Here is a 57671-nt window from a genome sequence, read left to right on the forward strand (position 1 = left end):
TCGACGCGCTCGTCGTCCGGACCGCCGTGCCCGCGACCCTGCACCTGGTGAACGTGGCCGCCGGCCGGATCGACGCCTTCTGGCAGTTCGCCGGGGCCCGCGCGGATCTGCTGCCCGGGGCGCTGCTCGTCACCGAGGCGGGTGGCCGCGTCTCCGATGCCGAAGGCCGCCCCTGGACCCCGGCGAGCGAGAGCTTCCTGGCCACCGCGCCCACCATCCACGCCGAAGCCGTCGCCACACTGTCGCGCTGATCGCACGGATCTCGCTGATCGCACGGGTCGCACTGACCTCGCTGACCTCGCTGACCTCGCTGACCTCGCTGACCTCGCTGACCTCGCTGACCGCACCGATCCCACTGATCGCGCAGATCTCACACCACGACCCGCAAACCCAGGAAGGACCACAGCATCATGACCACGATCGCAGTTCTCGGAAACGGCCGCGTCGGCGGCAATCTGGCCGACGCCCTCACCCGGGCGGGACACCAGGTGACGGTGGCGGGCCGCGCGCCGGGCACCGCGGCCGCCGCCGCCAGGACCGCGCGGATCGTCATCAACGCCACCCCGGGCGACAGTTCGCTGGAACGGCTCGCCGCCCTGCGCGACGAACTGCGGGGCAAGATCCTCGTCGACGTCTCCAACGCCACCGTCGACGGGCCGGACGGCCTCCCCGCCGACCTGCTCTACCCCGGTTCCAGTCTCGCCGAGCAGCTCCAGGAGGCGCTGCCCGAGACACCTGTCGTCAAGACCCTCAACACCATGCTGTTCCCGGTGATGACCGCGCCCGCCATGCTCACCCAGACGCCCAGCGTCTTTCTCTCCGGTGAGGATCCGCAGGCCAAGCAGGCCGTCCGCGAACTGCTCGTGGACCTCGGCTGGCGCGAGGGGTGGATCACCGACCTCGGCGGGATCAGGACCGCGCGCGCCACGGAGGCGGCGATCCTGTTCGTCCCGCACGTGATCAGGTCCAGGGGCTTCGCACCCTTCGCGATCTCGGTCGCCGTCTGACGGGACATCGCGCGTCATGACGGGCCGCGGCACGCATGGGGTGGGTGAGGGCGGGAGCGGTCGGCGTTCGCGGGGCGCCCGTTGACGGTCGAGTAGACCGGTCGTATAGTTCTGAACGTCGGAACGCGGCGCTCGCCGCTTCCGCCCACCACTCCCCGGAAGGGACAACCGTCATGGGACGCGTCAAGGTCGGCACGGAGAACAGCACCGATGTCGAACTGCACTACGAGGACCGGGGGACGGGCCGGCCGGTCGTGCTGATCCACGGCTACCCGCTGGACGGCAACTCCTGGGAGGGACAGGTCCCGGCGCTGCTGGCGGCCGGCAACCGGGTGGTCACCTACGACCGGCGCGGCTTCGGCAGGTCCAGCCAGCCGTCGACCGGTTACGACTACGACACCTTCGCCTCCGACCTGAACACCCTCATGGAGGCCCTGGACCTGCGCGACGCGGTCCTGGTCGGCTTCTCAATGGGCACCGGTGAGGTCGCCCGCTACCTGTCCACCTACGGTTCGGGCCGCGTCGCCAAGGCCGTCTTCCTGGCCTCGCTCGAACCGTTCCTGGCCATCACCGAGGACAACCCCGACGGCGCCGCCCCGCTCTCCTTCTTCCAGGAGGTCTCCGAGGCGGCGAGCAAGGACCGCTACGCCTTCTTCACCGGCTTCTACCGCGACTTCTTCAACCTCGACGACAACCTCGGCACCCGGGTGAGCGAGGAAGCGGTCCGCAACGCCTGGAACGTGGCGGCGGGCGCCGGCGCGATCGCCTCGGCCGCCGCTCCCCTGACCTGGCCCACCGACTTCCGCGCGGACATCCCCCGCATCGACGTCCCGACGCTGATCGTGCACGGGACCGCCGACCGCACCCTGCCCATCGACGCCACCGGGCGCCGCTTCGCCAAGGCCCTGCCCGCCGCCCGGTACGTCGAGATCGACGGCGCCCCGCACGGGCTCCTCACCACCCACACCGCCGAGGTCAACGAGATCCTGCTGGACTTCCTCGACCACTGACCGCGAATAGACGACCGGTCTATTTAAGGATAGGGTGACACTCATGCCAGTCACTCAGGGCGACACCCGCCGCAGCATCCTCGACACGGCTCAGCGGATCATGTCCCACAAGGGATTCGCCGCGGTGGGCATCAACGAGGTGCTCTCCGAGGCCGGAGTGCCCAAAGGGTCGTTCTACCACTACTTCAGCTCCAAGGACGCCTTCGGCGAGGCGATGATGCGGTCCTACTTCGCGGACTACCTCGCCGACATGGACAGCGTCCTCGGTGAGCCGGGCGCGACCTCGGCGGAGCGGCTGCAGAAGTACTGGGACGGCTGGCGCGAGACGCAGTCCCTGGACGACTGCCAGGGCAAGTGCCTGGCCGTGAAGCTCGGCGCGGAGGTCTCCGACCTGTCGGAGTCGATGCGGCTCGCGCTCAAGGAGGGCACCACCGCCATCGTCGACCGCCTGGAGCGGACGATCGAGGCCGGCCTGGCGGACGGCTCGCTCTCGATCGACGGCGACGCCCGCACCACCGCGCAGGTGCTGTACGAGATGTGGCTCGGCGCGAGCGTCATGGCGAAGATCCACCGGGACATCGGCGCCCTGGACACCGCGACGAAGGTCACGCGCCAACTCCTGCACGTGTAGGGCGCCCCGGCCGGAAGCCGCCCACCAGCCACCAGCCATTTCCCGCATCCCCTGTCCCCCATCCCCACGAGGCCGCGCTCGCCCGCGTGGCGTGATCGACAGCCGAAGACGACCGGTCTATTCTGTCGGAGACGACCGGTCTACTCATCGAAGGAGCAGCAACCATGAAGGTTCTCACCGTCCTGACCTCGCACGACGAACTCGGTGACACCGGCAGGAAGACCGGCTTCTGGCTGGAGGAACTGGCCGCCCCCTACTACCGGTTCAAGGACGCCGGCATCGATCTCGTACTCGCCTCCCCCAAGGGCGGCCGTCCGCCGCTCGACCCCAAGAGCAACGAACCGGCCAGCCAGACCGACGACACCCGGCGCTTCGAGGCCGACCCCGAGGCCATGGCCGCTCTCGCGAGCACCGTCCGCCTCGACTCCGTCTCCGCCGACGACTTCGACGCCGTCTTCTACCCCGGCGGCCACGGCCCCCTGTGGGACCTGGCCGAGGACGCCACCTCCGTCCGCCTGATCGAGAGCACCCTGCGCGCCGGAAAGCCCCTCGCCCTGGTCTGCCACGCCCCCGGCGTCCTTCGGCACGCCGTGAACGAGGACGGCACGCCACTGGTGCGGGGCAAGAAGGTCACCGGGTTCACCAACAGCGAGGAAGACGGGGTCCAGCTCACCGAGGTGGTGCCCTTCCTGGTCGAGGACGAACTCACCCGGCTCGGCGGCGACTACTCCAAGGGCGACGACTGGGCGCCGTACGTCCTGCGGGACGGCCTGCTGATCACGGGACAGAACCCCGCCTCCTCCGGTCCGGCCGCCGACGTACTCATCGCATCGGTCACCGGGGCCGACGAGTCCGACGCGGCCGGTGCGTGAGCGCTGCTGCCGTGACGCCGCGTGAGCGGCACCACTCCCCCGCCGGGCCAGGGCCGTGTCGGCCTCTGGCCCGGCGGGCCCGCCATGAAGGCTCTCATCGCGGGGACAGCCGACGGCGCGGCATTCCGCCGCACGCGGCTGCTGACCATCGACGGTGACCAACAGCGGACCAGGACTTGAGAACTGATGCCCATTCACCTCGGCGCCCCCACCCCCACCCGCTCTCGCCCCCGCACCACGCCGTCACCCCCGTCCACGGGCCCGATGGCGGCTGCTTCGCCGACCCGGCCGACCTCGCCGACCCCGCCGACCGGGACGGAGGACCCGTCCCTCCTCCCGCCGGTGGTGGGGCGTTCCGCGTGGGCCCGGCCCGCCGCCGCGGTGTTCGTCGTGGGATGGGGAGCCAACATGTTCGCCTCACTGCTGCACGCCTACGGTGACCCGGGCGGGCTCCGGGCCGACGGACTGTTCGGAGCGTACGCACTGGGGCTCATACCAGCGCTGCTGGTCGTGGCGCGGGTCTCGGACCGGGTCGGCAGGCGCCGGGCGCTCCTCGCCGCGCTGCTGCTCTCCGCGCTCGGCTCGGCGGTGATGTCGCTCTCGGACGGCGCGTTCGGGGCGATCCTGACCGGGCGGATACTCATCGGGATCAGCGCCGGCGCGGCGTTCGGGCCGGGAACGGCTTGGATCAGGGAACTGTCCGACACCGCGCGGACCCGAGGCGGGGGTGCGCGACGCGCGGCCGTCGCGCTGACCGCCGGTTTCGCGGCCGGTCCGCTCCTGTCCGGGGCGATCGTCCAGTGGCTCCCCGCACCACGGCTCACGTCCTACCTCGTACACATCGCGCTCGTGGCGCTGGCGCTGCCCCTCGTGTTCCGAGCCCCTGAGACGGCCCGGCGACACGTCGGACCGGACGAGCGCCGCAGCACAGCCGACCGCCGACCGGGGTCCTATCTGACCAGCTGGACGTTCCTGGCCGCCGTACTCCCCACGGCACCCTGGATCTTCGGGGCCGCCACGGTGTCCTTCACGGTGCTGCCCGCGCTGGTGTCCCTCGGCGACTTCGGTTCCGTCGGGAGCGGTGTCGTCGCCGCGACCACGTTGGGCACCGGCATCGCGGTGCAGCCCTGGGCGGGCCGACTCGCGCGACGCTCACCGGCCGCCCCGTTCCGGACGGGCATGACGGCCGCGGTGGCCGGCATGCTCCTCGCGGCGCTCACCGCGGGCACCGGCTCCCTGGCCCTGCTGCTGGCCACCGCCGTCGTCCTGGGCTCGGCGTACGGCATCCTGCTGGTGAGCGGATTGCGGCTGGTGGAAACGCTGGCCCCGCCGCGGCACGGCGCCACCGCGATCGCCGTCTTCTACAGTCTGGCGTACACCGGGTTCGCCTTCCCCGTGCTCGTGCAGGCACTGAGCGGCCGGTGGAATCCGGCAGCTGTTCTGGTCGCCGGGGCCGGACTCGCGACGGCCGCGCTGGCGGCGACGTTCATCGCCTGGCCGCGAAGGGCCCGTTCACCGCACGGCACACCGCCGGACCTGACCGGACCGATACCGCCGATCGCCGACCTCCGAGTACAAACACTGGAACCCGCTACGAAGAGTCAGGAAGCACGATGAGCAGTGCGAGCAGTTCGAGGAATCTCCAGATCGTGGAGAGCCTCTACCACGCCTACGCGGAAGCCGACTTGGACTCCTTCTACAAGGATCTGTCCCCTGATCTGACATGGATCGAATGCGACGGATTTCCCACGCCGGGGGTGTTCAGGAACAAGGAGGAGGTGACCGACAACGTCTTCGCCGTCCTCCAACGCGACTGGAGCCACTGGCAGTACGAATTGGACCACCTCATCGACGCCGGCGATTCCGTCGTCGCGATCGGAAGCTACCGAGGGACCCACGGCAGAACAGCAAAGTCCTTCAGCGCCCGAGCCGCACACGTCTGGCACCTCGCTGACGGCAAGATCATCCGCTTCGAACAGTTCGCCGACACGCATCCGATACAGAGCGCGACGGTTGCGTGAGGCGACAACCGGCCCGCCGTATCCAGGGAGCGGCCTGCCGGACGCGACGGGCACCGTGCCCTGGCCCCCGGAACACACACCTTGCCCCGTAAAGCCGCCTCGACGATCGGGCGTGAGGCTAGACGTCTGTGGCCGTGACCGGCCACGCCCCGCGCCCCACCAGGTCGAGGACGAGTGCGGCGATGTTCCACGCGTCGTCCTCTCCACGGTGGTGGCGGCCCTCGAGCGGCAGTCCGGCTATCTGCAGAGCGTGACCCATGCCGGGTTTCTTGCGCAGCCCGTAGGCCGCGGTGAATACCGCCTTGGCGTTGGTGTGCGTGCGCTCAGTCGGATAGCCGAACGGGTAGGCCACCCTGTCGGCCTGACTCTGGCGAGCGAATTGCCGACGGTCGTACTCGCCCCAGCTCGCCCAAGGGCGCTCCCCGGCCTCGTACTCCTCGACAAGGATCCGACAGGCCTCGCCGAAGGAGACGCCACATTCCGCCTCGGCTTGCGTCAGCCCGGTCAGTTGAGTGCAGAAGTCGCTCACCCTGGACCGGGCAGGTCGGACCACGACACGATGCCGGGACACGCGGCGCCCTGCCGGCACATCCACGACGGTGAGACCGATCTCGATGATCTCGTTCACGGAGCCGGGCGGCGGCTGCCCGTCCCAGCAAGTGGCTTCCACATCAATGACGTTCAGCAGAGTGGATTCGTGGCGCATGGGGCCGAGGGTAGGGATGCCCGCCCGGTTCCGGCACCTCGATTTCCGTACGTCCACACCGTCATTGCCGACACTGACTTCTTCGACGCGAACCTCACGCTCTGACCCGGTGGTTCGAAGCCGAGCGCACGATTGTCAGCCCGACAGGTCTCGCCCTGTCTACAACGAGACCTTGCGTTCTTCGGAATTGAGGACACGGAGCGTTCGCAGTCCGTACAGAGCCAGCAGCGGTTTGGCGAGCAGCCACTCGCCGGGGCGGTAGTCGTCCGCTCGTACGAGTCTCTCGGCGAGGTCAGGGCGCTGGCGCCGCAGGTACGCGCGGGCCTTCAGCGCGTGGGCCGGCTGGGACGCGATCTTGATGCGGTCGACGTCCTCGAGGAGCGGGATCACATTGGTCACGTTCTCCCATGTCGTCGTGCTCTGGTCTTCGAGGACCACCGTGCCGTCGAACGCGAGCACCGATTTCGCGTAGTCGGCCATCAACTGCGCCTCCGTGGCAGCGTTGCCGGTGACACCACCGCTGAAGATCACGCGAGTGTCCCGCGCACCGGCGGTCGAGCGGATCCCCGCCCGGACTCGCCAGCGGTTGACGACGTTCGCCGTGGGTTGCGGGTTCCGGTAGCCCAGCACGACCACGGCCTCGGATGCGCCCGGCCTGTTTCCGACGAGGGCGCGCGACCAGCGCCAGTTCAGCCACTCGCCCCAGGCCAGAATCGCAGCCCCGGCCAACGCCAGTCCTGTCCTTCGTCGCATGCGGCGACTGTAGGGCACGGCAACCTCGGGCAGCGAAGAATCCAGCCGCCCCACCCCGCACCCTCACCTCGTCGACTGGTCACTCAAGGGCTCGGTAGTCGGCTGAAGGATCGGCCAGCTCAGGGTGTTCCGCTCCGTAGCGAAAGCCGTGGATGGCCACCATCGCCCAGTGCCATGCCAGGTCGTGGAAGACCAGCCCGCGGAAGGGCGTCTCAGCCGGTTCGTACGGGTAGCACTCCAGCGCGGCCTTCCTGGCCTCCTCCGGCGTCAGCCCGCCGTGGTGCCGCATCACCCAGGCATAGCAACGCCGTTCGGAGACAAGGCAGTCGAGATAGTCGGCTTCGTTCCATGTCACAGCCCAACGGTAGGCGGGAACGGGAGACCGGCGCCCTCGCGGATGCCGGGAGCGGCGCCGGGCCGGCGGATCAACGGCCGCCTCCCTCGCGAGGTGGCTCGGCGGTGCCGGACGCCCGATCCGTGTCGCGCCGGCACGTTGCGCGGGGCATCGTGTGGAATTCGAGGGCCGACGAGGACGCACTTCATGGCGGCCGCGCCAGGATGGCGCGGTGCCGGATGCCGGGTTTTGCGCGGGGCCATCAGCCGTGCTTGGCTCGCCCGATGAACTTCCTTCTCACGGCGAGTGGCCTGCGCAACGAGACACTGCGGGATGCCCTGCGGGACATGCTGGGCAAGCCGTTCGGATCGGCCAACGTCGTGTTCGTTCCCACCGCGTCGCTCGCCGAGCCCGGCGACCACGGGTGGTTCGTGGAGGACATGAACCGGCTGCACGGCCTCGGCTGGCGGGAGTTCGACGTTCTTGAGCTGAACGGCCTGCCCCGGCAGCTGGTGCTCGACCGGCTCCTCCACGCCGATGTCATCTACGTCGAGGGCGGCAGCCACTACCACCTCGCCCGCAGCATCACCGGCAACGGCCTGGCCGACGGCTTCCTGGAGGCGTTGGAGAGCCGGGTCTACGTCGGGGTCAGCGCCGGATCGATGATCTTCAGTCGCCATCTCACCGAGCACTCCGCCGACGTCATCGGGGACACCGCGGACCTCCACGTTCTCGGCGCGACGAGCGTGGAGCCGCCGTTCGGCCTCTTCGACTGGTATCTGAAGCCCCACCTGTACTCTCCGGATTTCCCCGAGCGGGACAACGCCTGGGCCGACCGCATCGCCGAGCGGGCGGACTTCCCGATCTACTTCATCGACGACGAGACGGCCGTCCGCGTCAGGGACGGCGAGGTGGACGTCGTTTCGGAAGGGCGGTGGCGGTTCCATCCGTGACGCGACTCGCGGTGGGAGGCGCGGGCGGGGCGGTTCGGGCGTCGAGGGACGTGTCCGACGTCGTCAAGTCGTCCTTCTTCTGCGGCGGTTCGGCGGTCGCCACGTTGTCGCCGTGGGGCGCTACACGGTCGAGCACTCCAGGATGCGGCCGTCGTCGGTGCCGATGAGGAACCGGCCGGTGGCCGTGACGGTGAGGGCGGTCGGCACGACGAATACCCCGCCGACGGTGAGGTATTGCCGCCAGCGCACGCTGCCGTCACTCAGGTCGAGTGCGACCACCTCGCCGTCGTCGTATCCGACGTAGACGGTTGTCGGGTCGGCGTCCAGGGCGGTGGCTCCCCGGTCGGTACGGAACACCCACAGCGGGCGCCCGTCCGTCGTCCCGCGCCGGACGACGAACGACCCGCCGGGTTGGAGCCCTTGGCCGTGGTACACGGTTCCGGTATGGACCAGGGTGCCCTCCGCGGTCTCGATGCCCGGACCGGCGATGTGCGTCTCACCGGGCTCCCAGGAAAAAGGGAACATCCGCTGGACGGCGGCATAGTGAGGTTCGTCCGGTCGTGCGGTCGGGGGCCCCTGCAACTCCAGGGCCATGACCCACGGTTCGCGCCGGCGGGGGTTCCGTCTGCTGCCCGGTTGCCGCTCGGTGCGCTGGAAGTAGACGCGGCTTCCGCGCCGGACGTGAAACCGGCTGCGGACACCATCGCGCCCGGCCGGCGCCAAGGCAGGACGACCATCCGCACAGCGCACCAGCGAGACGAACGACGGCGGGACAGCGTCGAGTTGGCTGCCGTCGGCTAGGGAGAGCTGGACGACCGGCCACGGAACGGCGACGCGCATGCCGGGGCGGCGCCGGAGTTCGACCCACGCGGATCCTTCGTCCCTGGCGACGACGATCTCGCGCCCGCCCTCCTCGTCCGGAACTCCCCAGGCCCGCTCTCCCGAGGGGAGCCTGCACTCCAGCCGCACTCCGTCGAGCGTGGCCAGGATCCGGCCGTCCGCAAGCGCCTCGACCGCGCGGACGTTGCGGCGCGGTTCCCAGTCCGCGCCCAGCTCGGTGACCGTCCGGCGGGCGACCGCGCTGCCGTCAGGACGCGGCGCCGGCACCCGCGGGCCGATCAAGTCATTGCCGGTGAGGGACCTTTCGGTGACGGTGGTCCAATCCGGCCTGCGCACCACGGCGACATGGCCTTCGAGGTGCGCGGACTTGTCCTTCCAGTCGTCAGGCGGCGCCACCACCAACCGCAACGTCTGCTCGTCGAGCCAGGCCAACTCCAGCACCTGGCGGCCCAGTTCGTTCTCGATGAGCGGTACGGCCCTGCTCGTCCTCAGGTGCAGCAGGAGCAGTTGGCCCTCGAAGAAGTAGCCGCCGTCGTAGCGGCCGGTGCCGATCACGAGCAGCGGAAGCGTGGGATGGAAGGCCATCGCGTGCACCGGGTAGGGCGAGCGGACGAGAGCGTGGCAGGCCAGGTCGCCCGTGCCGTACACACCGACGGGTGTGGTGCCGCCCGGCTCGTGCCTGCCCGCCACGGCCAGCAGGTCACGTCGCTCGTCGGGTACGGCCAGTACGGGGTCGCCGATCTCGGCGAAAGCTCGGTCGCCGAAGATCCGGTCGACGGAGAACGAGGTGGTCATGGTCTCGATCTTCGCAATACCCGTCGCCTCGTCGGGAATTGGGACCACCGCTCCCGTGCCCCCCCACTCCCATGCCCTCCCGTGCCGCCAGCCCCGGACCCCCGCTCTCATGCTCACTCCCACGCACCCGGTCGCGAACCCCGCCCGCGAAGAGGTCCACCGCGACCAGTCCCCGTAAAACCCGTTGCACCGTGCCCCAACGACCTCTCCCCCAGAGCCCCGCACCCAAATACTTGGCTAGCCACCTAATCGGTGCTACCTTTTATGTGGCTGGCCACGCAAATGTGGTCGCCGGCCGGATCGGTCCACTCCGATCCGCTCCCCGCGGTCCGCTCACCCAAGGAGACACCTGTCATGAAGGCCATCGTTTTCGACGCGTTCGGCGGCACCGAAGTTCTGCACGAGGCGGAGATCGACGTGCCCGAGCCCGGTCCCGGTCAGGTCCGCGTCCAGGTCAGGGCCGTGGGCGTCAACCCGGTCGACGGGAAGATCCGCTCCGGGATCATGGAGGCCATCTTCCCGACCACCCTGCCCGCCGTCCCGGGCGGCGAGATCGCCGGGATCGTGAACGCCGTCGGGCAGGGCGTCGACCAGTTGAAGGTGGGCGACGAGGTGCTCGGCTGGTCCGACACCGGCTCGTACGCCCAGTACGCGCTGGCCGACCCCGCCGTCCTCGCCCCCAAGCCCGCCGGTCTCGACTGGACCCGCGCCGCCGCCCTGCCCGTGGCGAGCGACGGCGCCGACCGGGTCCTCGACCTGCTCGACGTCACGGCGGGCGAGACGCTGCTGATCCACGGCGCGTCCGGTGCCCTCGGCACCGTCGCCGTCCAGCTCGCCGTCGCCCGCGGTGCCCGGGTGATCGGCACCGCCGGTCCGGCCAACCAGGAGTACGTCACCTCGCTCGGCGCCACCGCCCTCGTCTACGGGGACGGCCTCGTCGAGAGGGTCCGCGCGCTCGCCCCGCAGGGCGTGGACGCGGTGCTCGACGCCGCGGGCAAGGGCGCGTTGGAGGACTCCATCACCCTGCGCGGCGGCACCGACCGGATCGTCACCACCGCCGACTTCCGGGCCCGCGAACTCGGCGTCGTCTTCGCCGAGGGCCCGCAGCGGCGCTCCGCCACCCGGCTCGCCGAACTCGCCCGGCAGGCCGCCGACGGCGGGCTGGTGATCACGGTCGGCGCGACCTACCCGCTCGCCGACGCGGCCGAGGCGCAGCAGGTCAGCGACGGCGGCCACGGCCGCGGCAAGCTCGTCCTCACCGTCGGCTGAACCTCGTCGACCGACCCTCGCGGGAGGCAAGCCGATGCCCCCTGTCCCGCGTCCCCCGCACCACCCGGCCCGGAACCCCGCGGCCCCTCGCGCCACCGTCGACGGGGCCGCGCCCCCGGCTCGCGCTGTTCCCCGTCCGGTGCGCGCCCCCCCTCACCCACCGCTCCGCTCACACCCGTCCCGTCCCGATCCGAGGAAGAACCCATGTCCGACCTGAACTCCCTCTGGCAGCCCGCCCGCGCCGGTGACCTGCGGCTGCCGCACCGGCTCGCCATGGCCCCGATGACACGCGGTCGCAGCACCGCTGACGGCGTGCCGACGGCGTTGAACGCCGAGTACTACGCCCAGCGGGCCTCGAACGCGATCGTCATCACCGAGGGCACCCAGCCCTCCGCCGACGGGCAGGGCTATCTCCTGACCCCCGGGATCCACTCCGCGGAGCAGGTGGCCGGGTGGCGCGAGGTCACCGATGCCGTGCACGCCGCCGACGGGCGCGTCGTCGTCCAGTTGATGCATGTCGGGCGTATCGCGCACCCCGACAACACCCCGCACGGGCGGCAGCCGGTGGCGCCCTCCGCGGTACGTCCCGCGGGCACGATGTTCACCGCGTCCGGGCCCACCGGGATGCCGGCCCCCCGGGCCCTGTCGACCGAGGAGGTCGCCGCGACGGTCGACGACCACCGTCGCGCGGCCGCCAACGCCGTCGCGGCGGGCGCGGACGGCGTGGAGATCCACGGCGCCAACGGCTACCTCATCCACCAGTTCCTCTCCGACAACGCCAACGAACGCACCGACCGCTACGGCGGATCGGTCGAGAACCGCATCCGCTTCGCCGTCGAGGTCGCCACGGCGGTCGCCGACGAGATCGGCGCCGGGCGCACCGGGGTCCGGCTGTCCCCGGGCAACCCGTACAACGACGTCCGCGAGGACGACCCGCACACGCTGTACCCGACGCTCGTGCGGGCCCTCGCGCCGCTGGACCTCGCCTATCTGCACCTGGTCCACGCCGGTGACGAACCGCTGCTCGACACCCTGCGGTCGCTGTGGCCCGGAGCGCTCGTGCTCAACCGCGCGGGCGCCGACCTCGCCACCCGCGCCCAGGACATCACCGACGGCCGGGCCGACATCGTCAGCGTCGGCGCGATGGCCCTGGCCAACCCGGATCTGGTCGACCGGATACGCTCCGGATCGCCGCTGAACAGCGCGGACCCCACCACTTTCTACAGCGGCGGCGCCACCGGATACACCGACTACCCGACCCGGACCGTCTGAGGAGCAGCGATGACCGAACCCGCCCCCACGCCCCCGACCACGGCGCGCGAGGGACGACTCAGCTTCGCCATCTTCCAACTCGCCCGCGCGCACCGCGGCCACGCCGCCGCCATGCTCCGCTCCATGAATCTGCATCCGGGACAGGAACTGCTGCTCATGCAGCTTTTCGACCGGGACGGGCAGACGCAGTCCGAACTCCTGGAGGGCGTCGGCCTCGACCACTCCACGGTCTCCAAGTCGCTGCGCCGCATGCAGGACGCCGGGCTCCTCACCCGGGAGCCCGCCGCCCACGACCGGCGGGTCATGGTGGTCAGGCTGACCGACGCGGGCCGCGCCCTGCGCGCGCCCATCGCCGACATGTGGCGGACGCTGGAGGAGATCTCCGTCCGCGAGTTGACGGCGGAGCAGATCGACGCGTTCACCGTGTCGGCGTACGCGATCGAGAGGTCGATCAAGGATCACGGTTCTCCGTGACCGGACGGCACGGCGGACGGCCCTCGGGTTCTCCGCGAGTGGCCGGCCGTACGCGTCCGCGCGCCGAGCCGCCCGGAGCCACGTCGGCCCCGGCCCGTCCGGTGCGGTGAACACCGTTCGGACCGGGGCCGGTTGGGCCGGGCCGGTAGCCCGAGGGGCCTCGGTTACGAGGACGGCGGCATCAGGATGCCGTCGACGAGGTAGACCTTGGCGTTGGCCGTGCTGATGTTGCCGCAGGTGATCGGCGCGGTGCCGTTGACCTTGTACGAGTCGCCCGAGCCCGAGGTGGTGAGCTTGCTGCCCTCCAGGGTGGTGAAGCTGCCGTTCGCCAGCTCGCTCGGCTTGATCTCCTTCTTCTCGACGACGTGGTAGCTCAGGACCTTCTTCAGTTCGACCTTGTCCTTGAGCAGTGCGGCGACCTTCGCCTTGCCCAGCTTGTGGAAGGCCGCGTTGGTCGGCGCGAACACCGTGCTGTCCTTGGCGTTGTTGAGCGAGTCGGTGAGTCCGGCCTGCTTGATCGCGCTCACCAGCATCGACAGATCCGGGTTCTGCTCGGCCGCGGTCACCACGCGCGCCTTGACCATCTCGGCGGTGCTGCCGTTGCCGCTGCTGGGCAGGGACGAACAGCCGGGCCCGAAGGGCTTGTTGTCGGAAGGCGACGCCGAAGAGGACGACGACATCGAGGAGCTGGGCGAGGGGGTGTCCGCGGACGCCTGCGGCGCCAGCACACCGAGGGTCATGGGCAGGGCGAGCGCGGCGACGGCGGTCACGCCGGCTGTACGGATGCGAGTGGGTTTCATGGCTCTTTCCGCTCTCTTCCTGAGACTGGGGCCACGGTTTCGGCTGTCGGAACGCCGCTGCGACGCTCCAGGACCGGCCCCCCGAGGGGGCTCATCACACTGGCCCGTGCACAGCGGCCCGGCCGTTCACGCGGGCTTGAGCCGCGCGAAATCACCACTCCAGTGAATCGGCAGATCCGTCGGAGTGCATCTTGAGAGCGCTGTGCCCAGTCCCCGCCTGGCCTCCACGCCCCGCAGCCCCCCTCCATCCCGAGGCTTCCGGAGGCGTCCTGGGAGCTTCCGGACGCCGCCCACCCGTCCGGAGACTCCACCCCCTCCCCCTCTCTACATCGGATGTATCCCCCTGGACGGCATTGGCTTCAGGTTCGCCAGGCGTGAGCTTCGCAGGGAAAATGGCGAGAATCGCCCTCCAGTACCCCTCTACCGCCCCTCCATCACCCCCTCCCCATCCCTGCACCCTCGCCGTAACATCCGATGTTTAGTAGGATGCGTTCGTGGCGCGACCGCGCCTTCCGCCCGCCCCTCCGCCGGTTTCCCGCCCGCCCCTCCGCCCGCTTCCCGCCCGCCCTTCCGGGGCAGCCGCCCCGGCTGCCGTCGCAGATTCGAACGGTGACCGCCTTGGTACAGCGTCAGATGCCCAGACCCGCCGAGCTGCTTGAGCTGGTCAAGTTCAGGAAGCCCCGACTGGACGGCCGCGCACGCCGGTTGGACGAGGCTCTGACCATCCACGACCTGCGGGCCATCGCCAAGCGGCGCACCCCGCGCGCCGTCTTCGACTACACCGACGGCGCCGCCGAGGGCGAACTGTCGCTGGCGCGGGCCCGCCAGGCGTTCGAGGACGTGGAGTTCCACCCGTCCGTGCTGCGCAGCGTGCCCGAGGTGGACACCGGCACCACCGTCTTCGGCGGGCCCTCCGCCCTGCCGTTCGGTATCGCGCCGACCGGCTTCACCCGGCTCATGCACACCGAGGGCGAGACCGCGGGAGCGGGCGCGGCGGGCGCCGCCGGCATCCCCTTCACGCTCTCCACGCTCGGCACCACCTCGATCGAAGCGGTGCGCGCCGCGAACCCCGAGGGGCGCAACTGGTTCCAGCTGTACGTCATGCGCGACCGGGAGATCTCCTACGACCTCACCCGCAGGGCCGCCGCGGCCGGCTTCGACACCCTCTTCTTCACGGTCGACACACCGGTGGCGGGCGCACGGCTGCGCGACACGCGCAACGGCTTCTCGATCCCGCCCCGGCTGACCCCGTCGACCGTGCTGAACGCGCTGCCGAGGCCCTGGTGGTGGTGGGACTTCCTCACCACGCCCACGCTGGAGTTCGCCTCCCTGACCTCGACGGGCGGGACGGTGGGCGAGCTGCTCGACTCCGCGATGGACCCGTCGATCAGCTACGAGGACCTGGAGGTCATCCGAGGTCTGTGGCCCGGCCGGCTCGTCGTCAAGGGCGTCCAGACCGTCGAGGACGCCAAGAACCTCGCCGACCTGGGCGTGGACGGCATCGTGCTCTCCAACCACGGCGGCCGGCAGCTCGACCGCGCGCCGGTCCCCTTCCACCTGCTGCCCAAGGTCGTCAAGGAGGTCGGCGGGGATCTGGAGGTCGCGATCGACACCGGCATCATGCACGGGGCGGACATCGTCGCCGCCGTCGCCCTGGGGGCGCGCTTCACGCTCGTCGGGCGGGCGTACCTCTACGGTCTGATGGCCGGCGGGCGGGAGGGCGTCGACCGGGCCGTGCGGCTGCTCTCCACGCAGATCGTCCGTACCATGAAGCTGCTCCAGGTCTCCTGCCTCGACGAACTCACCCCACGCCACGTGACCCAGCTGGCCAGACTGGCGCCCATGCCCCGGTAGGGACCACCCCCCCGACCGGCCCCGACCGCTTCCGATCAGCCCTGCCCGCCCCCGTCCAAACATCCGATCATTTGGTCTAGAGTGGTCGGCATGGCGGTCACCGATCAGGCAATTCTCAAGATCAAAGAAATGATCGTTTCGGGTGAGCTCTCCCCCGGAACGCGGCTCCCTCCCGAGAAGGAGCTGAGCGAGTCGCTCGGCCTCTCGCGCAACTCCCTGCGCGAGGCCGTGAAGGCGCTGGAGGTGATCCGCGTCCTGGACGTACGGCGCGGCGACGGCACCTACGTCACCAGTCTCGAACCGAGGCTGCTCCTTGAGGCCCTGTCGTTCGTCGTCGACCTGCACCAGGACGACTCGGTCCTCGAGGTCTTCGCCGTCCGCCGGATGCTCGAACCGCAGGCGGCGGCACTGGCGTGCCGTTCCATCACGGAAGCCCAGCTGGCCGAGATCGAGAAGCAGGTGGCGGACGTCGGCGAGGACGCGGACGTCGAGACGCTCGTGGCGCACGACCTCGCGTTCCACCACCTCATCGCCGAGGCGACCGGCAACGCCTACCTCACCAGCCTGCTCGACTCCCTGTCGAGCCACACCGTGCGCGCCCGGGTCTGGCGCGGCATCACCGAGGGCGGTTCGGTCGCCCGCACGATCGACGAGCACAGCGCCATCCTGGACGCGCTGCGCGGGCGCAACGCGGAACTCGCGCAGGCCCTGATGATCGCCCATGTCTCCGGGGTGGAGCACTGGCTCAGGAAGGCCCGCTGATGCGCGTCGCACTGCACTCCGAGATCCGCGAGAGCGCCGTCGACGACTACCGGGACCACCACGCCAGGATCCCCGACGACCTGGTCGCCGCGTTCGGCAGGCTGGGCATCCACGAGTGGACCATCTGGCGTTCGGGGCGGCGGCTCTTCCACCTCGTCGACTGCGACGACTGGGACGCCGCCGTCGCCGCCCTGCCGCACGAGCCCGCCGACCAGGCCTGGCAGCGTGACATCGGACGATTCGTGGAACTGTTCCGTGACGCCGACGGCGATGAGGGCACCGCGCCGCTCGAACTGATCTGGGACCTCACCGCGCAGCGGGACGGTGCCGGATGACGCCGTCGTCGCCCCTCGGCGGGCCGGGCGGGCACGGCGGCGCGGAGCTGATCGACGCCCATGTACATGTCTGGGACCCGCGCCGGGTGCGCTACGACTGGCTCGCGGGAACACCACTGGACCGGCCCCGGCTGCCGGGCGACATCGACGACGCCGACGGCGCGGTCTCCGGCTGGGTGTTCGTGGAGGCCGACGCCGCTCCCGAGGCCGCGCTCGACGAGGCGCGGTGGGTCGCGGGTCTCGAGTGGCCGGGGTTGGCGGCGATGGTCGTCGCGGCCGATCTGGAGGCGCCCGACGCGGGTGAGCGGATCGGCCGGGCGGCCGGGCTGCCGTTGGTGCGGGGCGTCCGTCACCTGCTCCAGGGGCTGCCCGGGGAACGGCTGGCGGCGCCCGCGCTGGCCAGGGGGCTGGCCGAGGTCGCGCGCGCCGGTCTCGTCTTCGACGCCTGTGTGCGCTGGACGCAGCTCGACGCGCTCGACCGTCTCCTCGGCGACTCCTTCGACGGCACCGTCGTCCTCGACCATCTGGGCAAGCCGCCGGTGGACGAGGGGGTGCGGTCCGACGCCGGGCGGTCCTGGCTCGCGTCGCTGCGGCGCCTCGCCCGGCACGAACGGCTGGTGGTGAAGGTCTCGGGGCTCCCCGCTGAGGCGTCCGACCGGGGCACCCTGCGCCGGCACGGCCCTGACCTGGTCCGGGCGGCCGTCGACGTGTTCGGCGCGGAGCGGTGCATGGTCGCGGGCGACTGGCCGGTGAGCGTCGGCGCGGACGCCGGGACGACCGCGGGCGAGTGGTTCGGTCTGGTGCGCGAGGTCGTCGGCGCGGACGACTGGCCGCGGGTCGCGGCGGGCACCGCGCGCGCGGTCTACGGAATCCGCGGCCGGGACGGCGAACCGGTCCGGGACTGAACGCACGGCCGAACGCACGGCTGAACTCGCGGCCGAACGCACGGCCGAGAGGTCCGGCGGGGTGTCATGCGGCGTGCGGACACGTCCCGTCGGACCGTCCGACCGTCCCGTCGGACCGTCCAGGCGGACGTCGGACCGTCCGGGCGGACCGTCGGACAGGCCCGGACCTCGCGTGGTGACGCGGTGTCCGGGCCTGCCTCGCGCATGTGCCGGGGCGCACCTCGGCTCAGCTCATCAGCTCAACTCGGTTCAGCTCAGTTCCGTTTAGTTCCGTTCAGCTCAGCTCAGCTCACTTCAGCTCGGTTCAGGGATCAGTCGCTCCTCGCGCAGCGCGGTCCACAGTTCGCCGGGGATCGTGGTCGCCAGATGGGCCGCGTTGGCGCGCATCTCGTCGGCGCGTGCCGTGCCGACGAAGACCTGGTCGACGGCGGGATGCAGCAGCGGGTACTGGAGGGCGGCGGCGGGCAGCGCGACGCCGAAGCGGGTACAGACCTCCCTCAACCGCTCGGTGCGCGCGGCCAGTTCGGGCGGTACGGCACCGTAGTCGTAGTGCGCCGTCGTGGGGTTGTCGGAGGCGAGCAGTCCCGAGTTGAACACCGCGACGGCGAGCACCCGCACCCCTCGTCGCGCGCAGAGGGGCAGGAGTTCCTCGGCGGCGGGCTGTTCGAGCAGGGTGTAGCGGCCCGCGATCATGACGACGTCGAGGTCGCCGGCGCGGACCGCCCGCACCGCCGCCGCCACGCTGTTGACGCCGATGCCGATCTCGTCGACCAGTCCCGCTTCCCGCAGCCGCGCGAGCGCGGGCAGCCCGAGGCGCAGCCCCTCGTCGAGGCCGTGGACGTCGGGGTCGTGGAGGAAGAGGGTGTCGACGCGGTCGACGCCGAGGCGTTCGAGCGAGTCGTCCAGGCTGCGCCTGATCCCGGCGAGGCTGGGGTCCCAGAGCCTGACGTGGTCGTCGGGGACGGCGAATCCGTTCGCCTCGTCGGTGCCGGCCCGCCGGCCGGTGTGGGGCACGATCAGCCGGCCGGCCTTGGTCGACAGGCGGTACGCGTCGCGCGGCCGCTCCCTGAGGAACGCGCCGAGTCGGCGCTCGCTGAGCCCCAGTCCGTAATGGGGCGCGGTGTCGAAGCTGCGGACTCCGGCGGCCCAGGCTTCCGCCAGGACGGCGCGGGCGTCGTCGTCGGACACCTCGCGGTACAGGTTGCCGATGGGGGCGGCTCCGAATCCCAGGCGCTCGATCACGCGGTGACCTCCGTGGGCGCGGTCCAGCGGTACGCCTCGATGGAGGCGGGGTGCATCTCGGTGCCGGCGCCCGGTGCGGTCGGGGCGTGGTACCGGCCGCCGCTGACCACGGTAGGGGTCACGAAGTGCTCGTGCAGGTGGTCGACGAACTCGATCATGCGGCCCTCGGCGGTGCCGGAGACCGCGACGAAGTCGAACATCGACAGGTGCTGGACGGCCTCGCACAGGCCCACGCCGCCCGCGTGCGGGCAGACGCGGGTGCCGAACTTCGCGGCGAGCAGCAGATGGGCGATGTTCTCGTTGACGCCGCCGACCCGGGCCGCGTCGATCTGGAGCACCTCGATCGCGCCCGCCTGGAGGAACTGCTTCACCATGATGCGGTTGTGGGCGTGTTCACCGGTGGCCACGGGTACGGGTGCGACCCCGCGGGCGATGGCGGCGTGTCCCAGGATGTCGTCGGGGCTGGTGGGTTCCTCCACCCAGGCCACGTCGAAGGGTGCGAGCGCGCGGACCCAGCGGATCGCGTCGGAGACGTCCCAGCGCTGGTTGGCGTCGATCGCGATGGGGAATCCGGGGCCGCAGATCTCCCGGGCGATGCGCATGCGTCGGATGTCGTCGTCGAGGTCGGCGCCGACCTTCAGCTTGATCTGCGGGAAACCGGCGTCGACGGCCTCGCGGCACAGCCGGGCGAGTTTCTCGTCGGAGTAGCCGAGCCAGCCTGGGCTTGTCGTGTACGCGGGGTATCCGTCGGCCAGCAGGAGCCGCTCGCGCTCGGCGCGGCCGGGCTCGGCGGCGCGCAGGATGGCGATGGCCTCGTCGCGGGTCAGGGCGTCGGTGAGATAGCGGAAGTCGACGAGGTCGGCTATCCGCTCCGGCGTCATCCGGGACAGGAGCTGCCAGAGCGGCAGTCCTGCCCGCTTGGACTTCAGGTCCCAGAGCGCGTTGAGGACCGCTCCGATGGCCATGTGCATGATGCCCTTCTCGGGCCCGAGCCAGCGCAGTTGGGAGTCGTGCGCGAGGAGCCGCCACGCCTCTCCCATGTCGTCGAGCAGCGGCTCCACCTCGCGTCCGAGCAGATGGCCCTCCAGCATCTGGATGGCGGCCACCTGCACGTCGTTGCCGCGGCCGATGGTGAAGGCGAACGCGTGCCCCTCGTGGCCGTCGGGCGCGTCGGTGCGGATGACGACATAGGCCGCCGAGTAGTCGGGGTCCGCGTTCATGGCGTCCGAGCCGTCGAGCGACGCGGAGGTCGGGAAGCGGACGTCCGCCGTGGAGACGGATGTGATCGTGGTCATGGGTCCTCCCGGGAGCATCTAAACATCGGATCAATCGAAGGGTCAAATGGTATGGTGCCGTCGACCCGGCCCACTTGTGGGCTCAGAGTTCCGATGTTCCGGAGGCGTTCCCATGAAACTCGCACGGATCGGAGAGGCAGGCCGGGAGATACCGGTCGTCGTCGCCGAGGACCACTACCTCGACCTGTCGCCCCTCACGCACGACATCGACGGGGCCTTCCTCGCGGGCGGCCTCGACCGGGTCGCCGACGCGGTGGCCGCGGGCTCACTCGCGCGGGTCGAGGCCGCCGGGCAGCGGCTCGGCGCGCCGATCGCCCGGCCGTCCGCGGTGATCTGCGTGGGGATGAACTACGCCGCGCACGCCGCCGAGTCGGGGGCGGCGCCGCCCGAGGACCTCGTGGTGTTCCTCAAGACGCCCAACACCGTGACGGGACCGGACGACGACGTCACGATCCCGCCGGGCAGCACGAAGACCGACTGGGAGGTGGAGCTCGGCGTGGTGATCGGGCGCCGGGCGAGCTACCTCGGCTCGCCGGCCGACGCCCTCGCCCACATCGCCGGGTACACGCTGGTCAACGACCTGTCCGAACGCGAGTGGCAGATCGAGCGGTCGGGCGGCCAGTGGAGCAAGGGCAAGTCGTTCCCCGGCTTCTCGCCCGTCGGCCCCTGGCTGGTCACCGCGGACGAGGTCGACCCGCGCGCGCTGCGCCTGCGCAGCTGGGTGAACGGCTCGCCCCGCCAGGACTCCAGCACCGCCGACATGATCTTCGACGTCGCCCAGATCGTCCGGCGGCTCAGCCAGTTCCTGGTCCTCGAACCCGGCGACCTGGTCATGACGGGCACCCCCGAGGGCGTCGCGCTGTCGGGCCGCTTCCCCTACCTGAGCCCCGGAGACGTCGTCGAGGTCGAGATCGACGGGCTCGGACGGCAGCGGCAGGTGACCCGATGACCGGCTTCGAGAACGTCAGGGCCCTGGTCACCGGAGGCGCCTCGGGCATCGGAGCGGCGATCGTCGCCCGGCTGCGCGCGGAGGGGGCGCGGGTGGCCGTGCTCGATCTGAACCCGCCGGAGGGCGACCCCGACGCGCACCGGGTGGACGTCGGGCGCGACGACGACGTGCGGGCCGCGGTGGAGCGGGTCGCCGAGGCGTTCGGCGGGATCGACGTCGTCGTCAACAACGCCGGGATCGGCGCCCAGGGCACCGTGGCCGACAACTCCGACGAGGAGTGGCACCGCGTCCTGGACGTCAACGTGCTCGGCGCCGTGCGGATCAGCCGCGCCGCGCTGCCGTGGCTGCGGCTCTCGCCCTGCGCCGCGATCGTGAACATGTGCTCCATCGCGGCGAGCGCGGGGCTCCCGCAGCGCGCCCTGTACGGGGCGAGCAAGGGGGCGTTGTACTCGCTGACGCTTCAGATGGCCGCGGACCATGTGCGCGAGGGGATCCGGGTGAACGCGGTCAGTCCCGGCACCGCGGCGACGCCGTGGGTGACCCGGCTCCTCGATTCCGCGCCCGACCCCGTCGCCGAGCGCGCCGCGCTTGACGCCAGGCAGCCGCACGGGCGGCTGGTGGAGGCGGCGGAGGTCGCCGACGCGGTGGCCTATCTGGCCAGCCCCCGCGCGGGTTCGACGACCGGGACCGTCGTCGAGGTCGACGGCGGCATGTCGGGGCTCAGGCTGCGCACCTGAGCGGAGTTGTCCGATGTCTGCGCGGGTTACGGGGAGATATCAAAGGATTGCGCTGCCGTTGACACGATAAACATCGGATGATTACATCGCAGATGCCTGGGACCGGAGTATCCAAGCCACCAGGCCGAATGAAATCAAAGGTGATGACATGAGAGTACGGACTGCGGCCGTCGCCGCCGCGGCTGTGGGGGCCCTGCTCCTCACGGGCTGTTCCGGCGGCCAGGGCTCGGTCGGCGGCGACACCCTCACCTGGTCGATGTGGATCGGCTCGTCGGACGACCAGAAGGTCTGGGACGGCGTCGGGGACACCGGCGCGCAGGCGTCGGGCAAGAAGGTGTCCCTCCAGGGCTCGCCGTTCGCCGACTACTGGACCAAGATCTCGACGCAGCTCGGCACGTCCGCAGCGCCCTGCATCGTCACGATGCAGAGCCTGCGGGTGAACCAGTTCGCCGACGGGCTGCTGCCGCTTGACGACCTCATCAAGTCGACCGGTTTCGACACCGGAGCCTTCGACGAGGGCGCGGTGAAGGCCCTGGCCGTGGACGGCAAGCAGTACGCCATCCCCTACGACACCGGCCCCATGCTCCTCTTCTACAACAAGGACGCCTTCGCCGAGGCCGGTGTCGGCGCTCCCGAGCCGGGCTGGACCGTCGACGACTTCCAGGCCGCGGCCACCGCCCTGAAGAAGAAGGGGCAGGTCGCCCTCGCGACCACGGTCGAGGACATCTTCCTTGAAGGAACGATTCTCTCCGTCACCGGCGGCACGATGATCGACGACTCGGGCAAGGTCGCCCTCGACGACCCCAAGACGGCCGAGGCCGTCGACTGGCTCGCGGGCCTCGTCAAGGACTCCACCGCGACCAGGGCCGACGGCGCCGACGCGAGCGCCGACGACAACGCCTTCATCAACGGCACCGCCGCCGCGGTCGTGGGCGGCCCGTGGAACTCCCTCGACTTCAAGGCGAAGGCGAAGTTCGACGTCGGCGTCACGACCATCCCCTCCCCCGAGGGCGCCCAGAAGACCTACTCGGCGGGCAGCGGGTTCGGCATCTCCAAGACCTGCTCGGACCCCGCCGCCGCCTTCACCGCCATCACCGCGATGACGTCGGAGAAGACCCTCGCCACGCTCGCGAAGGACGGCCGGGCCTTCCCCGCCCGCACCGCGGCGCAGTCGGCCTGGTACCAGAACGCCGGTATCGACGGCGCGAAGGCGGCCCTGGACAGCGCGCTCGCGAGCGCCGTCCCGCTGCCGGGCAGCGCCGACGGCGACAAGCTCAACCAACTGCTCAGCCAGTACGGCCCGCAGATGGTGGACGGGCAGAAGCCGGCCGCGGACGTGCTGGCGGAGATCTCCCGCCACCTCGGAAAGTAGCCGGATCACCCCATGGCACCCCTCCCCGCACGCGAGGTGACCGCCGAGGCGGCGCCGAAGGACCACCGCCGCGGCGCCCGCGGGCCCGGCCGGTCCGAGATGGCCGGCATCGGATTCGCCGCGCCGCACGCCCTCGGGCTGGCGCTGTTCACCCTCCTGCCCATCGGCATCGCCCTGTTCATGAGCCTGCACGACTGGCCCATGATCGGCAGCCCGTCCTGGACCGGCTTCGCCAACTACAGCTCGCTGCTGAACGATCCGACGTTCCGCACGGCGCTGGTCAACACGTTCCTGTTCGTCGTCCTGTACGTGCCCCTCAACCTGGTCGTGTCCCTCGGGATGGCGGCCTGGCTCTCCCCGAAGATCAGACACCGGCAGATCTTCCGGGTCATCTTCTTCCTGCCCACCGTCACCCCGATCGTCGCCAACGCGGTGGTGTGGCGGATGCTCTACCAGCCGGGCGGCGCCATCGACGCGACGGCGCGGTCGTTCTTCGGCATCACCATGCCGGACTTCCTCGCCGACCCGCACTGGGCGATGATCGCGATCGTCGTGATGAGCGTCTGGCAGGGCTTCGGCTACAACATGATCGTCTTCTCGTCCGCGCTCGACTCCGTGCCCGAGAGTCAGCTGGAGGCCGCCTCGCTGGACGGCGCGAACGCCTGGACGGTGTTCTGGCGCATCAAACTCCCGCTGATATCACCGTCGTTGTTCTTCGCGACCACGATGACGCTCATCACCTCCTTCCAGGTGTTCATCCAGCCGTACATCATGACGCGCGGCGGTCCGGGCGACTCCACGGTCACGCTGGTGCAGTTCATCTACAACCAGGGCTTCACGTTCCAGAAGCTCGGACTGGCCTCCGCCGCGGCCTGGGTGCTGTTCGTCATCATCCTCGGCGTCACCGCCGTGCAGTTCCTCGGGCAGAAGAAGTGGGTGCACTATGAGTGACGTCCTCCCCCGCGGACGGGGCGTCAGGAAGCTTCGCCCCGCGGTCGGTTACACGCTGCTCGTCCTGGTCGCGCTGCTGTTCATGTCGCCGCTGATCTTCATGGTCGGGACCTCGCTGAAGGCGCCGTCGGAGATCTTCTCCACCCCGCCGTCCCTGTTCGGCTCGACGCTCGAATGGGGCAACTACTCCGAGGTCTTCTCCTACGCGCCGTTCACCCGCTACCTCGTCAACGGCGTCGTCGTCGCGACCAGCGGCACCCTCGTCACCCTCGCGGTGTCGGCGCTCTCCGGGTACGCCTTCTCCCGGCTGCGCTGGCGCGGCAGGACCGCCACCTTCACGGTCTTCCTCGCGACGATGATGCTGCCCCAGGAAGTCATCATCGTGCCGGCGTTCGTGCTGATGCGGGAGTTGGGGTGGGTCAACACCTACCAGGCGCTCATCGTGCCCTGGGCGTTCACCGCGCTCGGCGCGTTCCTGCTGCGCCAGTTCTTCCTGACCGTCCCGCAGGAGCTTGAGGACGCCGCCCGCATCGACGGGCTCGGCCGGCTCGGCACGTTCTTCCGCATCATGCTCCCGCTGGCCAGGCCCACCCTGGCGGTGCTCGCCGTCTTCACCTTCATCACCTACTGGAACTCGTTCCTGTGGCCGCTGGTGATCGTCAACGACGTCTCCACCCTCGGCACCATCCCGCTCGGCCTCCAGCAGTTCTTCGGCCAGCAGGGCACCCAGTGGCACCTCATCATGGCCGCCTCGGTGATCTCCATGCTGCCGTCCACCGTCCTGCTCATCGCCCTCCAGCGCTACCTCGTACGCGGCATCGTCACCTCGGGCCTCGGCGGCCGCTGACCCCGCGGAACGCCCCACCAGGAAAGGACCATCCGGCATGGCCATGTTCAAGGACGCCCCCGAGCGCCCGCAGCAGTACCGGCAGTTCGAGCGCGAGACGCCGGCCTGGTTCAAGGACGCCAAGCTCGGCATCTTCGTCCACTGGGGCCCGTACTCGGTACCGGCCTGGGGCGAGCCCATCGGGGCGCTCGGCACCATCGACGAGGAGGAGTGGTTCAGGCACAACCCGTACGCCGAGTGGTACTACAACACCATCCGCATCGACGGCAGTCCGGCCGGGCGACACCACGAGGAGACCTACGGCGGGGCCGACTACGACACGTTCCTCGACCTGTGGAAGGCCGAGGCGTTCGACGCCGACGCCGTCATGGACCTCGTCGCCGCCACCGGCGCCCGCTACTTCGTGCCCACCTCCAAGCACCACGACGGCGTCGCCCTCTGGGAGGCGCCGGGCACCGGCGACCGCAACACCGTGCGCCGCGGCCCCGAGCGCGACCTGATCGGCGAGTTCCGCGACGCCGCCGAACGCCGGGGCATCCGCTTCGGCGTGTACTACTCCGGCGGCCTCGACTGGCACTTCAGCCAGAGCCCGCCCATCGTGCGCCACATCGACGACACCCTGCGCCCCCGCGACAAGGCGTACGCCGACTACGCGTTCGACCATGTCGCCGACCTCATCGAGAAGTACCGGCCCGAACTCCTGTGGGGCGACATCGAGTACCCGGACGCGGGCAAGCCCGAGGGCGACAAGAGCCTCGTCGAACTCTTCCGCCGCTTCTACGCGGCCCGCCCCGAGGGCGTCGCCAACGACCGCTGGGGCGAGACCCATTGGGACTTCCGCACCAGCGAGTACGAGCAGGGCCGCGACAGCGAGGGCGACGGCGCCTGGGAGAACTGCCGAGGCGTCGGCTTCTCCTTCGGCCACAACCGGCTGGAGGACGAGTCCCACTCGCTGAGCGGGCAGGGCGCGGTCCGGCACTTCCTCGACGTCGTCTCGCGCGGCGGCAACCTGCTGCTGAACATCGGCCTCACCGCCTCGGGCGAGGTCACCGCCCTGCAGCGGCGCACCCTCGAAGCGCTCGGCGCGTGGAACGCGGCGCACGGCGACGCCGTCTTCGGCTCCCGCCCGCTCGCCGCCGGCCTCGCCAGGCCCGCCGACGAGCCCTGGGTCCGCTGGACCCGTACCGGGCAGACCGCGCACGCCTTCGTGGACGCCCCCGCGGGCACCCGGGTGGCCCTCGACGCCGACGCCGCCGCGCTCGACCTCGCGTCGGCCACCGCGACCGAGGCCACCACGGAGACCGCCGGCGGCGTGCTCACCGTGACGGTCGGGAACCACGCCCTGGCGGGACCGGTCCGGGTGGACATCCCGCTGCGCTGACTCCCGGGCCCGCACGACGGGCGTGGCGAGGCCCCCGGTGGCGGGCGGTTCCCCGGTGCGGGAACCCGTCCACCGGGGGCCGCGCCACGCCGTCAGGGGGTCCGTGCTCCCGCGGCCCGCTCCCGGCCCCCGACCGCCCCGCCCGACCCCCTTGGCTCAGCACCGCTCGCGCCCCCGCCTCCCGGGCCGTAGCACGGTGAGTGCGGGCTCGGCGCGAAGAGGTGGACCTGATGCGGATCGTCGTCGATCTCAACCGGTGCCAGGGGTACGCGCAGTGCGTGTTCCTCGCTCCCGAGACGTTCGCGCCGCACGGTGAGGAGTCGCTGATGTACACGCCCGCTGTCCCGGAGGGCGGCCTCGCGCGGGTGCGGGCGGCCGCGGCGGCGTGTCCGGTGCGGGCCATCCTGGTCGGGGAGCGGGCGGGTCCCGGTGCGGGGTGAGCCGCGGGAGGGCCGGATCGTCGTCGGGGCGTCGCTCGCCGGGCTCAGGGCCGCCGAGACGCTGCGCGACAAGGGGTTCACCGGATCGCTGACGCTCCTCGGCGACGAGGAGCAACCTCCGTACGACAGAACGCCGTTGTCGAAGCAGGTGCTGCTCGGCAGGACACCGGCGCGGGACGTCGGACTGCCACGCCCGCGCGCGGTGGACGCGACGTGGCGGCTCGGGGTACGGGCCGAGGGGATCGGCCCGGTCGAGAAGCGGGTGCTCCTCGCGGACGGCGAGCGGCTGCCCTACGACCGGCTGCTGATCTCCACCGGGACCCGCGCCCGCCCCTGGCCCGACCCCGCCGAGGCCGCCCTCGACGGGGTGCTGACCCTGCGCACCGCCGACGACGCCCTCGACGGGGTGCTGACCCTGCGCACCGCCGACGACGCCCTCGCCGCCCGGCTCGACGCGCGGCCCCGCCGGGTCCTGGTGATCGGCGCCGGGTTCACCGGCTCGGAGATCGCCTCCGCCTGCCGGGAACGCGGCCTCGACGTGACGGTCGCCGACCGCGGGCCCGCGCCGCTGGTCGGCGCGCTCGGCGCGTTCGCCGCCGCACTCCGGCGCGCGCACGGCGTCGACCCGCGGTGCGGGGTCACCGTCACCGCGCTGCGCGGGCGCGGCGGACGGCTCACCGGCGCGGAGTTCTCCGACGGCGACAGGATCGACGCGGAGGTCGCGGTCGTCGCGCTCGGCGTCGTCCGCAACACCGAGTGGCTCGCCGGGTCCGGCCTCGCCGCCGGGCCCAGGGGGACGCCGAGGGCGCGCCGCTGATCCTCGCCCTCGCCTCCGCCAACCGTGATCCGCGCCGCTTCGCCGACCCGGACCGCTTCGACCCGACCCGCGCCGACAACCAGCACCTCGGGTTCGGCAGCGGCATCCACAGCCGCTTCGGGGCGCCGCCGGCCCGTCTTGAGGCCCGGATCGCCCTGGACACGCTCCTCCCGCGGCTGGAGGGCGCCCGTCCGGTCGAGGACCCGCCGCCGTACCGGCGCAGCCCCGTCCTCCGCGGGCCGAGACAGCCGCTGCTCGAACGGACGCCGGCCTGACGGCTCCCGACCAGGGTCTTCGGTCAGCCGGCCCGGAGACCGCCGGCGCCGGGCGCGGTCGGGTCGCCCGGCGTCCGCTGCCCGGCGGCCCGACCGCCGTGCGTGAAGGACCCGTCCGGCACCCGCCCGCCGCGTCCTCGCCGGTCGGGCTGCGCGGCGAGGTCGCGCCCGCCGCGCGGTCCCGGGTGCTCAGCCCGCGGGGGTGTTGTAGTTGACGATGCCCGCCACCAGGTGGGCCGCCGCGCCGGCCAGCGGACTGTCCACGCCCTTGCCCACCACGTCGGGCAGCCGGTGCGCCTCCTTCTCGGCCGCCGCGACCATGCCCCAGTAGGCGTTGTAGGCCGCGGGGTCCGCGGGTTTGTCGGTGGCCGCCCCCACGGTCAGGGCGCCGTCCTCGTCGACCACGGCCAGCGCGCCCATCTGCCGCAGTACGGACGGATCGCGTTCCTCGGCGGCCACCACGCCCCACCCCGTCACCTCGGTGTCCCGCAGCGCGGCGAGGAGACTGCCCGCGCTGTCGCCGCCGGACACCACGATGTCGGGCAGCACGAGCGCGACGGGTCCCCGTGTCATCGGCAGGGCGCATCGGATCGCTCCGTCGAGATCCGGTTCGGACGACTCGTTCTGGTAGACGAACACCATTTGAAAGGTCTCGGCATAGCGCGCGAGGTACTTCACCGTGTCCATTTTGTGCGGCCCGAACACGACGACGAGCCGCACATTGAGCCCGCTTTTGGTCAGTTCGACGACCGCCTCGAGACTGCGGTCGAGGACCGTGACTCCCGGGGCGAGACAGTGCAGCTCTTTCGAGTAAGGCGCGCTGAAGCGCGTCGCCGATCCGGCGCAGGGAAGGATGACCGAAACATCAGGGACGAAAACCGACGAACTCTGCATTCAACAGCTCTCAGGTTGTGTTGACGATCGGAAACCGGCTGGAAGGCACGCCGGCGCCCACCGTGGCCGTGGAGGACGGCTCCCGGTGGGATTCAGCGTCTGTCGACTGGATCATTCACAGCCTGCCCACTCCCGGCGGTCTTCATCTCCGCTTTCACAGCGTCCACTTGGGTACCAATCGGGACGAAGGCAATGCGAGCGTGACTTCAAATGTCTTGCCTCCGTTGGTCGTCGGCGTTTTCGCCACCGCGCGACCTACACTGCTGCGCATATTCCTGGACGAAAGAGGGCGTGGAATGCGGGTGTTGTTGTCCACCTACGGGACGCGCGGCGATGTCGAGCCGCTGGTGGCACTCGCGGTGCGGCTCAGGGCCCGCGGAGCCGAGGTGCGGATGTGCGCCCCGCCGGACGAGGAGTTCGCCGAGCGGCTGGCAGGGCTCGGGGTGAGCCTGGTGCCCGTCGGGCCGCCGGTGCGGGAGCTGACACGCGGGACGGGGCTGCCGTCGGACGCGGAGCTGGCCCGGTACCGGAGCGAACTGCTCGACACCCAGTTCGCCCTGCTCCCCGCCGCGCTCGACGGCTGTGACGTGCTGGTGGCGGCCGGGCTCGCGCAGATCGCCGCCCGGTCCGTGGCCGAGGCCGCGGGTGTCCGCTACGTGTACGTGAGTTACGCGGCGGTCCACCTGCCGTCGCCGCACCACGCGCCACCGCCGCGACCCGGCTGGCCGAAGCCGACGGAGACCGACAACCGGACACTGTGGGCGCTGGACGCCGAGCTGCTCGACGCGCAGTACGCCGAGCAGCTCAACGCCCATCGGGCGGCGCTCGGTCTGCCGCCGGTCGGCACCGTCCGCGACCATGTCCTCACCGACCGGCCGTGGCTGGCCGCCGACCCGGCCGTGGGACCGTGGCGGACGATCCCGGGCCTGGAGGTCGTCCAGACCGGAACCTGGAGCCTGCCGGACGAACGCCCGCTCCCCGACGACCTGTTGACGTTCCTCGACGCGGGCGCTCCGCCGGTCTACGTGGGGTTCGGCAGCATGAGCCCGGCGCGGGACATCGCCCGCGGGGTCATCGAGGCGCTCCGCGCCCAGGGGCACCGGGCGCTCGTCTCCCGGGGCTGGGCCGGGCTGGGCCTGATCGACGACGGGGACGACTGCTTCGCCGTCGGCGAGGTCAACCACCAGCGGCTGTTCGGCAGGGTGGCCGCCGTGGTGCACCATGGCGGGGCCGGCACGACGGTGACGGCCGCCCGTGCGGGCGTGCCCCAACTCCTGGTGACCGCGCCGATATCGGACAACCCGTACTGGGCCGGGCAGGTCGCGGAACTCGGCGTCGGGGCCGCCCTCGAAGGTCCCGCTCCGTCCGCGGAGTCGCTGGGCGTCGCCCTCGAGAACGTTCTCGCGCCCGAGACCCGGGAGCGGGCGCGGGCGCTGGCCGCCGAGATCCGCACCGACGGGGCCGCGGTGGCCGCGGGCCTGCTCATGGGCGACCTTCGTCCGGCGTGATCGCCCGCATCGCGCGGGCGAGTTGAGTAGCGTTCGGGCGCATGGACGACGGCGTGTACGTGGGCGACGCAGGCAAGGACGCGACAGTGGACCGGGGTTGGCTGCTCGGTCACTTCAAGGAACACGGGGATCTCCGCCACAGCGACGCCGTGGAGGTCAAATGGGGGGTCCACCCGCGCGGTGAGCAGCGCGCGCAGTGGGTGCGGGGCGAGATGCGGACCGCGCTCCTGGTCCTCGTCTCGGGCCGGTTCCGGATGGAGTTCCCCGGCCGCAGCGTGGTGCTCGAGCGGCAGGGCGAGTACGTCGTCTGGGGGCAGGGCGTGGATCACTCCTGGTGCGCCGAGGACGACTCCGTGGTGCTGACGCTGCGGTGGCCCTCCGTACCCGGGTACGTGGCGACGGCCGAGGAGGGGCCGACGGGGTCGCCCGGCTGACGGTGACCGTGCGGGGGCGCCGGGCGGTGCCGGTGCGGGGTGCCGGGCGGTGCCGGTGCGGGGCGCCGGGCGGTGCCGGTGCGGGGCGCCGGACGGTGCCGACGCGGTGAGGGGCCGGTCCGCGGGTGAGCGGACCGGTCCCTCTCGCTCGCGCGCCCGGCCGTCCCCCGACACACCTGCGGGCCGGCCCCTCACCCGTGCGCCCGCCCGTCCTTCGACCGCCCGCGGACCGGCCCCTCACCCGCGCGCCCGCCCGTCCCCCGACCCGCCCGGCCGACCGCCCGGCCGATGTCGGTCCCGTCCCCGGGTGGCACATCCCGGTCCGGCGTTGGCGAGAAAGTGCTGTCACATCCCTTGACCCACGTCGGGCGCCGCACCCACAGTTCTCGTTAATGCGCATTAGTGATGCGCATTAGCAGATGCCTTCGCGGCATTCCGGGCGATTGAGGAGCATGGTGGAGCAGCCGAGGAAGCGGTCAAGGCCGGGCCGGAACCCCGCACCCGAGGGGCGCACCTCGCGCCCTCGGCAGGCGGAGGTCGCGCGCCTCGCCGGGGTCTCCCAGGCCACGGTCTCGCTGGTGCTGTCGGCGAAGGCGCAGGGGGCGGCGATCTCCGACGAGACCCGCCGCCGGGTCCTGGACGCGGCCCGCAGCCTCGGCTACGTCCCCGATCCCGCCGCCCAGCGGCTGGCCGCGGCGCGCAACAACCTGCTCGGGGTCTTCAGTTTCACCGCCACCTTCCCCACCGACGTCGAGCACTCCTACTACCCCTTCCTCGTCGGGGTGGAGCGGGAGGCGGCGGCGCGCGGCTTCGACCTGGTGCTGTTCACCGGGTCGAGTTCCGGCGGCGCGGGGGCGGCGGGACCCGACGCGCTGACCCGGGTCCGGCTCGCCGACGGCTGTCTCTTCCTCGGCCGGCACGCCCCGCTCGCCGAGCTGAAGCGGATGGTCGCCGACGGGTTCCCGCTGGTGCACCTGGGCCGCCGTGACGAGTTGGAGGGTCTCGCCTGGGTCGGGGCCGACTATGTGAGCGCCAGCCGCGAGGTGGTCGGGCATCTCGCCGGGGCGGGTCACCGCCGGGCCGTCCTGATCCGTGAGGACGACGACGCGCCCGCCTCGACCGACCGTCAGCAGGGCTTCCTCGACGGCCTCGACGCGTGCGGGCTGCCGGGCGGACCCGGTGCCGTGTTCCGTAGCGCCGCCCCCGCCGAGGACCTCACGCCCGAGCGGCTGCGCCGCTGGCTCGACGAGGGGGTCACCGCGTTCGTCGCCGAGGAGACCGACACCGGGGCCGTCTGGCGCGCTCTCCTCGCGGCCGTCGACGCGGCCGGGCTCTCCTGCCCGCGCGATCTCTCCCTCGCGCTCCTCGGCAGTCCCCCGCCGGATCTCGCGGGGGCGCCGATGCCCACCGGGTTCGACATCCCCCGCACCCAGTTGGGGGCGGCGGCGGTCCGGCTGCTCGCGGCCCTCGTCGCGGGTGAGGAGGCCGGTGAGCCGCTGGTCGCCTGTGCCTTCAGGCCGGGTTCGACCTCCGGGAGGCCGCCCACGCACCACTGAGGCCCGCACCGCACCACGCCCGCGGCTGTCCGCGGGTGAACCACCAGCACAGCAAGGAGAAGTGTGAACCGGGAAGCCGACATCCTCATCGTGGGCGGCGGGCTCGGCGGAGTCGCCGCCGCTCTCGCCGCCTGCCGGGCCGGGCGCCGCGTGGTGCTCACCGAGGAGACCGACTGGCTGGGCGGACAGCTCACCTCGCAGGCCGTGCCGCCCGACGAGCACCCGTGGGTCGAGCAGTTCGGCACGACCGCCTCGTACCGTCAACTCCGCGAGGGTATACGCCAGTTCTACCGCCAGTGGTATCCGCTGCGGTCCGAGGCGATGGCGCTCGCCGACCTCAACCCGGGCGCGGGACGGGTCAGCAAGCTGTGCCACGAGCCGCGGGTCGCGCTGGCCGTCGTCGAGGCGATGCTGGCACCGCACCGGGCCGCCGGTCTGCTGACCGTGCTCACCGACCACCGTCCGGTCGGGGCCGAGACGGACCACGACCTGGTGCGGTCGGTGACCCTGGAGCACCGGCACGACGGGGCGCGGACCACCGTGGCCGCCCGCTACGTCCTGGACGCCACCGAGACCGGCGAGCTCCTCGAACTGGCCGACGTGGAGCACGCCCTGGGCGCCGAGGCGCGGTCCGAGTTCGACGAGCCGCACGCCCCTGACGTCGCCGATCCGCTCAACCAGCAGGGCATCACGGTCTGTTTCGCGCTCTCGCACCACGAGGGCGAGGACCACACCATCGAGCGCCCGGCCGACTACGACTTCTGGCGCGCGTACCGGCCCGACTTCTGGCCGGGCCCGCTGCTCGGCTTCGAGGCGCCCGACCCGCGCTCCCTCGAACCCGTGCCGCGCACCTTCCTGCCCAACCCGGAGCAGGACCCGCTCGACGTCAGCGCCGACCAGAGCGCCGACGCCGGTGACAAGGAACTGTGGGGTTTCCGCCGCATCCTGGCCCGCCGGATGCACCGTCCTGGCGCCTTCGACTCCGACATCACCCTCGTCAACTGGCCGCTGAACGACTACTGGTTGAAGCCGCTCGTCGGCGCCGGACCGCAGGGCGCCGCCGAAGCGGTCGACGGGGCACGGCAGTTGTCGCTCTCGGTGCTGCACTGGCTCCAGACTGAGGCGCCCCGCGCGGACGGCGGCACCGGCTTCCCCGGGCTGCGTCCGCGCCCCGATGTGACGGGCACACCGGACGGCCTCGCCAAGGCGCCGTACGTGCGTGAGGCCCGTCGCGTCAAGGCCGTCACCACCGTCACCGAGCACGACGTGGCGATCGACCTGGTCGGCGCCTACGGCGGCACCCGGTACCGGGACTCCGTCGGAATCGGCGGCTACCGCATCGACCTGCACCCCTCGACCGGCGGCGACAGCTACGTGGACATCGGCTCGGTGCCCTTCGAGATCCCTCTCGGGGCGCTGGTGCCGCGCCGGGTCCGCAATCTGCTCCCGGCCGGCAAGAACATCGGCACGACCCACATCACGAACGGCTGCTACCGGCTGCATCCCGTGGAGTGGAACGTCGGCGAGGTCGCCGGAGCCCTCGCCGCGCACTGTCTGGCCGAGGGCGTCGAACCGCGTCAGGTGCAGGAACAGGAGAAGCGGTTCGAGGAGTTCGCGACGCTCCTCGACCGGGCGGGCGTCCAGCGCCACTGGCCCGACGTACGGGGCTACTGACCGGCGGCCCCACAGGAACGACGGCGCGCCCGGCGGCCCCGGCCGCCGCACCGCGTGCGAGAGCCGGGCGGGTCAGCTCCACCTGCCCCGCCCGGCGACCGCCCGCGCACGACCGACACAGCACAAGGAGGTGCCCTGACATGACCACCCACCGCATCCGCGTCGGCATCGACGTGGGCGGAACCTTCACCGACGCCGTGGCCGTGGACGCCACGTCACTGCGGCTGCTGGGACAGGTGAAAGTCCCCACCAGCCACCATCACGAGGACGGCGTCGCCCACGGCATCGTCCAGGCGCTCGACCGGCTCCTCACCGAGGTCGGCCGCGCTCCCGCCGATGTCGCGTTCCTGGCGCACGGCACGACCCAGGCTACCAACGCCCTGCTGGAGGGCGACGTGGCCACCGTCGGGCTCATCGGCATAGGCACGGGGCCCGCCGCCCTCCTCACCCGCAGGCTCGCCTCCCTCGGCCGGCTCGACCTCGCCCCCGGCAAGAGGCTCCCGCTCGCCTACGCGCACGTCGCCGACCCCGACGACCCGGACGCCGTCCAGTCCGCCGTCGGACATCTCACGGAGGCCGGCGCCCAAGTCCTCGTCGCCACCGAGCCGTTCGCCGTCGACCGCCCCGAGGGCGAGAAGGCCGTCCTGGACGCCGCCCGCCCCGCCGGACTGCCCATGACCGCGGCCCACGAGATCACCTCGCTCTACGGACTCCACAAGCGGACCAGGACCGCCGTCGTCAACGCGGCCATCCTGCCCCGCATGCTCGCCACCGCCGACCTCGTCGACGCCTCCATCACCAAGGCCGGGGTCACCGCGCCGCTGATGGTGATGCGCTGCGACGGCGGTGTCATGTCCCTCGACGAGATGCGCCGCCGCCCGCTGCTCACCGTGCTGTCGGGACCGGCCGCCGGGGTCGCGGGCGCCCTCATGCAGGAGCGGATCAGCGAGGGCGTCTTCCTGGAGACCGGCGGCACCTCCACCGACATCAGCGTCGTGCGCCGCGGCAAGGTCGCGGTCCGGCACGCGACCATGCTCGGGAAGACCTCGTACCTGAGCGCGCTCGACGTGCGCACCGTCGGCGTCGGCGGCGGCTCCATGGTGCGGATGGCGGCGGGCCGCGTCACCGCCGTCGGACCGCGCAGCGCCCATATCGCGGGCCTGCCCTACGCCTGCTTCGCCGACCTCGACGACCTGCGGGACGCCACCCTCGACACCGTCGAGCCGCTGCCGGGCGACCCGGCCGACCATGTGGTGCTGGACGCCGCCGGCGGCCGCTACGCCCTCACCCTGACCTGCGCGGCCAACGCCCTCGGGCGGGTCCCCGAGGGCGACTTCGCGCGCTGCGACCCCGAGGTGGCGCGCGCCGCGCTCGCCCCGCTCGCCGCCGCCCTCGGCGTCGACGTGCCGACGGCCGCCGCACGGGTCCTCGACGCCGGTGTCGCGCAGGTCAAAGCTGTCGTCGACGGCCTCGTCCGGGAGTACCGGCTCGACCCCGACACCGCCGTCCTGGTCGGAGGCGGCGGAGGGGCCGCCGCCGTCACCCCGCACCTCGCCGCCGTCAGCGGGCTGACCGGCCGCATCGCCCGGCACAGCGAGGTCATCAGCCCGATCGGGGTGGCGCTTGCCCTGGTCAGGGAGCAGATCGAGCGGATCGTGCCCGGCGCGACCCAGGAGCAGATCCTCGCCGTGCGCGGCGAGGCGGAGCGGGCCGTCGTCGCCCAGGGCGCCTCGCCCGAGGGCGTCGAGGTGGAGGTGACCGTCGATCCGCAGACCAGCACCGTCCGCGCGGTCGCCACCGGCGCCACCGAACTGCGCACCCAGGACCGCGCGCACAGCGCCGACGACGGTGAGCGGCTCGCCGCTGCCGCCGCCAGCCTGGGCACCGACGCCGCCCGCGTCGAGATCCTGGCGGGCACGCCCGCGCACACCGTGTACGGCACCGAGGTGCGCCGCAGACTGCGCTCCGCCCGCCACCCGGTGCGGGTCGTCGACGCGGACGGCGTGGTGCGGCTGCACTCCCCCGACGCGCGGGTCGAGGCGACCACCGTGGCCGCCGCCCCCGAACTCCTCGCCCGCCTGGTGCGGGAGGCCACCTCCTACGGCGACGGCGGGGTCCGCGCCCCCGCCCTGCGGCTGCTGCTCGGCTCCCGGATCGCCGACCTGTCCGGCGTCCTCGACCCGCAGCCGCTGCTCGCCCTGGCCCGCAGCGAGATGCGGGACCGGGCGGCGGACGAGCCCGTGGTCGCCGTCGTGGAGGTCAGATCGTGACCGGCGCGCCCGCGGCCGACGCCGCCGTGGACGACGTCGACCTGGCCGTGCGGCTCCTCGCCCGCACCCCCACCCACGAGGGCCGCGACCCCGGGCTGCTGCGCCACTGGGCGCTGGCCGCCGACGCGTTCGGGGCCGCGCTCGCGGCGCGGCCCTGCCGGGCGCGGATCGTCGAACGGGACGACGGGCTCGACCGGCTGCTGCTGGCCCGCTACCGCTCGCGGCCCGCGACCGTCGAGCTGTACACCGACACCATCGAGCGGGCCGAGGCCCTGATCGACGCGCGCGGCTGGCGCTCCTGGTACCCGGCCGGCTCGGTCCGGGCCGCCGCCCTCGCCCACGAGGCGGCCCACGAGGCGCTCCATGACGCGCCCGTGCGGGCCGCGTTCAAGGAGGCGCTCGGGCACACCGTCCTGCGGGCGGGACGGTTCCGGGTCCTCGGCCATGTCGCCGGGGCCGAGGAGATCGCCGCCCACGCCCACGCCCGGACCGTCTGCGGTCTCGGCCGCAGCCCCCTGCTCCTCACCGCCGCGCTCGCCGCCGCGGTGACCGCGCCCCGAAGAGAGAACTGACCATGGGTGTCGTCATCCTTCTCGTCATGGCCGCGGGTGTCGCCGCCATGCTCACCCGCAGGCTCCCCACCGCGTTCGCGCTCGTCCTGCTCGCCGTGGTCATCGCGTTCGTCGCCGGTGCCCCGCTGACGGGCGAGAACAGCGTCCTCGACACGGTCCTCCAGCAGGGCGCCCCCGCCCTGGCCGCCACGATGATCGCGATCGTGCTCGGTTCCTGGCTCGGCAAACTCCTGGAGGAGACCGGCATCGCGGGCACCCTGGTCCGCAAGATCGTCGAGTTCGGCGGGGACCGGCCGGTCGTCGTCGGCCTCGGGGTGCTCGCCGTGGCGGCCCTGGTGGGCACGGTCACCGGCTCGGCGCCGGCCGCGATGCTCGCCGGACTCATCGGCATCCCCGCGATGATCGCCGTCGGCATCCCCAAGGTGACCGCCGCCGGCACCGTCCTGATGGGCATCGCGGTGGGCGTCCCCTTCGAGCTGCCCGTGTGGCAGTTCTTCTCCACGGCGCTCGAACTGCCCGTGCCGACCGTCCGCGGGTTCATGGTGAAGCTGTTCCCGTTCGCGCTGCTCGCTGCGGTCCTCTATGTCGTCGTGGAGTCGAGGCGCCGGGGCGTGGAGCACGCCTGGTCCCTGAAGTCCCTCCAGGACAAGCCCCGTTCGGCCGGGCGCAGGGAACGCCTCGGGGACGCGCCCTGGTACGCGCTGCTCACCCCGGCGGTGCCGCTGGTCCTGGCCCTGGGCTTCGAAGTCGCCATCATCCCCTCCCTGTTGGCGGGCGTCCTGTACGCGCTGGTCACCACGACCAGGCCAGGCGGGATGAACAAGCGGCTGCTGCGCACCCTGTACGGCGGCTTCGAGGTCGCGGCGCCGCCGATCGCGCTGTTCATCGCCATCGGCATCCTGCTGGCCGCGGTGAAACTGCCGGGCACCGTCGACGCCCTCGAACCCCTGATGAAGGCGGTCAGCCCGCACAACGCCGTGCTGTTCGTCGTCGTCTTCACGCTGCTGGTGCCGCTGTGCCTGTACCGGGGGCCGCTGAACGTCTTCGGGCTAGGCGCCGGGATCGCCGGGGTGCTCATCGCCACCGGCATCTACCCGGCGACGGCCGTGCTCGGCATGGCCACCTCGTACAACCAGGTCTTCGGCGTGGCCGACCCGACCAGCACCCAGACGGTCTGGGCCGCCCAGTACGCGGGGGTCTCACCGCAGCAGGTCATGCTGCGCACCCTGCCGTACGTGTGGGTGGTCGCCCTCGGCGGTCTGTGCGTCACGGCCGCGACGTATCTCTGACCGGGACCGCGCCGGCGTCCCTCGGTCCGCAACACCCGTCGCCGTGCCCGGATTTCGCCGACTGTCCCACCCGCCCACGGAGTTCCTCAGCCTTCCGACTTCCCTGGAGCCGACCATGACCGAGTCACGTTACGACCGACGCCTCTTCCTGCGAGCCACCGCCGCCTCGGGCGCCGCCCTCGCGATCGGCGGTGCCACCGCGCCCGCCGCCCAGGCCGCCGCACCGGGTGCCGCCACCGCGCCCGCCGGTGCCGCCGGGCCCGCGGCGGACGCCGTCCAGGCCGCCGCCGCCCCCGGCGGATTCCCCGACTACCGCTACGTCCGCACCCTGTTGACGCCGTCCAAGCTGAAGTACAACCCGACCGGCGAGATCATCTTCCCCTGCATCCGCGGCACCGCGGGGCGGATAGCGAACCCGCTGGGCCGCTACTACCTCTACTACGGGCCGCACGACGCGCCCGGCGGCATCTGCCTGGCCTACGGCGACTCCTTGGAGGGCCCGTTCACCGAGTACCCCGCCAACCCGCTGGTCGCCAACGTCTGGTCGCCGCACTACTCCGTGAGCCATGTCGCCTCCCCCCATGTGATGTGGAACGAGAGCGCCAAGGAGATGTGGCTGTACTTCCACGGCGAGAACACCACCACCCGGCTCGCCCGCTCCAAGGACGGCATCAACTTCACCTACGACAAGGTCGTCCTGACGACGTCGATGCTCCCGGCGGGCAGCACCGAGACGTCCTACGCCCGGGTGTTCCCGCACGAACTGCCCGCCCGGGGCGCGCACTACGTGATGGTGTTCATGCTGAACAACACCACCAACCACCGTGACATCTGCTGGGGTTGGTCGGCGGACGGCCGCAACTGGACCTTCGACCAGCAGCCGTTGGTGCGCCACTCCGACGTCGGCGCCGTCAACATCGGCGGGCCGCACCTGGTCTACCGCAACAACAGCACCTACGTGGTCTACAACAAGGACAAGAGCAGCGGCGGCGACCTGATGATCACGGAGGTGGGCAACGACTTCAGCAAGCGGTCCCACCTCGGTGTCTTCTACGACTCCCGGAGCACGGCGCCGGAGAACGGCAGGTCCGCCTCCCCGTCGTTCGGCACCGACGGCGGCGTCCCGTACATGATCTACGAGGCGGGCGAACGGCTGGCGGGCTCCATCGCGATGGCCCGCGGCTGACGGCGCCGCCGGCCCCCTGGAGACCGGCCGGCCGCCGGCGCGGCGAGCGGCAAGCGCCGGGCCCCCTGCCCTCCGGACGGAGGGCAGGGGGCCCGGTGTCGTTCAGCCGGAACGGCCTGTCACCAGAGGGTCCACTCGAAGTCGTTGCCGCCGTGGCACGGCTGGATGTCGAGTCGCGCGTTGACGGGCTTGATCTCCGGGCCGCTCACCACCTCGAGGCACTGGTGGTTGCTGGCGTAGTTGTGGATCCAGAACGACTTGTCACCACGGGACTCCAGCCACCAGAGCTGGTTGTCGCCCGTGGTGCCGTTGCAGTGGAACTCCGAGATCCGCGTACCGGCGGGCTGGCCACCGTAGTTCGGCAGATCGATGCAGAGACCGTCCTTGCGGTTCCTGATCTGGAAGAGGTCGGTGGACCGGGGGCCCTGACCCTTGTACCTCACCTCGAAGTCCCAGAGCTGGTTGTCCTTGTCGGTGTTGTCGCAGTAGAACTGGTTGACCGGGCCGTTGACCTTGCCCTTGTCGTAGTACGGGATGTCCGCGCACAACGTCGACGAGATGTTCCTGAGCAGAACGCCCTTCATGTTGGCGTAGTTGGGCGCGGCGACGGCCTTCTTCTGCTCCGCCTTCTGCGCCTTCTGCTCCTTCTTCTCCTCCTTCCCGTCCTTCCCGCTCTCCTCCTTCTTCTCCTTGACCTCCGCCGTCGCCTCGGCCGTCGGCGTCGGGCTCAGCGGCGTCGGCCTCTTCTCCTTGGGCGCCTCGGTCTTCGCGCTCGGGGCCTCGGCGGGCGGCGACTTGGGGGCGTACTCCCCCGGCCGGACCGGCTCCTCGTCCTTCTGGAGGGTCCGGGCCGACGCCTTCTCCGCAAGCGCGGCGGGCTCGGTCCTGTCGCCGTGGTGGGTGCCCATGACGAGGAACGGCACCGCTATCAGCAGCGCGCCCCCGATACCCGCCGCGGCCAGCAGCGCCTTCGTGGGACGGCCCGAGGGTGGTTCGTCCCCACCGCTCGCGGTCTCCCCCCTCGACGCGCCGGGCGGACTCCCGCCCTCGCTCGCGCCGAGGGCGCCGACGGCGCCCGCGCCCAGGTCGCCCGTGTCGCCCGCGTTCTTCGCGGCGGACGCCGGCTCCGCCGCGGAGTCGGCGTCAGCCCCGGAGGCGACGGGGATCGCGGAAGCGGCAGGGGCCGCGGGGGCGGTCGGCTCGGCCGGGCCGGCCTCGGCCGAGTCCGCTTCCCCGCGCGGCGAGGACGGCGGGGCCACCACCGCGGTCGGCCCTCCGACCTCGCCGTGCGCAGCCGCGTCGCCGGAGGAGGCCGGCTCACGCGTCGGCGCGACGACCTCTTCCTCAGCGGTGCGCGGCCGCAGCACCTGGGCGTCCGGCTCGGCGGCCGTGCCACGCATCGTGACGGCACGGCGCACCACCGGCCCCGTAGGCCCTCTCTTCTCCTGTGGTGGCATCAAATCTCCACTTCTGTCGGGCCAGATCGATCAGTCGAACGGCGGTCGGCCCGCAGCCCGCTCCAACGAACCCGCGCACAGCCGGGGCCAGTCGGCCCGGCCCGGCGCCACGGGGTGGCCGCGCAGCGCCTCGTCCAGACGGGCGAGCGCCGTGCGGTCGTCGGCGTCGAGTTCCGCACCGCCGTGACGGGCCGGAATCCCCGGCCCGTTGAGGGGCACCTCGCGCAGCAGGGTGAGCGGCGCGCCGCCCTCCTGGCGCACGTCGAGCACCCTCAGCAGGGTGCCGGGCGGGAGCACCACCTCGTCCCGGTCCTTTCCCGCACCGGGCCGGTCGGCGAGCTGACGCACCCGGCGTCCGGTCACCGACCACACGGCGTACTGCGCGCCACCCGGCCTCGGTACGCCCGCGCCGAGCGGCAGCACGCAGACGGGGGCAGGGTCACGCAGCAGCACACCGGGTCTGAGAAGGCCGCCGTCCGGGCCGTCGGCACCGCGGAACGCGACTCCGCGGTACGACGGCATCCGACGCAGCCCGGAGGTCACACAGGCGGCGTACGGCAGCAGCCGCTCCTCCCCCTCGTACAGTCCCCTGGCCAGCGCTTCGGGGCTGAACGGGCCCTCGGGGGCGTGCAGATAGAGGTGGAGCGCGATCAGGTCGGCGCGGGCCGCCTCCTGCTCCTGCCCGCGCAGCGCGGGCAGCCGCGTCAGGGTCCGGCTGACGGCGGTGCCGTGCCGGTCCCAGGCGGCCTCCGCGAGCACCCGGAAGGCCTGCCGTTCGGCCTGGGTGCTCACGTGTCCCGGCCGGAAGGGGGCAGGGAACAGCGGTGGGAGCGGGATCGCCGGAACGGCGGGTGCCGAAAGGACGGAGGGGGCTGCGGGGGCGGCGGGGGCCGGCGGTCGGGTCGGGGTCTCTGAGGTCAGGGGGACGGTGGAGGTGGCGGGCGTGGGCGTGGGCGTGGGAGCGGCGGAGGCCGTGGGCATGGCGCGGGGCGGTGCCGGGTCCTCCGCGACGGGCGGGGTGACGGGGCGGTCCGGGCCCGCGACGCGGTGCGGGGCGGACGCGTCACGCGACGGCTCCGCGCGGACCGGCTCGTCGTCGTCCCTGAGCCGGTCGAGCAACGCGGCGAGCCGCGCGGGCGCGACGGGCCGCTCGGGGGCCGGGGCCTGTGGGGCGGCGGGGGCCTGTGGGCTGGGGGTCACGTCCGTGGTGTCGGGGGTGGCGGCCGGTTCGGGTGCCGCGTTCGGGGCCTCGCCGGGAGCCTTGCCGGGGGCCGGTGCCAAGGGCGTGCCGGGGCGGGCTTCAGGGGTGGTGACTCGTGTCGGGGACGGCGGCTGCTCGTGCCGGTCCTCGGCCGCGCGGTCACCCGCCGGCACCGGCTCGGACCGCGCGCCGGTGTCCTGCCCGGACTCCGAGGTGCCGTCGCCCGCGGGGTTCCGGGCGGGGGCGGAGAGCCCGTCCTGCCCGGCGCCGGGCACCTCGGCGGGGGGCGTGCCGGGTCCCGCGTCCTGCCCCGGCTCCCCGGGCGGCTCGACGCGCTGGGTCTGAGGGGCGACCGGGACCGGCCCCGAGGACATGCTCATCATCGGCGGCCGGACCGGGGCGGGCGGCGGAACGGGAGCGGGCGCGTCCGGCGCCGGGTCGCGCACCGGGTCGGCCACCGGGTCGGCGGACTCGGCCTGGGGCGTGGGTGCGGGCGCAGCAGTCGGCGTGGGCGTTGGCTGTTCGGACGCCACCGGGAGGCCGGGCGCCTGCTGACGTCCGGTCTCACCACTGTGCGTCGCCGGAACGACGGAAGCGGTCGGCCCGGCAGTCGGCCCGGGAGTCGGCGCCGACGCGGCCGTCGCACCCGACTGACCCGGCGTACCAGGGGCGTTCGACGTGCTCGGCTCACTGGACGCCGGCGGCGGCGTGCCCGGCGTCGCGGGCGCGGCGGAGGTCGCGGGACGGGGACCCGGCGTCCGGGGCACGGCGCCGCCCGGGTGGGCGGGCGGTACCACGGCAGCCGGTCCCGACGTCGATGGAACGCCCGCCGGACGCGGCGCGAGGCTCGCACCGACCGTGGATGACATCGGCGCGGCACCAGCCGGACGCGAACCCGGCACCGAACCGGCCGGGTTCGGGGTCGGCCCGGCACCGACCGGACGCGAACCCGGCGCGAAACCACCAGGGTTGGGTGGCGACGCGGCCCCGGGCAAGGGCGAACCCGGCACCGGAGCACCAGGGTTCGACGGTCCCCCGGAACCGACCGGACGCGAACCTGGCACCGAACCGGCGGGGTTCGCCGTCGACGCGGCAGCGCCAGGCAGCCGCGAACCCGGCACCGGAGCACCAGGATTCGACGGTCCCCCGGAACCGACCGGCCGCGAACCCGGCGCCGGAGCAGCCACGTTCGCCGTCCGCGGGCCGGTGTTCGGGTGCGAACCCGGCGTCGCACCAGCCGTGTTCGGAGCCCCGGGCGCCTCGCCCGGCCTCGTCGCGGGTGCCCCTCCGTGTCCGGCGGCCGGTGCCGGGCGCGGGGCGAAGCGGACGGTGCGGACGCCGTGTTGGGCCGCGAGGGCGCGCAGCGCGCGGCCGCCGTCCGTCGCCGTGCCGTGGACATACAGGCGGGCGCGTCGGCCGAGGTCCGAGCCAAGTCCTGACAGGAGCCTGGAGAGTTCGGGCCAGAGGGAGGCGTCGAGTGCCTCGCCCGGTCGGCCCACCTCGATGGCCGGGCCCTCGGCGTCCACCTCGCGGGTGGTCGGGGGCGGCGGCGTCGGCCCGGTGTTCCTCTCCTCCTCGCCGGTGATCCAGAGCCCGGCACGTGTCACCGTGGCCCGCCACCGCTCGGAGAGCCGCACCACGCCCGGTTCGGGGTCGCCGCGTCCCGGTACCGGGACGGTCCAGCGGAGCAGCCGGGGCGCGGGCGCGGGTTCGCCCTCGCGGGCCGGGGCGCACACCACGGCGTCCACGAAGGGCCGCCACCTCGGCGTACCGTCCGCGCCGACGAGCACGGCCCGTGCGCTGGCGCGTTCCATGGGGGCGCTGGGCGTGAGCAGCGGCATGCCGGTGTACACCACGACGTCGTTGCCGAGGAGTTCCGCCGCGGACTGGCCGGTGCGCAGGATGTCCCGGGGGCTGCCGGGGGCGAGCCGCACCCGGGAGTGGAGGGCCGCGGGCAGTGCGCTGAGCACCTCGCCGACGTCCGCCGCGGAGAGGTCGCCGCCCTCGGGGACGCCGACCAGGACGGTCGGGCCGCGCGGGTCGACCGGTACCGAGTAGCAGAGGTCGCCGCGTTGGGGTTCGGTCGCGTACGGGGAGCGTGCCAGCAGTCCCGCCGGGATCTGGTGGACGACGCAGCCGCCCGCGGTGCGCTCGGGCACCTGCTCGACGCCGTGCTGCCAGGCGGGTGACGGCTGGCGGCTGCCCAGGGCCACCGGGCGGGCGCCGGGCGAGAAGCCCCACCAGCCGCGGACGCGGGGCGGTTCGGGGCGGACGAAGAGGGAGCCGCCGGGGACGATCTGGACCTCGCCGTCCGGGGCGATCACCTCCAGCTTCCAGGCGTCGGCCACCCGCCGGGCCACCGAGGGCCTTTCGGGTCGTTCGAGTCCCGCGCCGGACATCACGAGCCGTACGGTGCGGGTGCCCGCCTCGGTCAGGGTGTCGAAGACCTCGCTGAGGCGCTGCCAGAACTCCTCGGCGGGCGCGTTGTCCTGGCCCACGGCGCCGGTGACGACGGTGGTGACGCCCGGCTCCGCGCCCAGCAGGTCGGCGAGTTCGTGGACGGCGGTCTCGCTGATGGCGGTGTCGTGCGCGGCGCGCAGCAGCACGAGGGAGCCGTACTCCTCGGTGAGCAGCGGCGGGCCTGAACCCGGTTCAGGGGTGCCCGGGTCCTCCGGTGGGGCGGTGGGTTCGGCGGGCCGCTCGGACCCGCGCGCCGCCTTGTCCCGGCCGCCGAACAACCATGACCGGCCACCACCGGTACGGCTCACGTCGTCTCTCCTTCGCACACGACCCGGCCGGCGCGACACACCCGCTCGGGATCTCTCTCATCACGCGGTCACTGGTCCGGCCCGGTCAGGGGGGCGGAAGTGACGTGTCGTACCAGAGCACTTGGAGTGTACGGAGTGAAGATGGCGGGCAGGTCACGGCGCCCTTTCCGAGCCCGCACCGCCCGAGGTCCCCACTCCGCGCGGCGTCCCCGATCACCGGCTCACGCCGGACGGATCGGACGCGCCGGACGGGTCGGACAGGTCGGCCGGGTCGGACGCGCCGGCCGGATCGGACGTGCCGAGCCGCTCAAGCCTCTGAGACCCCTCAGCCCGCTCAGGCCGCTCATTCCCCTCAGCCCGCTCAGGCCCCTCAGGCCCCTCAGGCCCCTCGGACCAGTCAAAGGGTCCGTCCCGTTCCGGTTCCCCGTCCAGTTCCGCCGCCGCTGCCGTGAGGTCCGCGAGGCCGTCCGTGGTCATCACCATGCTGATCGGGGCCGAGCTGTTGATGGAGAGGCTGTGGCCTTCCGGCAGCCTCGCCAGGAGGGCCGGGACCCGGACCCGTTCGAAGCCGAGGCGGCCGGCCGCGTGCAGATAGGGGGGCGAGGTGAAGATCGGGACGACCGGGGTGCCGTCCGGCGCCGACGCGCTGACCGGCTCGCCGCTCGCCGTGACCAGGACGGCGACCTCCGCGCGGACCAGGGCCGCGGCGACGTCCTCCGCCGGGCCGTAGCCGGTGGTGGCGAGCTGGATGGCGGCGTCCACGTCGTCCGCGGGCTCGGGCCAGCCGAGCGCCTCGGGGGACGGCTGGTAGTTCTCGTTGTCCTGCCACTCGACGATCTCGCCGTCGGCGTCGGAGCGCCACTGGCCGACCACGGCCCAGTCCGGGGGCGCGCCCTCGCCCTGCCAGGCGGGGTCGGTGAGATAGAGCCAGTGCTCGGGCGCGAGCCTGGCCGCCTCGACGAACTCCCGTGGCGGGCGCGGCATCCCGTCGTCCGCACCGGTCGGTCCGGTCTCCGTGGTGTCGTCCGACGGCTCGTCCGTTTCGGTCGGGTGGACCGCGGCCAACGCGCCGTTGTCGCTCATGCTGTCCTCGCTCACTTGGCCGGTGGCTGACGGTGCTGACGGTGGGGAGTGCTCGGGGTGGTCGGGGCGGCGTACGTTCCCCGCGGGCCGCCGACCCGCCGTGCGCCCTGGGGCCGGCGGACGCCACGGCGCGTCCGGTCCGCCCGTGCCCCGCTCGCCCGGGCGCGCGGGGCCGCCGGGGCACGGGAGCCGGGGCAGGACGGCTCAGGGACCTCGGGCGGCCGATCGCGGAGATCAGTCACCCGCATCATCACACGCACGGGTGACGAATCGTCCCTCAGCTGAGCTGTTCTTGAGGAAACGCCCCACGTCCCGTACCCCGGCGCCCTACGACGCATCGCGGTGTCCGACGGCGTCCTCGGCGTGCCACAGCGCTTCCTCGTACGCCTCGACGGCCGTGGCGAGTTCGGCGAACGCGGTGGCGAGGTCGTCGGCCCTGAGCAGCCACGCGCGGTGCAGCGCGTTGAACCGGTCGGCCACCGTGCGCAGCGAGGCGAGGGCGCCCGGCAGGGTGGCGGAGCCGGGGTGTGCCAGCGCCGTCTCGATCTCCCCGTAGGTGCGGCCGAGGCCGCGGGAGACGAGGCGGGCCGCGGTGGCGGTGAGGTCGGCCCCGGCGGCGCGTCGGGCGGCGCCCGCCATGATGGTGATCGAGCTCAGCAGCCCTTCGAGCCTGACGGCCGCCTCGACGGCCTCCGGCCACGGGGTGAGGGTGCTGCCGCCGGTCGTCAGCGACGGGTTGTGGCTGATCGCCGCCATGAACTCGCGTGCCAGGACGGGCAGTGCGATGCCGTTGAGCGGGATGGAGGAGGGCCGGTAGGGGGTGGCGCGGGCCTCCAGGAGGAAGTAGCCGTTCTCGGCGTCGACGCCCATGGCGCCCATGCCGAAGTCCACGTCGAGGTCGCCGGTGTGCAGGGGGAAGCCGGGCGGGGGCGAGAGGAGGTCCTTCTTGAACGGGCCCTCGCCGCGGCCGTGGACGATCGAGCGCAGCCAGTCGACGCGGGTGGGGCCCTCGTTGAGGTTGTTGTCCTTGTCCTCGTAGGGCGCCCGGAAGACCCGGTCGGACGGGCTGTGTCCGAGGGCCCGCATGAGGTCGGGCATCTCCTGTCCTTCGCGGATCAGCAGCAGCGCGTCGAGGTCCTCGCGGTCGCCGTCGTCGAGCAGTTCGTCGCGGATGGCGCAGAAGTCGCTGCGGGTCATCAGCCGGAAGGCCGCGACCACATGGCGTCTGACGGACCGTGCCTTGAGCAACCCGGCCTCGGCGGCGCCGCGTTGCAGGTACAGGACGATCAGCCGGGTGAACTCGCGGGCGCGCGGGGTCATCGGGCGGCCGTGCTCCCGGGCGAAGAACTCCGTGACGTCGGACATGAGTTGCCCGAGCCGGCCCGCCTCCTTCGGGTCGAGCAGATCGTCGACGGTGCTGCCGACGCCGGCGGCGGCGGAGCCGTAGGTGGCCTGCATGGTGGTGGTGAATCTGAGGCCGTCGACGGTGACGGTGGCGTCCCTGGTCAGCCCCGCGGGGTCGGTGCCCGCGACGCCGTCGAACAGTTCGGAGAGGGCGAACCGCCGGTCGGGGGCGGCCGTGGCCAGGGCGCGCATCCGCCCGACGATGCCGATGATCTGGCGCAGCACGTCCTCGGCCCGCTTCAGGTCGAGGACCGGGTCGAGGACGAACTCCAGGTTGGAGCGGGTGTAGGGCGGGTCGTCGGGGGTGTCGGTCTCCAGGCGCCAGCCGTCGCCGCGGAAGAGGACCACGCCCCGGGCGTAGAACGGCACGGTGACGCCGCCGAGTTCGAGTTCGAAGCCGGCCTTGGCGGTCAGTCGCGGCGAGAGCACCGGCGGGGCCTGCGGCTCGGTGGGCGGGACGGTACCGGCGAGGTGTCCGCCGTCGCCGTCGTCGACCAGCAGGACGGACGCGGTCCCGGCGCCGAACTCGGCCACCGCGCCGTCGGGGCCCACGAGGGCGATGGCGAGGCCCAGTTCGCGGGAGAGGGCGGCGAGGGCCGCGGTGTCGACGGCGCGGGCTGCGGCGGCCGGGTCGAGGGCGAGCCCGGGGTCGGCGGCCAGCAGCCGCAGCCGCTGGAGCGGGGTGAGGGTGAAGTGGCGCAGCGGCAGCGTCTGGTCGCCGCGCATCACGGCTTCCATCTCCTGGCCGGGGTTGAGCACGACGCCGGCGGCGGTCAGTCGGTCCGTCCCGACGGCGCGGGTGGCGTCAAGCGGCGGCACCTCGACGGCGGTGTCCGCGAGGTCGGCGTCGGTCGCGGCGCGGGCCGCCCACAGGCGCGGACCGCCGGCGGTCCGCGGGGGTTCGGTTCCGGCGGCGCGCAGGGCGTGGTCGAGGGCCGCGCCGAAGGTGCCGTCGGGCGATGCGACGGGGTGCAGCTCGACGGGGGTGTCCCGGAGCCGGGCGGTGGTCGGCCCGGTGCGTTCGTAGGGCCGGTCGGGTCCGGGTTCCGGGTGCGCGGTGCCGGTCGCGGTGTCCGCCGGGTCCTGTCCGCCGAACGCCGAGGGCGTCACGGGTGCGACGGGGACGGTGGTGCCGGGTGCCGGGGCGGGCGGCGGCACGGGGGTGTAGCCGGCGGGCAGCGGGCGGACGTCCTGCGGCCGGACGAGCGCGAAGTCGGCGGCGGTGAGCGCGTTGCCCGACGCGTCCGGTTCCAGGGCGACGGTGGTCTTCCCCGTCGTCGGGTCGGTGTACAGCGTCGGGGTGCCGTAGGCGGCCCACATCGGGCGGCCCGCGAGGAGGGCGCCCTGGCCCGGCAGGCTGTCGCGGAGCGGGTCACCCGGGCGCGGCCGGGAGCCGGGCACCAGGAGGACTCCGGGGTGGCCGAGCGGGAGGTTGGCCGCCGCGCGGTCCCGGTAGATCAGCTCGCCGATCTCGTCGTGCGGCGCCGGGACACCGCGCACGTCGACCCGGTCGGCGTCGGTGCGCCCGGCCCGGTACAGCCAGGGCCGCGCGGAGCCGGTGCCCTGGGTGTTCCCGGTGTACCAGGGCGCGGGGACGGTGGAGTCGACGACCGGTCGGCCGTCGGGTCCGCGGCGCAGCAGGGTGAGCGTCGAGGCGTCGAAGTCGACGGTCCCGGCCGGTCCCCCGGTGTGGTCGCGGCCGATCACCGAGCCGTCCCGGCCGAGGATCGACGTGCCGGGGGCGTGGGCGCCGACCGCCTCCAGATAGAACTCGGCCAGCTCCCGAGGACTGCGCGGGTCGCGTCCTGCGGCCGCCGAGATCCGGGTGAACTGGAGGAAGGCGTCGCGGAGCGCGGGGTCGGGTGCGGCCTGGTGCAGGACCCTGGCGGCGACCCGGTCGATCTCCTGCTGGCCGCCGGTGACCTGGAGGTCGCGCTGCGTCTCCCTGGTCCTGATGTCGGCCCACAGCAGCCGGGACCGCTCGGCGGGGCCGATCTGCGCGGTGCCGGGCAGCCGCAGCACCTGGGCGGCGACGGTGTCGACGTCGGAGCGGCCCATGAGCAGGGGCACGGTGTCGGTCACGGACGGGACGCGGACATAGGAGGAGAGCGGGGTGCCCGGGTTCTGCTCCAGGTGTTCCGCGGCCCGCCGCAGCGCCCGCGCCGTGGCCGCGCGGTCCAGCGGCGTGCCCGGCTCGTGCCGGCGGTGGTCGGCGGCGACGACGCGGTCGAACAGGTCGAGGGTGAACAGCGGGAGCAGCCGCAGCGCGGGGTCGTCGCGGGCCATCAGCTCCAGCGCGCCCACGCCCCGCAGCAGGAGCTGGTGGTCGGCGGTCCGCCACTCGGTCTCGGCGCCGAACACGGTGCGCAGCAGCCGCACCAGACGCAGGGTCCGTTCGCGGACGTCGTCGGGGGCCGGTCCTTGGCCGCTGTGCAGGCCCGCGGTACGGGCCCGTTCGTCGAGTGCGGTGCCCTCGGGTTCGGGCAGGACCCGGTCGAGGCCGAACTCCGTGCCGCGCGGGTCGTTGTCGACGCCGAGGTGCTCGCCGTGCGGCCCGGGGACGGGGGTGAGCACCCGGCGGCGCGACGCGTACACCAGTTGGTCCCCGTCGTTGGCCTGGCGTTGGGCCTCGGAGACGACGGCCAGCGGGTCCGGGACGTGGGGCGGCGCGCCGTACGGGCCGGTGAGCACGGTCGATCCGGGCTGCGCGGCGAAGCAGACGATCTTCACGAGGCGGTCCTTGCCGCGCAGGCTCGGCCGCCTGCGCAGCGCCCCCGAGGTCTGCGGGCCGCTGGTGACGACGGTCCTCCCGTCGGTGAGCGCCCAGGCGGTCCGGTCGGGCATGCCGTGCTTGGCCTCGAAGTAGGGTGCGGCGTCCGGGTCGTCGATCCGCCAGGGCACTTCGACGGGTTCGCTGACGGTCATGGTCGCGGTGTCGAGGTGGACGTAGTGCGTCGCCTTCGCGAGGGTCGTCGTCATGGCGGCGCGGGGGCGCAGCAGCGTGGGGTGTTCGGTGAGCGGGACGGACATGTGGCCGGTGGAGCGGTGGTCGCGGCCGATGACGGGCAGCGAGAGGACCTGCCGTTCCCACTCCTCGCCGCCCGGCTCGGGCGCGGGCGCCAGGGTGGGGTCGGAGAGCAGCCAGCCGCCGACGACGCCGAGTCCTGGTGACATGTCGAGGCCGATCCCGGTCCATCCCGGGCGGGTGGGTGACGGGCCGATGGCCACGCCGCCGCTGGGTGACCAGACGTCCCGGCCGAGGGTGACGGCGCTGCCGCGCGGCAGCAGGGTGCCGCCGGTCGCCGCGTAGGAGGCGAGCAGCAGCAGCGGGACGTCGGTCGGCTGGGCCCGCAGCACCGGGTCGAGGGCGAGGAGTTCGGCGACGACGTCCTTGGCGACCCGGCGCTGGAAGGTGCCCCGGCCCCTGACCACGACGGTGGTGTGGTCCCCGTCGGCCACCAGGGTGTAGGGCGTGGGGCCGCCCGACCAGCCGGCGGGCGCGGGGGCGGTGAGGCCGAAGGTGCCGTCGGGCCCGCGTACCCCGTCGTGGACGGTGTCCAGGTCGAGGGGTGCGGTCAGGGGCCTTCCTGTCCAGTTGACGCCGTGCACGCCGTTCGGGGTGCTGAAGCGGACGGCGCCGCTGAGCGCGCCCCGCAGCTGGAGGTGGAAGGCCGCGAGCTGGGTGAGGCGCGTGGCGTCCGCGACGGCCGGGTCGGACGCGACCCGGACCAGTTCCCCGTGGTCGGTCCGGGTGAGGGGGGTGGCCTGGTCGAGGCTGAGCACGTACCGGGCGAGCGCGTCCAGGTCGAGGGGTCCGCCGCGCAGCGCGGGGACGCCCGCGCGCAGCGCGTTCAGGCGGCGCAGGGCGTCCCTGGCCTCCGGCACCTGGTGCTGTCCGAACAGGTCCCGCAGGAGTGTGTCGTAGTGCGCCTCGGGGTCGTGGGGGGCCGGGGCGGACTGCGGTGCCGGCGGGTTCGCCGGGTCGGCGAAGGAGACGGGGACGCCGTTCACGGTGAACGAGGACGGGGTCCGCGGGGTCGTGGGGGCGGCGAACACCTCGGTGGCGGGGTCGTCCGGGTCGGCGGCCGGGACCTGGACGGCCGTCGTGGCGGGTGACGCGCCGGGGGCGGGGGCCGTCCCGGGAGGCTGTGCGGGGGCGGGCCTGGGCAGGTCGGGGAGGGGTTCGAGGTCGACGGAGGCGACGCCGGTCAGCGTGCCGTCCGCGGTGGTGAGCGGGAGGTCGTCCGCGTCCCGCGCCCAGCCGGAGGTCCCGGTGGTGTCGGGGCCGGGCGGGGTGACGGTGAAGGTGTCGCGGGCCGGGTCCCCGGTGGCGGGCAGGCCGAACACCGGGCCCGGCGCGTGGCCCGGCAGCGGCGTCACCGTCGGGACGCCGCCGGTGGCCGCCACGGGCCTGCCGAGGCGGGCGGCGAGCGTCGCGGGTGCCGTGCTGCCCCGGCCGAACCCGGGGATCATCGCCGCCACCGGGGCGTCGGGTGGGCGGGCGGTCAAGGCCGGGTCGAGGGCCAGCAGTTCGGCCAGCACGCCGGCCGGCACCGCGCGCGCGAACCCGGCGCGGCCACGCACCACGACCCGGTGTCCGCCGGAGGCCACCAGCAGATGGGCGTCGGACCCGGTGGCCCACGGCGCGGGCACGGCGCTGGTGTCACCGTCCGCCGGGGAGGCCGGCACGGCGGTCATGGTGAGGTCGAGGCCGGCCGGGACCGGGGTGTCGGTCCAGTTGACGCCGCGCGGGCGGCCGTCGGGGCCGGTGACGCGGAAGGCGTCGTCGAACGCGCCGCGGTCCGCGAGGTGGAGGGCGCTGAGGCCGTCGAGGCTCCGCGCGTTGCCCGCCTCGGGGGCCGCCGCGATCCTGAGCAGCTCGGCGCGCAGCTCGCCGGTCACCGGCTCCCCGGGGGTGAGCAGCAGGACCCGGCGGGCGAGCCTGTCCAGGTCGAGCGGTCCGTCGCGCAGCTCGGGGTCGGCCGACCGCAGCTGCTCCAGGCGGACCGTGGCGAGCTGCCTGGCGGGCGTCGGCGGGGTCTGGGTGAGCGGGAGGAGCGGGCGCCCCGACCGCTCGCGGCGTCCGCTCGGGCTCTCCCCCGCGGCCCTGTTCCGTGCGCCCCGGCCGCGGGTCGCGGCGGGACGGCCCTGCGCGGGCGCGGCGTGGGCGGTGCGGCCGGGGTCGGGATCGGGGTCAGGCGAGGAGCCCGCCGGGCGGGTGGTGGGGGCGGTGTCCGTGGCGGAACCCTGCCCGGTGGAGGCCGCGCCGAGGGTCGTCGGGGGGACGAAGCGGGGGTGGGCGTCGCTGCCCTCGTAGTGCTCGGTCCCGCCCCGGGGCGGGCCGCCGGGCCGGTCCACCCGGACGCTGTAGAACAGCTCGACCTCCCAGGTGGCGTCCTCGGGGCCGATGCCGCGCCGCAGCCCGCGCTGGACCGTGCGCCCGTCGGCGAGGTTCCTCGACCAGGCGATGTCCATCCGGACGCCGAAGGCGTGCGCCAGCAGCTGCGGGAAGACGTCGCCGATGTCGGAGTTCCAGCGGTTGTCCCAGTCGAGCACCGCGTCGCGCAGGGACGCCAGCTCCGAGGGGTTCAGCGGGGTGTGGCGCAGGACCAGGTCGCGCAGCTCGCCCTGGAGCTGCCCCGCGCTGGGGAAGCGGCTCCGGTCGGGCACCGGGACGTCGAGGGCGGTCAGCCGGGTCACCAGCTCCGTCTCGTCCATCCGGGCCACGGCCGCGGCCAGTCCCCCGGGCACCGAGTTGCGGAACTGGACGACGATCTCGACGGGCAGCCGCTCCCGGTGCGCCGTCAGGTGGTCGGCGACGAAGTTCCGCGTCGCCGCCAGGACGTGGCGGTCGGCGGGGACGGGCCTGCCGCCCGCCGCCAGGTCGGTGCGGACCTGGTCGGGGTCGGAGAGCCAGGCGTACGCGGAGCGGTCGGCGGCGGACCTCGCGCGCCCCGGGGACCTGAACAGATGGTCCCTGAGCAGCCTCGGGTCGCTCGCCGTGAAGGCGCGCAGCAGGCAGTTGCCGTCGCGGGCGACGGGCTGCCGCCGTCCTCTGGCCCAGCCGGGGGTGGTGCTCACCGGGGCCGTCATGACCGGCGTGCCGACGGTTCCTGACCCCGTGCCGGGCTCCGGCTCCGCACGCGGCGCGGGCTCGGCCCCCTCAGCCTTCTCCTCCGCCTTCGCCTTCGTCGTCTCCTCCCCCGGTCGCCCGGACCGGTCGGTCGCGCCGCCCGACTCGGTGCCCGTGGTCGCGGGGGTACCCGTCGTCCCGGTGGTACCCGTCGTCGCGGGGGTCTCGGTGGTGGCGGGGGTCTCGGTGGTGGCCGTGGTCTCGGTGGTGGCCGTCCCGCCGGGTGCCGCCGTCTTCGGCGTGGCCGGCGTTCCGTCGCCGCCGGTGGCCGTCGACGTCGTGGTCCCGGACGCCGTCGTCCCCGACCCCGCGGCCCTGGACGCCGTCGTCCCCGTCGCCGTCGTCTGTGAGGTCACCGGGGGCAGGGCGAGGCGGGGGCGTTTGGGGAGGCGGAGTTCGCCGGTCGGGCGGGAGCGGCGTTTGGTCCCCGCGTGGGGGCGGGGGCGGGGGGCGTCACCCGGCGGGCGGGGGCGCCGCACGGTGCCGGGGCCCATGGTGACGAAGTCGGCGGCGGTGCGCTGCCGGCCGTCGCGGTCGGGGCCCAGGGCGATCGTGGCGTCGCCGTCCTCGTCGGCGTGGACGTCGGCCCTGCCGTACGCGGTGTGCACCGCGGACCCGGTGGAGCGGACCACCGCGTCCATCAGCCGCTCGACGGCCGTGGCCGCCGTCTCCGGGTCGCTGGTCGGCAGCAGCAGGACGATGTCGCGGTCCTTGGGGCGTGCCGGGTCGACGAGCAGCAGATGGGCGATGTCCTGGGCCGGGATACGCCCGGACAGCAGCCCCTCGCCGATGGGTCCCGCCATCCTGACCACCCAGGGCGCGGGTGCGCCCTTCCGGTGCCAGGGCGCCGTCTCGGTGGTGTCGAAGGTGGGCGATCCGTCGGGGTCCGTGCCGACCAGGGTGACCTCGCTCAGGTCGAGGTCGACCGGAGAGACGCGGCGGTCGAGGTCGCGGCCGAGCGGTGAGCCGTCGCTGTCCCGGATGATCCGGTCGGGGGCCAGCGAACCCCGGGTCGCCAGGTGGAACGCGCCGAGCCTGGCGCTCTCGTCGAGGTCGACGCCGACCCGGGAGGCCCGTTCCACCAGGCGCATCAGTTCGGGGCGGCGGGTCGCGTCGGTCCCGTCCAGGTGCAGGACGCGGGCGGCGAAGGTGTCCACGTCCCAGCCGACGTCCCGCAGGGCCGTCAGACCGCGCCGGTCGAGGACGAATCCGGCGAGCACCGCGAGGCTGGGCACGGTGACCGTCTCGGGTGCCCGCGCCGCGCGCAGCAGCACGTCGCGGTGGGTCTGGGTGATGACGGTCTCGGGTGGGAGCAGCAGCACATGGCGGGCGAGGTCGTCGAGGTCGAGGGGGCCTTCGGCGAGGGCGGGGACGTCGGCGCGCAGGGCGTCGAGGCGTTCCAGGGCCTGGGCCAGGGTGCGCTCTCCCGCGAGCGGGTGCTCCCGATCGGCGGGCGGGCGGGTGCCCGACTCCGGCGGCAGCAGCGTGTTGAGGGGCGGTCGGCCGTCGCGCTCGTCCGGCGGGGGCTTGGGGACGCCCTTGCCGCCGGGCGGGCCCGCCGGGTCGACACCGGCAGGCAGGGGCAGCGGGGTGGTCGCGGGCGGGGTGGGGGGCGGGCTCGGCCGGGTGGTGCGGAAGTTCCAGGGGGCGCGCGGGTTGCCCGAGCCGCGCGGTACCGCCGCGAGGAAGTCGCCGCCGCGCTCGTACAGGACGATGGCGTTGCGGCCGTCGGCCGACGCGGTGCCGAAGGTGTCGATGGTGCCGTTCTCGTGGACGAACGTGACGTGCAGGTTCATGCCGTCGGCCACGAGTGCGGCGGCGAGCAGGGCGGTCTCGCGGTTCCAGCGGCGGGTGGCCCGCAGATGCGCGCGGATCAGTCCTTCGCGCACGTGGTCGGGGAGCGGCGGGACGGGGAGCGGCAGCCGGCCGCCGCTGCGGGTGAACTCCCGGCGCAGCGGGGCGGGCAGCGGCTGCCTGAACCCGGCCTCGTGGAGTTCCTCCTCGGTGAACCTGGCCCGTGGGTCGAGCCGGGCCCCGGCGGGCAGCGGCCCGTTGTCGAGGATGTCGACGAGGTCGTCGATGACGGTGCCGAAGTCCTCGTTGTCGTCGGGGTCGCTGCCCAGGGCGAGGGCGACCGCCGCGTAGAACTGGTTGCCCTCGCCGCGGTGGGTCTCCCGCAAGTCGTAGACGTAGCCGTCGGGGTCGGTCAGGGTGCGGGGGTCGGTGGCGGCGTCGAACTTGGGCTGGTCCGCGTAGGTGGCGTCGTCGAGGCCCTCCCAGGTCCACGGGCGGGTGGCGTGCGCGGTCAGCAGGGAGTCGTCCACCGGGGGTTCGGGCTCGGGCGCGGGGGGCGGGCCCTCGGGCACGGACTCCGTCTCGACGGCCTGGTAGTGGCCGTCGGCCAGGTGCAGCACGACGCGTTCGGCGTCCTCGGGGAGCGGGCCGTCGAGGTCGGACGGGAAGTCCTGGTGGCTGCCGTCGGCGTGGACGACGCGCACGCCGACCCGGTAGCGGTGGGCGGCGAGCGCGGGCAGGACGTCGGCGGCGCTGTTATCCCAGCCGGTGTTCTTCGGGGCGTCGGCGGCGCGGCGGAGCTGGGCGGCGGCGAGGCCGCGGCGCTGGGCGGGGCTCAGGGGGTGGCGGCGGCGGTCGGGGGTGGGGCGGTCGCCGGCCGAGTGCGGGATGACGCCGAGGGAGTCGAACTCGCGGCGCTGCGGGGTGTTGGTGCCCAGGTCGAGGGCGGCGGCGTCGAGTTCGGCCGAGGTGAAGGTGTCCGTCTCGTCCGGGGAGAGGTGGGCGATCAGCGGCGAGTCGAGGGGCAGCCCTTCGAGGGTGTCGGCGAACTCGGCGCGCAGGGCCGCGGGGTCGAGGGCGGTGCCGTCGGCGCGGACCCGGGCGGCGGGCAGCGCCTGCTGGAGCGCGCGGTAGAAGGAGTTGTCGGCGGGGACGTCGCGCAGCCGGTGGGTGGTTCCCGCCGGGGACTTCAGGGCGGGCGCGAGGTCGTCGAGGGCGGTCGCCCGGGTGTAGCGCGGCGGCGTGGCGGGCGCCTTCTCGAACATGCCGTCGCCGGACGTCCCCGGCTCGTCGCGGTCGCTCGACTCGTCGGACTCCTCGGCGATCGTGTCGAGGGGTCCCGATGTGGTGGTGGGGCCCTTCGGCAGGGGTTCCGGGTCGGTGACGGTCGGCTCGGGCAGTCCGCCGCGGGTCGGGGCGGCGTCGCCGTCGGCGCTGGGCGGGTCCTCGGGCAGCAGGTGCCAGCGGGTCAGCCGGTCGCTCTGGGCCCGCAGGCCGTGCAGGGCGCGCGCGGCGGCCTCGGCCCTGTCCTGCTGGGTTCTGACCTCGTCGAGCCGGGTGTCGACGGCGCGCTGCGCGGTCCGGTGGGCGCGGGCGGCGGCCTCGGCCGCGTCCCGGGCGCTCGCCACGCTCTCGGCGGCGGCGGCCTTCCGGCTCTCCATGACGCGCCGCGCCTCGGCCGCCAGCCGGTCGCGCTCGGCGCGCCGGATGCCGTCGACGAGGGCGTCCGCCTCGGCCAGGGCCTGCCGGGCGCCCTCGACGCGGGCCTCGACGGCCTCGCGCCGGGCCGCCGGGGTGTCCTCGGTCAGGCTCAGGAGCAGGGTGTCCTGGTGGGTCCTGTGGGCCTGTGCCGCCAGCTCGACGGCGGACCGCAGGGTGCTGCCCGCCGGTTCCGGTACGTCGGCGGCCGGCTGGTCGAGGACGGCGTCGGCGGCGGCCGTCGCGGCGGTGAACTGGCGGGTCGCGGCGGCCCTCTCGGTCCTCGCCGCGGTCTCGGCGAGGCGCAGCGTGCGCCGGGCGACGGAGCGCGCCAGCCGGTTCGTCTCGGCCGTCTCGCGCAGGTCGGGCAGGTCGCGGCGGAGCGCCCAGTACGCGTCGTCCTCCTCGGCCCAGGTCTTGGCGGCGTCCTTGACCTTGTCCCAGGCGGCGGAGACCTGCTCGGGGAAGGTGTCGTCGGTGACGAGGCCGAGCTGCCTCGCGACGTCCTCGCGCACCCAGGCCAGCACCTGGGTGTGCGTCTCGACGGTCTGCGGTCCGGGCTTCGCGCCGCCGAGCGAGCCGAGGAGGTGCTTGCGCATCCACGCGGTGGACGACAGGTCCTTGAACTGCCGGTGCACGTCGGCGACGCTCAGCCAGTCCACGGGGATGGCGAACGCGAAGACCCGGCCTGTGGTGGGTTTGACGTTGACCTGGCGTGCCTGGTCGCTGGCGATGACCCGCCCGTCGCTGTCGGAGGTGTCGGCGCCGGTGCCGGTGGCCCCGGGGTTGGCCGCGCCGACGCTGTCCGACTTCAGGGCGGGGGCGCCGCCGATGGCGGTGTTGTGGTCGCC

At 73.3% G+C, this 57671-nt stretch carries 42 protein-coding genes and 2 pseudogenes (2 of these 44 only partly in view); 32 read left to right on the forward strand and 12 right to left on the reverse strand.

Annotation, left to right across the window (positions count from 1 at the left end; translation table 11 throughout):
- The 7 genes from DDJ31_RS04675 to DDJ31_RS04705 form a co-directional block, all read left to right on the forward strand.
- Nucleotides 1–251: the end of an inositol monophosphatase family protein gene (locus DDJ31_RS04675; protein ID WP_127181558.1), read on the forward strand. Its footprint begins 568 nt before the window's first position; only the last 251 of its 819 coding nucleotides appear in the window; its start codon lies beyond the left edge, outside the window; the stop codon is at nucleotides 249–251.
- A gap of 159 nt (nucleotides 252–410) precedes the next feature.
- On the forward strand, nucleotides 411–1007 hold the full coding sequence (locus tag DDJ31_RS04680; protein WP_127181557.1) for an NADPH-dependent F420 reductase: 597 nt from the start codon (nucleotides 411–413) through the stop codon (nucleotides 1005–1007).
- Nucleotides 1008–1180: 173 nt separating this feature from the next.
- Nucleotides 1181–2017 (forward strand): alpha/beta fold hydrolase, encoded by an 837-nt coding sequence (locus tag DDJ31_RS04685; protein WP_127181556.1) that lies wholly within the window; start codon nucleotides 1181–1183, stop codon nucleotides 2015–2017.
- A gap of 43 nt (nucleotides 2018–2060) precedes the next feature.
- Complete coding sequence (locus DDJ31_RS04690) at nucleotides 2061–2648, forward strand: TetR/AcrR family transcriptional regulator (protein ID WP_127181555.1); 588 nt, start codon at nucleotides 2061–2063, stop codon at nucleotides 2646–2648.
- Between the two features lie 164 nt (nucleotides 2649–2812).
- Nucleotides 2813–3520, forward strand: a complete 708-nt coding sequence (locus DDJ31_RS04695) for a type 1 glutamine amidotransferase domain-containing protein (protein WP_127181554.1) — start codon at nucleotides 2813–2815, stop codon at nucleotides 3518–3520.
- Between the two features lie 186 nt (nucleotides 3521–3706).
- Complete coding sequence (locus tag DDJ31_RS04700) at nucleotides 3707–5137, forward strand: MFS transporter (RefSeq protein ID WP_127181553.1); 1431 nt, start codon at nucleotides 3707–3709, stop codon at nucleotides 5135–5137.
- Nucleotides 5134–5541: a nuclear transport factor 2 family protein gene (locus DDJ31_RS04705; RefSeq protein ID WP_127181552.1), complete on the forward strand. Its 408-nt coding sequence runs from the start codon at nucleotides 5134–5136 to the stop codon at nucleotides 5539–5541. The genes DDJ31_RS04700 and DDJ31_RS04705 overlap by 4 nt, the downstream gene beginning before the upstream one ends.
- A gap of 118 nt (nucleotides 5542–5659) precedes the next feature.
- Here DDJ31_RS04705 and DDJ31_RS04710 read toward each other — a convergent pair whose 3' ends face one another.
- The 3 genes from DDJ31_RS04710 to DDJ31_RS04720 form a co-directional block, all read right to left on the reverse strand.
- Nucleotides 5660–6247: a 3'-5' exonuclease gene (locus tag DDJ31_RS04710; RefSeq protein ID WP_171480770.1), complete on the reverse strand. Its 588-nt coding sequence runs from the start codon at nucleotides 6245–6247 to the stop codon at nucleotides 5660–5662.
- 159 nt (nucleotides 6248–6406) lie between these two features.
- The gene (locus DDJ31_RS04715; protein ID WP_127181550.1) at nucleotides 6407–7000 is read right to left on the reverse strand and encodes a YdcF family protein; all 594 of its coding nucleotides are present in this window, start codon (nucleotides 6998–7000) and stop codon (nucleotides 6407–6409) included.
- Between the two features lie 79 nt (nucleotides 7001–7079).
- Nucleotides 7080–7355 carry a hypothetical protein gene (locus tag DDJ31_RS04720; protein ID WP_127181549.1) on the reverse strand — a complete coding sequence of 92 codons (276 nt, stop codon included), beginning with the start codon at nucleotides 7353–7355 and terminating at the stop codon, nucleotides 7080–7082.
- A gap of 263 nt (nucleotides 7356–7618) precedes the next feature.
- On the opposite strand from DDJ31_RS04720, the gene DDJ31_RS04725 reads away from it, so the two are divergent.
- Nucleotides 7619–8287, forward strand: coding sequence for a Type 1 glutamine amidotransferase-like domain-containing protein (locus DDJ31_RS04725; protein WP_127181548.1), 669 nt, complete (start codon nucleotides 7619–7621; stop codon nucleotides 8285–8287).
- A gap of 120 nt (nucleotides 8288–8407) precedes the next feature.
- Here DDJ31_RS04725 and DDJ31_RS04730 read toward each other — a convergent pair whose 3' ends face one another.
- A complete protein-coding gene (locus tag DDJ31_RS04730; protein WP_127181547.1) occupies nucleotides 8408–9922 on the reverse strand; it encodes a PQQ-binding-like beta-propeller repeat protein in 1515 nt (504 codons plus the stop codon).
- A 354-nt stretch (nucleotides 9923–10276) separates the two neighbouring features.
- On the opposite strand from DDJ31_RS04730, the gene DDJ31_RS04735 reads away from it, so the two are divergent.
- From DDJ31_RS04735 to DDJ31_RS04745, 3 genes are all read left to right on the forward strand, one after another.
- Nucleotides 10277–11191, forward strand: a complete 915-nt coding sequence (locus tag DDJ31_RS04735) for an NADP-dependent oxidoreductase (protein WP_127181546.1) — start codon at nucleotides 10277–10279, stop codon at nucleotides 11189–11191.
- A 204-nt stretch (nucleotides 11192–11395) separates the two neighbouring features.
- Nucleotides 11396–12463 carry an alkene reductase gene (locus DDJ31_RS04740; RefSeq protein ID WP_127181545.1) on the forward strand — a complete coding sequence of 356 codons (1068 nt, stop codon included), beginning with the start codon at nucleotides 11396–11398 and terminating at the stop codon, nucleotides 12461–12463.
- A gap of 9 nt (nucleotides 12464–12472) precedes the next feature.
- A complete protein-coding gene (locus DDJ31_RS04745) occupies nucleotides 12473–12937 on the forward strand; it encodes a MarR family winged helix-turn-helix transcriptional regulator (RefSeq protein WP_127181544.1) in 465 nt (154 codons plus the stop codon).
- Between the two features lie 164 nt (nucleotides 12938–13101).
- On the opposite strand, the gene DDJ31_RS04750 is transcribed toward DDJ31_RS04745, so the two are convergent.
- Nucleotides 13102–13737 carry a fasciclin domain-containing protein gene (locus DDJ31_RS04750; RefSeq protein ID WP_127181543.1) on the reverse strand — a complete coding sequence of 212 codons (636 nt, stop codon included), beginning with the start codon at nucleotides 13735–13737 and terminating at the stop codon, nucleotides 13102–13104.
- Between the two features lie 609 nt (nucleotides 13738–14346).
- Between DDJ31_RS04750 and DDJ31_RS04755 the strand changes: the two genes are divergently transcribed.
- From DDJ31_RS04755 to DDJ31_RS04770, 4 genes are all read left to right on the forward strand, one after another.
- The gene (locus DDJ31_RS04755) at nucleotides 14347–15591 is read left to right on the forward strand and encodes an alpha-hydroxy acid oxidase (RefSeq protein WP_276319323.1); all 1245 of its coding nucleotides are present in this window, start codon (nucleotides 14347–14349) and stop codon (nucleotides 15589–15591) included.
- Nucleotides 15592–15681: 90 nt separating this feature from the next.
- The gene (locus tag DDJ31_RS04760; protein WP_127181542.1) at nucleotides 15682–16353 is read left to right on the forward strand and encodes a FadR/GntR family transcriptional regulator; all 672 of its coding nucleotides are present in this window, start codon (nucleotides 15682–15684) and stop codon (nucleotides 16351–16353) included.
- Nucleotides 16353–16688 (forward strand): L-rhamnose mutarotase, encoded by a 336-nt coding sequence (locus tag DDJ31_RS04765; RefSeq protein WP_127181541.1) that lies wholly within the window; start codon nucleotides 16353–16355, stop codon nucleotides 16686–16688. The genes DDJ31_RS04760 and DDJ31_RS04765 overlap by 1 nt, the downstream gene beginning before the upstream one ends.
- Nucleotides 16685–17593, forward strand: a complete 909-nt coding sequence (locus tag DDJ31_RS04770; protein ID WP_127181540.1) for an amidohydrolase family protein — start codon at nucleotides 16685–16687, stop codon at nucleotides 17591–17593. Before DDJ31_RS04765 ends, DDJ31_RS04770 begins: the two co-directional genes overlap by 4 nt.
- 294 nt (nucleotides 17594–17887) lie before the next feature.
- On the opposite strand, the gene DDJ31_RS04775 is transcribed toward DDJ31_RS04770, so the two are convergent.
- Together DDJ31_RS04775 and DDJ31_RS04780 are read right to left on the reverse strand one after the other, a co-directional pair.
- Entirely contained in the window at nucleotides 17888–18835 is a 948-nt protein-coding gene (locus DDJ31_RS04775; protein ID WP_127181539.1) for an aldo/keto reductase, read from the reverse strand.
- Nucleotides 18832–20130, reverse strand: a complete 1299-nt coding sequence (locus DDJ31_RS04780) for an enolase C-terminal domain-like protein (RefSeq protein WP_127181538.1) — start codon at nucleotides 20128–20130, stop codon at nucleotides 18832–18834. The genes DDJ31_RS04775 and DDJ31_RS04780 overlap by 4 nt, the downstream gene beginning before the upstream one ends.
- A 112-nt stretch (nucleotides 20131–20242) precedes the next feature.
- On the opposite strand from DDJ31_RS04780, the gene DDJ31_RS04785 reads away from it, so the two are divergent.
- The 9 genes and pseudogenes from DDJ31_RS04785 to DDJ31_RS04825 form a co-directional block, all read left to right on the forward strand.
- Nucleotides 20243–21079, forward strand: coding sequence for a fumarylacetoacetate hydrolase family protein (locus tag DDJ31_RS04785; protein ID WP_127181537.1), 837 nt, complete (start codon nucleotides 20243–20245; stop codon nucleotides 21077–21079).
- The gene (locus DDJ31_RS04790) at nucleotides 21076–21816 is read left to right on the forward strand and encodes an SDR family NAD(P)-dependent oxidoreductase (RefSeq protein ID WP_127181536.1); all 741 of its coding nucleotides are present in this window, start codon (nucleotides 21076–21078) and stop codon (nucleotides 21814–21816) included. Before DDJ31_RS04785 ends, DDJ31_RS04790 begins: the two co-directional genes overlap by 4 nt.
- A 148-nt stretch (nucleotides 21817–21964) precedes the next feature.
- Complete coding sequence (locus DDJ31_RS04795; RefSeq protein ID WP_127181535.1) at nucleotides 21965–23188, forward strand: ABC transporter substrate-binding protein; 1224 nt, start codon at nucleotides 21965–21967, stop codon at nucleotides 23186–23188.
- A gap of 12 nt (nucleotides 23189–23200) precedes the next feature.
- Nucleotides 23201–24139, forward strand: a complete 939-nt coding sequence (locus DDJ31_RS04800) for a carbohydrate ABC transporter permease (protein WP_171480771.1) — start codon at nucleotides 23201–23203, stop codon at nucleotides 24137–24139.
- Nucleotides 24132–24986, forward strand: coding sequence for a carbohydrate ABC transporter permease (locus DDJ31_RS04805; protein WP_127181534.1), 855 nt, complete (start codon nucleotides 24132–24134; stop codon nucleotides 24984–24986). Before DDJ31_RS04800 ends, DDJ31_RS04805 begins: the two co-directional genes overlap by 8 nt.
- A gap of 37 nt (nucleotides 24987–25023) precedes the next feature.
- On the forward strand, nucleotides 25024–26367 hold the full coding sequence (locus tag DDJ31_RS04810; protein WP_127181533.1) for an alpha-L-fucosidase: 1344 nt from the start codon (nucleotides 25024–25026) through the stop codon (nucleotides 26365–26367).
- Between the two features lie 230 nt (nucleotides 26368–26597).
- The gene (locus DDJ31_RS04815) at nucleotides 26598–26807 is read left to right on the forward strand and encodes a ferredoxin (protein ID WP_127181532.1); all 210 of its coding nucleotides are present in this window, start codon (nucleotides 26598–26600) and stop codon (nucleotides 26805–26807) included.
- Nucleotides 26797–27603, forward strand: a pseudogene (locus tag DDJ31_RS04820) (NAD(P)/FAD-dependent oxidoreductase); the annotation flags it as partial. The gene DDJ31_RS04815 and the pseudogene DDJ31_RS04820, both read left to right, overlap by 11 nt.
- 8 nt (nucleotides 27604–27611) lie before the next feature.
- A pseudogene (locus tag DDJ31_RS04825) lies at nucleotides 27612–27899 on the forward strand (cytochrome P450); the annotation flags it as partial.
- A 189-nt stretch (nucleotides 27900–28088) separates the two neighbouring features.
- Here the strand turns inward: DDJ31_RS04825 and DDJ31_RS04830 are convergent.
- Nucleotides 28089–28793, reverse strand: a complete 705-nt coding sequence (locus tag DDJ31_RS04830) for a hypothetical protein (protein ID WP_127181530.1) — start codon at nucleotides 28791–28793, stop codon at nucleotides 28089–28091.
- A 296-nt stretch (nucleotides 28794–29089) separates the two neighbouring features.
- On the opposite strand from DDJ31_RS04830, the gene DDJ31_RS04835 reads away from it, so the two are divergent.
- The 8 genes from DDJ31_RS04835 to DDJ31_RS04870 all read left to right on the forward strand — a co-directional run bounded on the left by DDJ31_RS04835 (nucleotide 29090) and on the right by DDJ31_RS04870 (nucleotide 39282).
- Nucleotides 29090–30301 carry a glycosyltransferase gene (locus DDJ31_RS04835; RefSeq protein WP_127181529.1) on the forward strand — a complete coding sequence of 404 codons (1212 nt, stop codon included), beginning with the start codon at nucleotides 29090–29092 and terminating at the stop codon, nucleotides 30299–30301.
- Nucleotides 30302–30342: 41 nt separating this feature from the next.
- Nucleotides 30343–30735, forward strand: coding sequence for a signal peptidase I (locus DDJ31_RS04840; protein ID WP_127181528.1), 393 nt, complete (start codon nucleotides 30343–30345; stop codon nucleotides 30733–30735).
- A gap of 455 nt (nucleotides 30736–31190) precedes the next feature.
- Complete coding sequence (locus tag DDJ31_RS04845; protein WP_240678465.1) at nucleotides 31191–32291, forward strand: LacI family DNA-binding transcriptional regulator; 1101 nt, start codon at nucleotides 31191–31193, stop codon at nucleotides 32289–32291.
- 63 nt (nucleotides 32292–32354) lie between these two features.
- Nucleotides 32355–33965 carry an FAD-dependent oxidoreductase gene (locus DDJ31_RS04850; RefSeq protein ID WP_127181526.1) on the forward strand — a complete coding sequence of 537 codons (1611 nt, stop codon included), beginning with the start codon at nucleotides 32355–32357 and terminating at the stop codon, nucleotides 33963–33965.
- A gap of 140 nt (nucleotides 33966–34105) precedes the next feature.
- Complete coding sequence (locus DDJ31_RS04855) at nucleotides 34106–36235, forward strand: hydantoinase/oxoprolinase family protein (protein ID WP_127181525.1); 2130 nt, start codon at nucleotides 34106–34108, stop codon at nucleotides 36233–36235.
- Nucleotides 36232–36807 carry a hypothetical protein gene (locus DDJ31_RS04860; RefSeq protein WP_240678276.1) on the forward strand — a complete coding sequence of 192 codons (576 nt, stop codon included), beginning with the start codon at nucleotides 36232–36234 and terminating at the stop codon, nucleotides 36805–36807. Before DDJ31_RS04855 ends, DDJ31_RS04860 begins: the two co-directional genes overlap by 4 nt.
- A gap of 2 nt (nucleotides 36808–36809) precedes the next feature.
- Nucleotides 36810–38096 (forward strand): TRAP transporter large permease subunit, encoded by a 1287-nt coding sequence (locus tag DDJ31_RS04865; RefSeq protein ID WP_127181523.1) that lies wholly within the window; start codon nucleotides 36810–36812, stop codon nucleotides 38094–38096.
- A 115-nt stretch (nucleotides 38097–38211) separates the two neighbouring features.
- Nucleotides 38212–39282, forward strand: coding sequence for a hypothetical protein (locus tag DDJ31_RS04870; protein ID WP_127181522.1), 1071 nt, complete (start codon nucleotides 38212–38214; stop codon nucleotides 39280–39282).
- A 119-nt stretch (nucleotides 39283–39401) separates the two neighbouring features.
- On the opposite strand, the gene DDJ31_RS04875 is transcribed toward DDJ31_RS04870, so the two are convergent.
- The 4 genes from DDJ31_RS04875 to DDJ31_RS04890 all read right to left on the reverse strand — a co-directional run.
- Nucleotides 39402–40682: an RICIN domain-containing protein gene (locus DDJ31_RS04875; protein WP_164785043.1), complete on the reverse strand. Its 1281-nt coding sequence runs from the start codon at nucleotides 40680–40682 to the stop codon at nucleotides 39402–39404.
- Nucleotides 40683–40769: 87 nt separating this feature from the next.
- Nucleotides 40770–44708 (reverse strand): hypothetical protein, encoded by a 3939-nt coding sequence (locus DDJ31_RS04880; protein WP_127181520.1) that lies wholly within the window; start codon nucleotides 44706–44708, stop codon nucleotides 40770–40772.
- A gap of 213 nt (nucleotides 44709–44921) precedes the next feature.
- Entirely contained in the window at nucleotides 44922–45791 is an 870-nt protein-coding gene (locus tag DDJ31_RS39840) for a type VII secretion system-associated protein (RefSeq protein ID WP_346656293.1), read from the reverse strand.
- Nucleotides 45792–46118: 327 nt separating this feature from the next.
- Nucleotides 46119–57671, reverse strand: the 3' end of a protein-coding gene (locus DDJ31_RS04890) for a lonely Cys domain-containing protein (protein ID WP_164784800.1). Its footprint extends 14937 nt past the window's final position; the window shows 11553 of its 26490 coding nt (coding positions 14938–26490); the start codon falls outside the window, past its right edge — the gene reads right to left on this strand; its stop codon occupies nucleotides 46119–46121.

Source organism: Streptomyces griseoviridis, assembly GCF_005222485.1.
Classification (GTDB): Bacteria; Actinomycetota; Actinomycetes; order Streptomycetales; family Streptomycetaceae; genus Streptomyces; species Streptomyces hintoniae.

What these genes read in the sequence shown, in the direction of transcription:
- DDJ31_RS04680 (WP_127181557.1), top strand. Translation starts at nt 411, where the DNA reads ATGACCACGATCGCAGTTCTCGGAAACGGCCGCGTCGGCGGCAATCTG.
- DDJ31_RS04685 (WP_127181556.1), top strand. Translation starts at nt 1,181, where the DNA reads ATGGGACGCGTCAAGGTCGGCACGGAGAACAGCACCGATGTCGAACTG.
- DDJ31_RS04690 (WP_127181555.1), top strand. Translation starts at nt 2,061, where the DNA reads ATGCCAGTCACTCAGGGCGACACCCGCCGCAGCATCCTCGACACGGCT.
- DDJ31_RS04695 (WP_127181554.1), top strand. Translation starts at nt 2,813, where the DNA reads ATGAAGGTTCTCACCGTCCTGACCTCGCACGACGAACTCGGTGACACC.
- DDJ31_RS04700 (WP_127181553.1), top strand. Translation starts at nt 3,707, where the DNA reads ATGCCCATTCACCTCGGCGCCCCCACCCCCACCCGCTCTCGCCCCCGC.
- DDJ31_RS04705 (WP_127181552.1), top strand. Translation starts at nt 5,134, where the DNA reads ATGAGCAGTGCGAGCAGTTCGAGGAATCTCCAGATCGTGGAGAGCCTC.
- DDJ31_RS04710 (WP_171480770.1), bottom strand. Translation starts at nt 6,247, where the DNA reads ATGCGCCACGAATCCACTCTGCTGAACGTCATTGATGTGGAAGCCACT.
- DDJ31_RS04715 (WP_127181550.1), bottom strand. Translation starts at nt 7,000, where the DNA reads ATGCGACGAAGGACAGGACTGGCGTTGGCCGGGGCTGCGATTCTGGCC.
- DDJ31_RS04725 (WP_127181548.1), top strand. Translation starts at nt 7,619, where the DNA reads ATGAACTTCCTTCTCACGGCGAGTGGCCTGCGCAACGAGACACTGCGG.
- DDJ31_RS04730 (WP_127181547.1), bottom strand. Translation starts at nt 9,922, where the DNA reads ATGACCACCTCGTTCTCCGTCGACCGGATCTTCGGCGACCGAGCTTTC.
- DDJ31_RS04735 (WP_127181546.1), top strand. Translation starts at nt 10,277, where the DNA reads ATGAAGGCCATCGTTTTCGACGCGTTCGGCGGCACCGAAGTTCTGCAC.
- DDJ31_RS04740 (WP_127181545.1), top strand. Translation starts at nt 11,396, where the DNA reads ATGTCCGACCTGAACTCCCTCTGGCAGCCCGCCCGCGCCGGTGACCTG.
- DDJ31_RS04745 (WP_127181544.1), top strand. Translation starts at nt 12,473, where the DNA reads ATGACCGAACCCGCCCCCACGCCCCCGACCACGGCGCGCGAGGGACGA.
- DDJ31_RS04750 (WP_127181543.1), bottom strand. Translation starts at nt 13,737, where the DNA reads ATGAAACCCACTCGCATCCGTACAGCCGGCGTGACCGCCGTCGCCGCG.
- DDJ31_RS04760 (WP_127181542.1), top strand. Translation starts at nt 15,682, where the DNA reads ATGGCGGTCACCGATCAGGCAATTCTCAAGATCAAAGAAATGATCGTT.
- DDJ31_RS04765 (WP_127181541.1), top strand. Translation starts at nt 16,353, where the DNA reads ATGCGCGTCGCACTGCACTCCGAGATCCGCGAGAGCGCCGTCGACGAC.
- DDJ31_RS04770 (WP_127181540.1), top strand. Translation starts at nt 16,685, where the DNA reads ATGACGCCGTCGTCGCCCCTCGGCGGGCCGGGCGGGCACGGCGGCGCG.
- DDJ31_RS04780 (WP_127181538.1), bottom strand. Translation starts at nt 20,130, where the DNA reads ATGACCACGATCACATCCGTCTCCACGGCGGACGTCCGCTTCCCGACC.
- DDJ31_RS04785 (WP_127181537.1), top strand. Translation starts at nt 20,243, where the DNA reads ATGAAACTCGCACGGATCGGAGAGGCAGGCCGGGAGATACCGGTCGTC.
- DDJ31_RS04790 (WP_127181536.1), top strand. Translation starts at nt 21,076, where the DNA reads ATGACCGGCTTCGAGAACGTCAGGGCCCTGGTCACCGGAGGCGCCTCG.
- DDJ31_RS04795 (WP_127181535.1), top strand. Translation starts at nt 21,965, where the DNA reads ATGAGAGTACGGACTGCGGCCGTCGCCGCCGCGGCTGTGGGGGCCCTG.
- DDJ31_RS04800 (WP_171480771.1), top strand. Translation starts at nt 23,201, where the DNA reads ATGGCACCCCTCCCCGCACGCGAGGTGACCGCCGAGGCGGCGCCGAAG.
- DDJ31_RS04805 (WP_127181534.1), top strand. Translation starts at nt 24,132, where the DNA reads ATGAGTGACGTCCTCCCCCGCGGACGGGGCGTCAGGAAGCTTCGCCCC.
- DDJ31_RS04810 (WP_127181533.1), top strand. Translation starts at nt 25,024, where the DNA reads ATGGCCATGTTCAAGGACGCCCCCGAGCGCCCGCAGCAGTACCGGCAG.
- DDJ31_RS04815 (WP_127181532.1), top strand. Translation starts at nt 26,598, where the DNA reads ATGCGGATCGTCGTCGATCTCAACCGGTGCCAGGGGTACGCGCAGTGC.
- DDJ31_RS04830 (WP_127181530.1), bottom strand. Translation starts at nt 28,793, where the DNA reads ATGCAGAGTTCGTCGGTTTTCGTCCCTGATGTTTCGGTCATCCTTCCC.
- DDJ31_RS04835 (WP_127181529.1), top strand. Translation starts at nt 29,090, where the DNA reads ATGCGGGTGTTGTTGTCCACCTACGGGACGCGCGGCGATGTCGAGCCG.
- DDJ31_RS04840 (WP_127181528.1), top strand. Translation starts at nt 30,343, where the DNA reads ATGGACGACGGCGTGTACGTGGGCGACGCAGGCAAGGACGCGACAGTG.
- DDJ31_RS04855 (WP_127181525.1), top strand. Translation starts at nt 34,106, where the DNA reads ATGACCACCCACCGCATCCGCGTCGGCATCGACGTGGGCGGAACCTTC.
- DDJ31_RS04865 (WP_127181523.1), top strand. Translation starts at nt 36,810, where the DNA reads ATGGGTGTCGTCATCCTTCTCGTCATGGCCGCGGGTGTCGCCGCCATG.
- DDJ31_RS04870 (WP_127181522.1), top strand. Translation starts at nt 38,212, where the DNA reads ATGACCGAGTCACGTTACGACCGACGCCTCTTCCTGCGAGCCACCGCC.
- DDJ31_RS04875 (WP_164785043.1), bottom strand. Translation starts at nt 40,682, where the DNA reads ATGCGTGGCACGGCCGCCGAGCCGGACGCCCAGGTGCTGCGGCCGCGC.
- DDJ31_RS39840 (WP_346656293.1), bottom strand. Translation starts at nt 45,791, where the DNA reads ATGAGCGACAACGGCGCGTTGGCCGCGGTCCACCCGACCGAAACGGAC.